The organism is Cedecea davisae DSM 4568 (genome assembly GCF_000412335.2).
Lineage (GTDB): Bacteria > Pseudomonadota > Gammaproteobacteria > Enterobacterales > Enterobacteriaceae > Cedecea > Cedecea davisae.
The window spans coordinates 3,363,536-3,420,721 of sequence record NZ_KE161030.1; the positions used below are offsets into that span (position 1 = coordinate 3,363,536).

The window sequence follows — 57,186 nt, forward strand, 5'->3', positions numbered from 1 at the left end:
CCGCCGGTTCCGCCTGGACACGGCGCTGGTCAATGGCCGGGGGCATGTTCGTGTGGCGGACAGCAGCTGGCCGGTTACCGCAGACGAAGATCTCCCGGCAGGCTGTGAAGTGGTCGTGCTTGCCGTAGAAGGCATCACGCTGAAAATCAGAGCCGCTTAACTCACCCCGTGGCGATGGCAACAGCCGGAAAGGTTGTCGATAATCGGACAATCGGCGCCGTCATCGCCCGGGCAGGCTTCCGCCAGCGTCAGCAGATGCTGGCGCATATTCTGCAATTCGATAATGTGCCGTTCGATATCCGCCACTTTCTGCAAAGTGCGCGCTTTTACGTCCGCGCTGTGCCTTGCCGGATCGTTAAACAGGCTCACCAGCTCTTTGCACTCTTCAAGATTAAACCCCACCTGGCGGGCCTGACGCAGTAGCGTTAGCTCATCGAGATGTTTCTGGGTATAGCTGCGGTAGCCGTTGTCGGCGCGAAAAGGCGCCGTAACCAGCCCTTTCTGTTCATAAAAACGGATTGCCTTGCTGGTTAACCCGGTTTTTTTCGCCACATCGCTAATATTCATTTTTCCTCCTTGACCTTCCCCTTGATGGAAGGTTTAACCTTCATCATAGTTAACCGAATCTCCTTTTCGGTCAATATTTCACCTCGTAATCGTACAGGAGTCTGACGATGTCACACATTGTAGATTTGAATCTCGACGGCCTCACCTGCGGCCACTGTGTAAAACGCGTTAAAGAAAGCCTCGAACAGCGTTCGGACGTTGAGCAGGCGGAAGTGACGCAAACCCACGCCCGCGTCACCGGCAGCGCTACGCCGGAAGCTCTGGTAGAAACCGTTAAAGAAGCGGGATACGGCGCAGAAGTCGCCAGCCACCCAAAGGCTGAACCGCTGGCAGAGTCATCAACTCCGTCGGAAGCACTGACAGCGGTCGCCCCTTCGCTTCCGGCAGCCTCAACCGAAGATGATAGCCGACAGCTGCTTATCGACGGAATGAGCTGCGCCAGCTGCGTCTCACGGGTGCAGAACGCTCTGCAGAAAGTACCGGGCGTCAGCCAGGCACGGGTCAACCTTGCGGAGCGCAGCGCGCTGGTAATGGGCACCGCCTCCGCAGAATCCCTGATTAAAGCCGTAGAAAGTGCCGGATACGGCGCAGAAGCCATTGAAGACGACCAGAAACGCCGTGAACGCCAGCAGGAGACGGCTAACGCCGCCATGAAGCGCTTCCGCTGGCAGGCCATTGTCGCCCTCGCCGTCGGCATTCCGGTGATGGTCTGGGGGATGATCGGCGACAATATGATGGTCACCGAAAGTAACCGTTCCCTGTGGCTGGCAATCGGCGTCGTGACGCTGGCGGTGATAATTTTTGCCGGCGGCCATTTCTACCGCAGCGCATGGCGCAGCCTGATGAACCGCGCAGCCACCATGGATACGCTCGTCGCCCTCGGCACAGGCGCGGCATGGCTCTACTCGATTACCGTGAATATCTGGCCGCAACACTTCCCGATGGAAGCTCGCCACCTCTACTACGAGGCCAGCGCGATGATCATCGGCCTGATAAATCTCGGCCATATGCTTGAGCAGCGCGCTCGCCAGCGCTCCTCGAAAGCACTCGAACGCCTGCTGGATCTGACGCCGCCAACCGCACGAGTGGTCACGGAAGAAGGTGAAAAAACGCTGCCGCTGGCCGAAGTTACCGCCGGGATGACGCTGCGCCTTGCAACGGGCGACCGCGTGCCGGTTGACGGCGAGATTACCCGGGGAGAAGCCTGGTTCGACGAAGCAATGCTGACCGGCGAGCCGATACCGATGCAAAAATCAAACGGCGACGGCATTCATGCGGGCACCGTTGTGCAGGACGGCAGCGTGCTGTTCCGCGCCACGGCAACCGGCAGCCACACCACGCTGTCGCGCATTATCCGCATGGTTCGCCAGGCACAGAGCAGCAAGCCGGAAATCGGCCAGCTGGCGGATAAAATCTCTGCGGTATTTGTGCCGATTGTGGTGCTGATTGCCCTGTTTAGCGCCGCAGTTTGGTACTTCGTCGGCCCTGCGCCGCAAATTGTTTATACCCTGGTTATCGCCACCACGGTTCTGATTATCGCCTGCCCTTGCGCCCTTGGGCTTGCCACGCCGATGTCGATTATTTCCGGCGTAGGCCGCGCCGCCGAATTTGGGGTTCTGGTGCGGGATGCCGACGCATTGCAGCGCGCCAGCACGCTCGATACCGTAGTATTCGATAAAACCGGCACGCTGACCGAAGGCAAACCGCAGGTTGTTGCCGTTGAAACCCTGCCGGGCGTGGATGCGGACCAGGTTCTGCGCCTGGCTGCCGCGCTTGAACAAGGCTCCAGCCACCCGCTGGCACGGGCTATTATCGAAAAAGCGGGTGACGCAACGCTGCCGGAGGTTAGTTCATTTCGCACCTTGCGCGGGCTGGGTGTTAGCGGCGAGGCGGAAGGACACAAGCTTCTGCTGGGCAACAAAGCGCTGCTCGACGAGCAGGGCGTAGAAACGGAGGCGCTTGCCGCAAGTATTGATGCTCAGGCACGGCTTGGCTCAACGCCGGTTCTGCTGGCGGTGGATGGGAAACTGATGGCGCTGCTGGCCGTCCGCGACCCGCTTCGTAAAGACAGCATCAGCGCCCTGCAACGTTTGCACCGCAACGGCTACCGTCTGGTGATGCTCACCGGCGATAACCCGATTACCGCCAATGCGATTGCCAAAGAGGCCGGTATTGATGAGGTGATAGCGGGCGTGCTGCCGGACGGCAAGGCCGAAGCTATTAAGCAGCTTCAGCAGCAGGGTCGCCAGGTTGCTATGGTCGGGGACGGCATCAACGATGCTCCGGCGCTGGCCCAGGCCGACGTGGGGATCGCAATGGGCGGCGGCAGCGATGTGGCTATTGAAACCGCGGCGATTACGCTGATGCGCCACAGCCTGGTAGGCGTTGCCGACGCGCTGGCTATTTCAAAAGCCACGCTGCGAAATATGAAGCAAAACCTGCTGGGCGCCTTCGTCTACAACTCGTTTGGCATCCCGATTGCCGCAGGCGTGCTTTATCCCCTGACCGGCACGCTGCTCAACCCGGTGGTTGCCGGGGCGGCAATGGCGCTCTCTTCCATTACCGTGGTAAGCAACGCTAACCGCCTGCTGCGCTTTAAACCAAAAGATTGACCTCCCGCTCATCCGGGCCTTCACCGGCCCGGATGACTTTTTACTTCCCCCTTCCGGCCCGCGGCGTTAGCATGGCTTTTTTGCCAGGGAATCGCGATATGGGTTTGTTTCAACGTATTAGCTCACTGTTTTCCGGCCTGACGGCTTCTACTTATCCCTGGCCCGCTCTCGATGTCACCCTCCCCGGTAAACGCCATTTGCATCTGGTGGGCAGTATCCATATGGGGACTCGTGATATGGCCCCGCTGTCCGAGCGCTTAATCGGTAAGCTGCGCGCGGCGGATGCGCTGATTGTCGAAGCGGATGTCAGTTCCGGCGGCTCGCCGTTTAGCAATATCGAGCCAGAAATCAGCCTTGAACAGCGCCTTGAACCTGAGACTTATCAGCAGGTCGTGACCCTGTGCGACGAGCTTGGCCTCTCGCTCAGCAGCATTGAAAACCAGCCAGCCTGGCAGGTCGCCTTAATTATGCAGGCGCATCAGGCGCAGCGGCTTGGGCTGCGGCCAGATTATGGCATCGACTATCAGCTGCTTGAAGTCGCTCAGCGCTTTGGCGTGCCCGTTACCGAGCTGGAGGGGGCGCAAAGCCAAATTGACCTGCTGACGGCGCTGCCGAACGGCGGTATGTCGCTGTTAAACGATACGCTTACCCACTGGCACACCAACGCGCGCTTATTACAAATTATGATTGGCTGGTGGCTGGAAACGCCGCCCCAACAGGGAAATATTGCGCTGCCGAACACCTTCGGCGATGAGCTGTACAATGTGTTGATGCATCAGCGAAACCATCAGTGGCGGGATTTTCTTCAGCAACTGCCGGCCGGGCGCTATGTGGTTGCGGTGGGGGCGCTGCATCTTTACGGTGAAGGTAACTTGCCGGAATTGCTGAAAAAAGGGTAAAAAAATGGCCAATATTTCTATTGGCCCGTCAAAGAGGAATTTCATTTATTATTCTGTTTATCCTCGGCTGCCGAAGCAACCGAAGCTGAATTGTCGCTCAATGTGATGATTTGCGCCATCACTATTATGTAGCGCTATATTACTCTCCAAGTATATCACTACGATTACTATTTTGTGCGTTTTCAAAACAACTAAGAAAGAAGGAAACCATGACTCCCGCGGTAAAACTCCTCGAAAAAAACAAAATCAGCTTTCAAATCCATGCCTATGAGCACGATCCGCTGGAAACCAACTTCGGCGACGAAGTGGTTCGCAAGCTGGGGCTGAACGCCGACCAGGTTTATAAAACGCTGCTGGTGGCGCTAAATGGCGATATGAAACACCTGGCGGTGGCGGTGACGCCGGTCGCCGGACAGCTTGACCTGAAAAAGGTGGCGAAGGCTCTTGGCGTGAAGAAGGTTGAGATGGCTGACCCGATGGTCGCCCAGCGCATCACCGGTTATCTGGTCGGCGGCATTAGCCCGCTGGGGCAGAAAAAACGCCTGCCAACGGTGATTGACGCACCGGCGCAGACGTTTGCCACCATCTATATTTCCGGCGGCAAACGCGGGCTGGATATCGAGCTGGCGGCGAGCGACCTGGCAAAACTGCTGGATGCCCGTTTCGCCGATATCGCCCGCCTGGATTAACGCTTAGTTCCAGCTCACCTCGCCTTTAGGTTGGTAAGCATTCACGTCCAGCGGTGAGTTCTGTTCGATGTACTGCTTCAGCACTTCCGCATCCACAAAGCCGGTGTTGACATAGCCCGGCTTTTTATCGATTTCCGGATAACCGTCGCCGCCGGTGCCGTTAAAGCTCAGGGTTGCCATGCGGTAGGTTTTGGCCGGGTCGACAGGCTGGTCTTTGATTTTCAGGCCGCTAAGCTTGCCGCCGGTAGACACAAAGCTCACGTTGGCGAATTGAGGATAAGCGCCGGAGTCAGGGGTTTTCTGCGCCACGGCAGTCAGGTACTCCTCAACTTCTTTGCCGTTCATATCGATATACACCACGGTGTTGCCAAACGGCTGCACCTTAAGCACATCTTTATAGCTGATGTTACCGGCCTCGATGGAGTCACGAACCCCGCCGCCGCTCATCACCGCGAAATCGGCACTGGTACGCGCCATTTGCGCCGCCAGCAGCACGCGGGCCAGGTTGGTCTGCACGAAGCGAACTTTGCTGCGGTCGCCCTCCAGATGCCCGTTAACGCTGCCCACTTTCACCTTCAGCGCCGCCTGGCCTTTGTTCTGGAACGGCGTCAGCAGGGAGAGCATTTGCTGATTCTCAGGGATTTCCGGGGTGTAAAGTACGCGCTCACTTTGCCCGTTGTCGTAGGTGATTTTCTTCTTCAGGTTGATAGGGATCAGCTGGTAATGCACCAGTTTCATTTCGCCATTACGGAACTCAAAGTCCGCGCGCCCGACGTATTTGCCCCACTCGTGGGCCTGGACAATCCAGGTGCCGTTTTGCTTGTCCGGCGCGCAAGGCGTCCCCGGAACATAATCCTTCTGTTTCTGATTCTCGCCCGCCATACAAACCGGATCTTGTGAGTGACCACCCACAATCATCGTCAAAGCGCCTTCCGGCAGGCTTCTCGCCATTTCCACATCGCCCGGTGCGTTTGAGCCGTGATTGCCGTTATCGTAGTGGCCCATATGGGTGGCGGCGATAATCACATCCGGCTTCTCGGTGCTTTGCAGCTCCTGAATCACCAGTTTGGCTTCATCGGCCGGTTTACGGAATTCTATGTCGGTGAAGTATTCAGGGTTGCCGATTTTCGCCGTGTCGTCTGTCGTCAGACCGATAACCGCCACCTTAATACCCTGAGGCTTAAAGAGCGCATAAGGCTTGAACAGGCGTTCGCCGGTGCTTTTTTGGTAAATGTTGGCCGACAGTAGCGGGAACTTCGCCCATTTTTCCTGCTGGCGCAGAACGGAGAGCGGGTTATCAAATTCATGGTTGCCTACCGCCATCGCGTCATAACCAATCAGGCTCATGCCGCGGAAGTCCGGCTCGGCATCCTGCAGGTCAGACTCCGGCACGCCGGTATTGATGTCCCCGCCGGAGAGCAGCAGCACGCTACCACCTTCGGCCGCAACCTCTTTACGCACGCTGTCTACCAGCGTCTTTTGCGCCGCCAGGCCATACTCGGCATATTCATTGCGCCAGAAATGGCCGTGATGATCGTTAGTATGCAGAATGGTGATTTTGTAAGTTTTGTCTTTTTCCCAGGCCAGCGCCGACGCGCTGGTTAAGCTCAATGCCACCAGCAGCGCCGTGGTTATTGTTTTTGTAGCAAACCGCATTGCAAATCTCCATGTCAAAATGTAACTGCGCAGAAATACCAGATAGCCTTCAGGATAGACAACTAACTTTTCCGAAATGCGACTTCCTTCAAATCCGCGGCGCAGGTATGTTAGCAGGGTAACGATTTATCCCGGGCTATCTCCTGCGTAGCCCGCTCTAAAAACAATAAACGTTTTCTACAGGTAATTATGGCAAGTTCTCAAACCCTCACCCAGCCGGGCACGCCCCCGGAGCAAAAAAAAGCGCGCACCGCATTTGGGATCCTCGGAGCCATCAGCCTTTCCCACCTGCTTAACGACATGATTCAATCGCTGATTCTGGCTATCTATCCCCTGCTGCAGGCCGAGTTCTCCCTGAGCTTTATGCAGATTGGGATGATAACTCTGACCTTCCAGCTCTCTTCCTCGCTGCTACAGCCGCTGGTGGGCTACTACACCGACAAATACCCGATGCCGTGGTCGCTGCCGATTGGTATGTGCTTCACCCTTTGCGGCCTGGTTCTACTGGCGCTGGCCGGGAGCTTCCCTGCCGTACTGGTCGCCGCGGCGCTGGTCGGCACCGGTTCGTCGGTGTTCCATCCCGAATCGTCCCGCGTTGCCCGCATGGCTTCCGGCGGCCGTCACGGCCTGGCGCAGTCGCTGTTCCAGGTGGGCGGTAACTTCGGCAGCTCGCTGGGGCCATTGCTGGCGGCAGTTATTATTGCGCCCTACGGCAAGGGCAATGTCGCCTGGTTCGTGCTGGCCGCGCTGCTGGCCATTATTGTGCTGCTGCAAATCAGCCGCTGGTACGCCGCTCAGCATCGAATCGCGAAGGGCCGCCCGCCTGTGCAGGTGGTTAACCCGCTGCCGCGCAATAAGGTCATTCTGGCGGTCTCCATTCTGCTGCTGCTGATATTTTCCAAATATTTCTATATGGCAAGCATCAGCAGTTACTTCACTTTCTACCTGATGCAAAAATTCGGACTCTCGGTACAAAACGCCCAGATCCACCTGTTTGCTTTCCTGTTTGCGGTTGCGGCAGGGACGGTTATCGGTGGCCCTCTGGGGGACAAAATCGGTAGAAAATACGTGATTTGGGGGTCAATCCTCGGCGTCGCGCCGTTTACCCTTGTTTTACCCTATGCTTCGCTCTACTGGACCGGCGTGCTGACGGTCATCATTGGCTTTATTCTGGCCTCCGCCTTCTCGGCTATTCTGGTGTATGCCCAGGAGCTACTGCCGGGACGTATCGGTATGGTTTCCGGGCTGTTTTTCGGATTTGCCTTTGGGATGGGTGGACTCGGTGCCGCGGTGCTTGGGGTGATTGCCGACCACTCCAGCATTGAATTGGTCTACAAAATATGTGCCTTCCTGCCGTTACTCGGCATTATGACAATATTCCTACCCGATAACCGCCATAAATCCTGACTTTTAGCGGCCAAAGTGTTGCTTTGGCCGCTCTCCGCCCCCATACAGTTCCAGTCACTCCCCCAGATAACTGAGTTAAATGCTACTCAGGGCCTTTTTTTTACCGAAATGCGCTTTTTATCCAAAATTCAACAATTATTCATAAACGCTGAGAGCGAAATTGTCATAAACTGTGTAACAGAAAGTTTTTGGAACATCGGCTAACCAAAGGAGACGGAATGCATCACGCCACACCGCTTATCACCACCATTGTTGGTGGTCTCGTACTCGCTTTTTTACTCGGTATGCTGGCTAATAAGCTGCGCATATCTCCGCTGGTGGGCTATTTATTAGCTGGCGTGCTGGCAGGTCCCTTTACCCCTGGTTTTGTCGCTGATACCAAACTGGCCCCCGAGTTAGCAGAATTAGGCGTGATTCTGCTGATGTTCGGCGTCGGGCTGCATTTTTCATTGAAGGATTTGATGGCGGTAAAGGCCATCGCCATCCCCGGCGCAATCGCGCAAATAGGCGTTGCGACGCTGCTGGGCATGGCGCTTTCCTGGCTGATGGGCTGGTCGATAATGACCGGCATCGTGTTTGGTCTCTGTTTGTCGACCGCCAGCACCGTGGTGCTGCTGCGCGCCCTTGAGGAGCGGCAGCTAATCGACACCCAGCGAGGGCAGATAGCCATCGGCTGGCTGATTGTTGAAGACCTGGTGATGGTGCTGACGCTGGTGCTGCTGCCTGCGGTTGCCGGCATGCTGGAAAAAGGCGACGTTGGCCTGGCCTCGCTTAGCCTTGATATGGCTATTACCATAGGTAAAGTGGCCGCCTTTATTGCCCTGATGATGCTGGTCGGCCGCCGTCTGGTGCCGTGGATCCTGGCACGCAGCGCGGCAACCGGCTCCCGCGAGCTGTTTACCCTCTCCGTGCTGGCGCTAGCGCTCGGCATCGCTTTCGGCGCGGTTGAGCTGTTTGATGTCTCCTTCGCCCTCGGCGCTTTCTTTGCCGGGATGGTGCTGAACGAGTCCGAGCTTAGCCACCGCGCGGCGCACGACACGCTGCCGCTGCGCGACGCTTTTGCGGTGCTGTTCTTTGTCTCGGTAGGTATGCTCTTTGACCCGCTGATCCTTATCCAGGAGCCGCTGGCCGTGCTGGGCACGCTGGCGATTATCATCTTCGGTAAGTCGCTGGCCGCTTTCCTGCTGGTGCGCATGTTTGGCCACTCCCAGCGTACCGCACTGACAATTGCCACCAGCCTCGCGCAAATCGGCGAGTTCGCGTTTATTCTCGCGGGCCTCGGCATGGCGCTGAACCTGCTGCCGCAGACCGGGCAAAATCTGGTGCTGGCGGGGGCAATTCTGTCGATTATGCTCAACCCGATTCTGTTCGCTATCCTCGAGCGTTATCTTGAAAAAACCGAGACGCTGGACGAGCAAACGCTGGAAGAAGCTATCGAAGAAGAAAAACAGATCCCGGTGGATATCTGCAACCACGCGCTGCTGGTCGGCTACGGCCGCGTTGGCAGCCTGCTCGGTGAAAAGCTGATTGCCGAAGGCGTGCCGCTGGTGGTGATTGAAACCTCCCGCAGCCGCGTCGATGAGCTGCGCGAGCGCGGTATTCGCGCCGTGCTGGGCAATGCCGCCAATGAAGAAATAATGAATCTGGCGCACCTCGACTGCGCCCGCTGGCTGCTGCTGACTATCCCGAACGGCTATGAGGCAGGGGAGATAGTCGCCGCGGCCAGAGAGAAATGCCCGGATATCGAAATCATTGCCCGCGCCCATTACGACGATGAAGTGGACTACATCACCGAACGCGGCGCAAATCAGGTTGTGATGGGGGAAAGAGAGATTGCCAATACTATGCTTGGGCTGCTGGTTCCGCCGGTTGCTCAGGAAGCGGTGACGGGATAAATCACTTTTTGGGGTGGGCTGCCCGGCTCACCCCTTATTCATTCAGGCTGGCGCTAAACACGTCAGCCTTTTTTGCTTAGCGCTCCCAGTATGACTCTTCCAGGCTATCTTCGCGCTCCGGCAGCCCTCGGGTCAGGCGCGGAGAATGCTGGTTCAGCACCTGATAGCTTACGCGGTTGGCATATTTGCAAACCTGAGCCAGCGACGAATAGGTCAGCCAGGTAAACTTATGCTTGCTGGAGTTGGGCACATTGCTGCGGTGGTAATTGTTGGCGGTAATATCGTGCAGCAGCGCGGCCAGCGCCCCGTCACCCGCGCCGTTGGTGTTCATTATCTTCTCCGGGCCGCCCATGTACGGGGCGATGTGGGAGTAGATACGCAGCGGCTCGCCGCAATCCTTCAGGCGCATCGCGCGGCTGAATTCATACTGGTTAAACTCGGCAATCGCCCCCGGCAGCAGCGGGTGCTGAGTTTTGCGTTTCGAGCTTTCTTCGGTGTAGCCCGCCATATAAAGGCCAACCGGCCCGGCGGTGCAAAGCACTAAATCAACCCAGTCGAGCGCCTTATCGGCCGCCAGCAGCGGATCGCTTTCGCCGGTCAGCGCTTCGCCCTCTTCTTCATTCATCGCCAGAATCGACACGTTATCGCGCAGAAATGCCTGCCACCAGGCCGGATCTTCGGCAATCACATATTTGGTTCCCAGCGTCAGGACGACCGGCACGTTATGTTTTTTCGCCCAGCTAATCGCCTGCATCGTGGCGTCCGGCATCGGCTCGCCCGGCTTGCAGCGCACAAGATAGGAGGTCAGCACCAGTGCGGAAGCTCCGGCAATCACTTCTTCCGGAATGCTCTCGGGACGCAGCTGATTCATATGCCCCGGGCTGATAGCAAAAGTACGCTCGCCCTGCTCGCCAACCAGCGTAAAGCAGCGACCAATCGCCCCGTCAACGCCCTGCAAATAGTTGAGATCGGTCCGGCTGGAGGTGTTGCAGAGGTAGCGGTAGGCATAGCTGCCTATTTCGATATTGCGGCACATCACCCCGAGTAAAACCGAACGGTCGTCGGCCAGCACCGAGTAATTGTGCATCGTATTGCCGATGGTGCCGCCGGCAAACTGGTGGGTAATCAGGTTGTTATCAGTCAGCTCACGATAAAGCGCCTCGGCAACGTCATCCTCGATGACCAGCGAGTGGCCGAAACTAAGCCCGTAACGCCGCACAAACTCGTCATCCACTTTGGCTTCAATATCCACCAATGTTTGATCGATACCGACGATCCATGAAGATCCGCTTTCGGACTCAGGCAAAGTTTGCTGAAGCAGTGGATCGCGGGCGCTAACGGGGAAGTAGTGTTTGGACTTGCGTTTACCGGGAAATTTCATGAATGTGTTTAAGAGTGGCCAACTGGACCGCGCATGGTAGCACATTCCTCCCGGCGAGCGCGACGTGGCGCAAAGTTTCAATATCAGAAGGCAGCGTCCCGGTTTACCGGCTCTCAGTTTCTAAAATGGTGCAATTTCACCAGGAGCATCTTATGAAGCCGGAAAACAAAATCCCCGTTCTCGACCTTATTTCGGACGAGATGAAAGCGGCCATCAACGTACGTCAGAATGACCTCCCGCCGTGGCCCTCGACTAACGATTACCCGGCGATGCGCCAGCATTATGCCCTCGAGCGCCGCTACTGGAATGAAGGCGCACCGCAGATGGAGACGAGGGAATGTGAGGTTCCCACGGCTTACGCGGCGGTTAACGCGCGCCTCTATCACCCGCAACCGGGCAGCAAAGCCACGCTGTTTTACCTGCACGGCGGCGGCTTTATTCTGGGCAACCTGGACACGCACGACCGTATTATGCGCCTGCTGGCCAGCTACTCCCGGTGTACGGTTATAGGTATTGATTATTCTCTGTCGCCGGAGGCTCGCTTCCCGCAGGCGATTGAAGAAACCATTGCCGCCTGCCGGTACTTTTCTCATCAGGCCGGTGAATATCAACTGAATATGGACACTATCGGCTTCGCCGGGGATTCGGCAGGCGCAATGCTGGCGCTCGCCAGCGCGCTTTGGCTGCGCGACAGGGATATTCATTGCGGCAGAGTGGCAGGCGTGCTTCTGTGGTACGGCCTTTATGGGCTACAGGATTCCGTCAGCCGCCGGCTGCTGGGCGGCGAGTGGGATGGGTTAACACGGCAGGATCTGGAGATGTACGAAAATGCCTTACTGCGCGATGCGGCAGATCGCGAGTCGCCGTATTACTGCCTGTTCAATAACGATCTCACACTCGATGTACCGCCCTGCTTTATCGCTGGTGCAGAGTTCGATCCTTTGCTCGACGACAGCCGCCTGCTGTATCAGACGTTAAAGGCGCATCATCAGCCTTGCGAATACAAACAGTATTCCGGCACGCTGCACGCCTTCCTGCACTATTCACGCGTGATGAAAGCCGCCGATGCGGCTCTGCGTGACGGGGCGCGTTTCTTCAACGCGCAGATTTAGCGGTAGCGGGCGACCAGGTTTTCCATCATCGAGATATGGGCCGGATCGTCGTTCAGCGCCGGGATGTATTCATACTTCGTGCCGCCAGCTTCGATAAACACTTCGCGGTTCTGGACCGCCATTTCTTCGAGGGTTTCCAGGCAGTCGGCGGAGAAGCCCGGGCACATCACCTGAATATGCTTCACGCCCTTTTCGGCCAGCATCTTCAGCGTTTCGTCGGTATAAGGCATCAGCCACGGTTCGCGGCCAAAGCGTGACTGGTAGGTCATCATCACTTTTTCCGGCGGCAACTCAAGCACGCTCAGCAACTCCCGGGTGGTATCGCGGCAGCGCTGCGGGTAGTCGTCACCTTCGTTTGCGTAGCGCTGCGGAATGCCGTGGTAGGAGAGCAGCAGCACGTCCGGCTCGCCGTGTTCGGCAAAGGAACGTTTAACCGATGCCGCGAGCGCGTTGATATATCCGGCGTCGGTGGCGTAATCGCGGATCAGGGAAATTGACGGCAGGCTGCGGTAGTCAGCAAAAATTCGGCCCAGTTCGTCCCATACCGCAGCCACGGTTGAACAGGAAAACTGAGGGTAAAGCGGGAGCACAACAATATGCGTCACGTTCTGCGCCAGCAAATCGTCTACCGCGCTTTTCAGCGAAGGCTCGCCGTAGCTCATGCCGAGCGCTACCGGCGTATCGGGCAACTGCCGCGCCAGAGCCTGCTGCTGCCGACGGCTATAAACCATCAGCGGGGAACCTTCTTCCATCCAGATAGACTGGTAGAGTTTCGCCACGCGCGGCGAACGCAGCGGCAAAATCACCCCGCGCAGAAGCGGCCACCATAACAGGCGCGGCGTATCCACCACGCGTCGGTCGCTCAGGAACTGACGCAGATAGCGGTTAACCGCCGCGGGCGTTGGGGCGCTCGGTGTGCCAAGGTTAGCCAGTAAGATGCCAATTTTTTCCTGATTCATTCCCACCCCTTATCTTTAAATTGCCGTCAATTGTAACGTAAAAGAGCGAAACGAGAACCGATTACAGCAAGAGGAGAAATTTCAGGCAAAAAAATACCAGGGACAGGCCCTGGTATTGATTTTAGAAGCCGAAATTATCCGAGGATTTTTTCCAGTTCAGCGCGGACCGCAGCAACTGCCTGAGTCCCGTCAACTTTGGCGTATTGGGTGTTACCCGCCTGAGCTTCTTTAGAGTAATAACCGATCAGCGGAGCGGTCATCTGATGGTATTCCACCAGGCGCTTACGCACGGTCTCTTCCTGATCGTCTTTACGAGTGGTCAGCTCTTCGCCGGTCACGTCGTCTTTACCTTCAACCTTCGGTGGGTTGAATTTGATGTGGTAAACGCGGCCGGAAGCGGCGTGTACGCGGCGGCCCACGATGCGGTCAACGATCAGCTCGTCCGGCACGTCGAATTCCAGCACGAAATCAACATTGATGCCTGCTTCTTTCATGGCGTCAGCCTGCGGGATAGTACGCGGGAAGCCGTCCAGCAGGAAACCGTTACGGCAGTCTTCCTGCGCAATGCGCTCTTTTACCAGGGCGATAACCAGTTCATCGGTCACCAGTTTGCCAGCATCCATGATGTCTTTGGCCTGTTTACCCAGCTCTGAACCAGATTTGACTGCGGCGCGTAACATGTCACCGGTGGAGATTTGCGGAATGCCGTATTTCTCCATGATGAACTGAGCCTGAGTCCCTTTACCTGCGCCCGGAGCGCCGAGCAGAATGATACGCATTGCGTAATTCCCCATACGTTTAAATATTCAATCGAATTTGAGGCGAAAACCATACCACTAAAGGCGGTATCATCACAAGAAAGCGAGGGGGTCAGGCTACGGCCTGAAGCCTCGATCCCGCCTGGATTACGGGTGTTTTCCCGCTCCGGCTTAAGCCAGAATCGGTTCAGCCAGACATCGTTTTTTCTCTACAGGCATCGACCTGCTCCAGGATTATTCGTAGATCCTGCCGGATTGATAAAAAGGGTGGGCTATATATATAAGGTTTATGTGCGGCAATTATAATCACGCTCAATACGGTCGGGCGTCTGCATAAGACACCGGGCTGCCAACAAGGACGCACTATTTTGCTACGAGGAAGAGCACCTGCCATGAATAAAACCTTAATCGCCCTCACCTGTTGTTTTCTGTTAAGCGGCTGCGCGTCGCAGTGGGTAAAAACTCGCAGCAATGCGCAAGAGTACACAACCTCACGCGCAACCTGTGAAACCCAGTCTCAGCAGGCTTTCCCGGTGAGAAACGAGGTTGCACAGCGTACTAAGTACACGACTTACTATGAAGCCTGCACCAAGAAAGATGATTGTGACGGAGAGAAAACTCGGGCGGTAAAAAAGCCGGAGATTGAAAGCTATGTGATGGACGTAAATAGCGAAAGCCGCGACAAGTTATTTTATCAGTGCATGGAACTCAAAGGCTGGGAAAGCAAGATCCAGTGGCTGTAATGCCTGAAATTCAACGTCAAATATCGGCATTGCGGACTGAGAAATAACCTTACTTTTTTAATTAATTTATTTTCAGGCGATTGCTGCGCCCAATAATTTAAGTAAAAAAAACCACCTGACGATGCAGGTGGTTTTTTATCAGCTTATCAACGCAGCTCAGGAAACCAGCAGCTGGTTCATGCGGCGAATAAACTGGTTCGGATCTTCCAGCTGCCCGCGCTCGGCCAGCAGAGCCTGGTCAAGCAGCAGCTCAACCCACTCGCCGAACTGCGCGTCATCCTGGGTATCGGCAACGCGTTTCACCAGCGCGTGCTCAGGGTTCAGCTCGAAGATGTATTTCACCTCAGGCACTTCCTGGCCCGCCGCGGCGAACAGCTTCGCCATCTGGGTGCTCATATCGTTGCTGTCGGTGGTGACAATCGCCGGCGTGTCCGTCAGGCGGTGAGTTAAACGCACCTCTTTCACACGCTCACCCAGCAGGGACTTCACGCGATCAACGAACGGCTCAAGCGCCTTTTCGGCTTCTTTCGCTTCTTCAGTTTCTTCGTCCGCCAGTTTCTCCAGCGACTCGTCCGTTTTGCTCACGGACTGGAAAGCTTTGCCGTCAAATTCGGTCAGGTAGCTCATCATCCATTCATCGATGCGGTCGGAAAGCAGCAGTACCTCGATGCCTTTCTTACGCAGCAGTTCCAGATGCGGGCTGCTCTTCGCCGCCGCGTAGCTGTCTGCGGTGATGTAATAGATTTTCTCCTGCCCTTCTTTCATGCGGGAGACATACTCTTCCAGCGACACGGTCTGCGCGGCAGAGTCGGTATGCGTGGTGGCAAAGCGCAGCAGTTTAGCAATGGCTTCCTGGTTAGCGCTGTCTTCCGCCGGGCCTTCTTTCAGCACCAGGCCGAAGCTTTTCCAGAAGGTCTGGTATTTCTCGGCGTCGTCTTTAGCCAGCTTGTCCAGCATTTGCAGTACACGTTTGCTCAACGCGCTACGCAGGTTTTGCGTCACGCGGCTGTCCTGCAGGATTTCACGAGAGACGTTCAGCGGCAGGTCGTTGGAATCTATCAGGCCGCGAACAAAGCGCAGGTAGTTCGGCATGAACTGCTCGGCATCGTCCATGATAAACACGCGCTGCACGTACAGCTTCAGACCGTGTTTATGGTCACGATTCCACATATCCCACGGTGCCTGGGAAGGGATATACAGCAGGCTGGTGTATTCCTGCTTACCTTCCACGCGGTTGTGGCTCCACGTCAGCGGGTCGGTGAAGTCGTGAGCGATGTGCTTGTAGAACTCTTTGTATTCGTCTTCGCTAACTTCAGATTTGCTGCGGGTCCACAGCGCCTGAGCTTTGTTGATTTTTTCCCAGCTGACGATGGTTTCACCGTCTTTCTCTTCGTGCTGTTCAATCTCAACCGGCAGAGCGATATGGTCGGAATATTTGCTGATGATAGAGCGCACGCGCCAGTCATCGAGGAACTCGTCTTCGCCTTCGCGCAGATGCAGGGTGATTTCAGTGCCGCGATCGGCTTTTTCGATGTCGGCAACGGTGTACTCGCCCGCACCTTCAGACTCCCAGAACACACCCTGATCCGCGCTGGCGCCAGCGGCGCGGGTACGGACGGTAACTTTGTCCGCCACGATAAACGCGGAGTAGAAGCCGACGCCGAACTGGCCAATCAGCTGGCTGTCTTTAGCCTGATCGGAACCCATAGATTCGAGGAAAGCTTTGGTGCCTGATTTGGCGATAGTGCCCAGGTGGTCAATCACTTCATCGCGGGTCATGCCGATGCCGTTATCGGCGATGGTCAGCGTGCGTTTATCTTTGTCGAAGGAAACACGAACGCGCAGCTCGCCGTCGCCTTCATACAGATTAGCGTCCGACAGCGCGCGGAAACGCAGCTTGTCTGCCGCATCGGAGGCGTTGGAGATCAGTTCACGCAGGAAGATTTCTTTATTTGAATAAAGAGAGTGGATCATCAGGTGCAGAAGCTGTTTTACCTCTGACTGAAAACCGCGGGTCTCTTGTCCTTTCATGGTCATTGATACCTCAACAAAATCAAACGGGATGAAGAAAACGTTGAGGTGGATATGGTAGCGATTTGTGCCTTTTCAAGCAGGAGGAGGGAAAAACCTCCCCCGACCGATTAAAAATTAATCTTGTGGCGACCCACCAGCGAATGCGAGAGCGTGGTGCCGTCCACCATTTCAAGTTCGCCGCCGACCGGCACGCCGTGGGCGATACGGCTGGCTTCCACGCCGTACTGGGCACAAAGTTCGCCGATATAGTTTGCGGTGGCTTCGCCTTCCACCGTTGGATTGGTGGCGAGGATAACCTCTTTCATCTGCTCGCTGGCCAGGCGCTGCTCAAGACGATCGAGGCCGATATCGTTCGGGCCGATGCCGTCCAGCGGCGACAGATGCCCCATCAGCACAAAATAGCGGCCTGAGAACTGGCCGGTCTGCTCGATGGCGTGAATATCCGCCGGGCTTTCAACCACGCAAATCTGGCCGTTTTCCTGGCGACGCGGGTTAGAGCAAATGGAGCAAACTTCCTGCTCGGTAAAAGTGCGGCAGTCCGCGCAGTGGCCGATTTCCGACATCGCTCGGGTCAGCGCCTGGGCAAGACGCATACCGCCGCTGCGGTCACGCTGCAACAGGGCAAAAGCCATGCGCTGGGCTGATTTTGGGCCGACGCCGGGCAGGCAGCGCAGGGATTCCATAAGGGCTGAAAGTAAAGGGCTGGTTTGCATCGCTCAGACTTGTGTGGAAAAAGTGGGGTATAGCCTAACATTAGCCCCGCGAGCGGGTATAGGAAAAGATATCCCCCGCACGATTGCTCGCCGGGGGATAATTTTATGCGATGTCTTTGCCGAAACGTCCCTGATTGAAATCATCGATAGCCTGATGAATTTCCTCTTTGCTGTTCATCACAAACGGGCCGTAACCGACAACAGGCTCATTCAGCGGCTCGCCGGTAAGCACCAGGACAACCGCATCATTGTTGGCTTCAAGGGTTACGCTATCGCCTTTGGAGTCCAGCACCACCAGTTGCGCTTCGCGAACCACTTCTTCGCCGTTAACCAGCACCGTGCCTTTCAGCACCACCAGCGCGGTATTCCAGCCATCCTGCAATTCAAGCCGGGTTACGCCCCGTGCGTTAAGGCGCAGATCCCAGATGCCCAGCGGCGAAAAGGTTCTGGCCGGGCCGTTGCTGCCCGCAAACTCACCGGCAATAACCCGGACGCTACCCGCATTGTCCGGCAGGGCAACGACCGGAATATCGGCGTCGGTAATCGGCTGGTAATGCGGTGCCGTCATTTTGTCTTTCGCCGGGAGGTTCACCCACAGCTGCGCCATTTCCAGAGTGCCGCCCGCTTCGCTAAAAGCAGGAGAGTGATACTCTTCGTGCAGAATACCGCTCCCGGCGGTCATCCACTGCACGTCGCCCTCGCCAATTACGCCGCCATTACCGGCGTTATCCCGGTGGGCCACCTCACCTTTATAAACAATAGTGACGGTCTCAAAGCCGCGATGCGGATGCTGATCCACGCCGCGCTGGCCTTTATTGCTCGGCTTAAACTCGGCCGGGCCAGCGTAGTCCAGCAGCAAAAACGGGCTAAGCTGCTGGGCAAATTTCGAGTAAGAGAACAAAGAACGCACCGGGAAACCATCGCCCACCCAGTGGGAAGCCGGAGCCGTGTATACGCCAAGAATTGATTTCATGATCCTTCTCCACATGCATTGTTTCTGATGTCATAAAGCTTACCCGTAAGACGCCAGGCCCGGTAGAGTGCTAAAGTAGACTCAGTGTTCCATAATCAGGACAATAGAGATGCAGGATTTAAACGACCTCTGGTACTTCGTGCAGGTGGTGGAACACGGAGGCTTTTCGCCCGCCAGCCGAGTTATTGGCATCCCCAAGTCGCGCCTTAGCCGCCGCATAGCGCTGCTTGAAGAGAGGCTGGAAACTCGCCTGCTCCAGCGCTCAACGCGCAGCTTTACCGTGACCGAAGCCGGGCAAATTTTCTACCGCCACTGCAAAGCGATGATGATTGAAGCAGAAGCGGCGCAGGAAGCTATCGACACCCTGAAAGCCGAGCCGCGCGGCCTTATTCGCCTCACCTGCCCGATTGCGCTGCTGCATATCCATGTGGGCGCTATGCTGGCAGGCTTTATGAATAAATACCCGCAGATAACCCTCCAGTTGGAGGAGACCAACCGCAGGGTAGACGTGCTGAATGAAAACGTGGATTTAGCCATTCGCGTGCGCCCGCTGCCGCTGGACGACAGCGATTTAGTGATGCGCAAGCTGGCGGTGCGCAGCCTGTGCCTGGTCGCCAGCCCGAAGCTGGTTGAGCAGTTCGGCATGCCCGCCTCCCCCGCGGATTTACAGAGCTGGCCCAGCCTCGCCCTTGACAGACCGCAGCAAACCTACCGCTGGTGCCTGCTTGGGCCAGAGGGCCAGGAAGCGACGATCCATCACCAGCCGCGTTTTATTACTACCGATATGATTGCGCTGCGCACCGCGGCGCAGGAAGGCGTGGGCGTGATACAGCTGCCAAAACTGATGCTGCGAGAACAGCTAGCCAACGGAAGCCTGGTTCATGTGCTGCCTGAATGGCGGGCGCGGGCGGAGATAATTCATCTGGTCTTCCCCTCCAGGCGCGGGCAATTACCGGCCGTGCGGGCGCTAATAGATTATCTGGCGGAGCGTTACGAGGAGCTGGGGGAGGAATAACTGTGGGCTCCCTTCTCCGGGAAGGAGAAGGGAATTTACGGCAAAATCAGAATGGCATTTTGAAGCCAGGCGGCAGCTGCATGCCGCTGGAAACGCCGGCCATTTTCTCTTTCTGCGCTTCGCCAATACGACGAGCCGCATCGTTGAACGCCGCGGCAACGAGGTCTTCGACCATCTCTTTGTCGTCTTCCAACAGGCTTGGGTCGATTTCAACGCGGCGGCAGTTATGCGCCCCGTTGATGGTCACTTTCACCAGGCCCGCGCCGGACTCGCCGGTGACTTCCATGTTGGCGATTTCTTCCTGAGCTTCAGCCATTTTTTCCTGCATCTGCTGGGCCTGCTTCATCAGGTTACCCAGACCGCCTTTTCCAAACATAATATTCTCTCTTTCGTCGGGCCAGCCCTCGCGGAATGCGGGAGTGGCTATCGGGGTTTTACACTATGCCGCCTAAAAACGGCATATCAAATTGGGCGAATACTATCTTCATCCAGCTCGGCATCAAAGAATCTTTGCAAAGTCTGAATATTGCTGTCGCTGCTCATTGACTCGCGAGCCTGCGCCAGCTTCTCTTCATAGATAGCCTGGCGCCACTCCAGAGGAGTACGGCGAGCCTGGTTCTCATCTTCAATAATAGTCAGTTCTACGGCCTCGCCATGGAGCGAACTCATGGCATCTGCCAGCGTTTTTTGCGCCGATGGCGAGTTTAAATGGCGCTGGCCGGGACGTAAATGCAGACAAACCCGATTTCCGTCCTGCTCTTTCCAGGCGTTCAGCGCCAGCTGCTGCACCAGCTTTGGCAGTACCAGCTTATCTATCTCGGCCGCCCATTCGTCGCGTTCAAGAGACTCTGCCGCCAGCTTTTGCGCCAGCTCAGGGGTCTTCTCATGCTCCAGCGCCTTTTTCAACGCTTTGGGCGTGGCTACCGGCTCCGGCACCACTTCAACCGGATTCTGCGACTTCCAGCGGTAGGCTTCCGGCTTAGCCGGTTTTTCCGGCACGGACGGCGCGGGGCGCGACTGAACGCGCTCGGTCACCGAGGCCAGACGTTCCAGCGCGGAACTCTTTGCCGGCCGCGCTAGTCTTTGCGCCGCCGGCTCATTCTTTTTTGCTTTGTCAGCCTCCTGCTGGCGCATCAGCTGGCTGCGCGCCTGGAGGATTTGGCTGGTTGAGTCCGGTAACGCTGCGGCTTCCCGGTTCGGCGGTGGAGCCGCCTGAGGCCTGGCAGCAGGCTGAACCGCAGCCTGGTTAACCACCGGAATGGCCGCCGCCTGGCGCGGGACTTCCGGCTCCGACAGCGGTTTACGCGGGTGGAACGCCAGGGCACGCAGCAGCGTCATTTCAACGCCCATGCGCCTGTCCGGGGCCCAGGGTAATTCTTTGCGGCCAATCAGCAGCGTCTGGTAATAAAGCTGTACGTCGGCGGGAGGCACAACGCGGGCCAGCTCGCGCATACGCTGCTCAATCGCCGCCATGTCGCTGCCCAAAGCGGACGGCGAAAGCTGAACCATGGCAACGCGGTGCAGCAGGGCGGACATCTCTACCAGCAGCGCTTCCCACTCGATACCGCGTGCGGCGGCGTCGTTCAGCAGGGCCATCACACGCTGCCCGTCGGCATGTACCATCGCCTCAATCAGCGACAGCGCCTGGTCATCGTCAAGGGTGCCGAGCATCGCGCTGACGGCGGCGGTTGTTACCTGCCCGTCCCCGCTGGCAATCGCCTGATCCGTCAGGCTCAGAGCGTCACGCAGGCTGCCGTCGGCGGCGCGGGCAAGCAGTTGCAAAGCCCGTGGCTCGCTGGCTACTTTCTCTTCGCCAAGAATGTGCTCCAGCTGATGGCGGATCTGTTCGACATCCAGCGCTTTCAGGTGGAATTGCAGGCAGCGGGAAAGAATGGTCACCGGCAGCTTTTGCGGATCGGTGGTTGCCAGCAGGAATTTTACGTGCGGAGGCGGCTCTTCCAGCGTCTTCAACAAGGCGTTGAAGCTGTGGCGGGAAAGCATATGAACTTCGTCAATCAGGTAGACTTTAAAGCGGCCACGCGCCGGAGCGTACTGGACGTTATCCAGCAGGTCACGGGTGTCTTCAACCTTGGTGCGCGAAGCGGCGTCTATCTCAATCAGGTCAACAAAGCGACCCTGTTCGATTTCCCGGCAGTTATCGCACACGCCGCACGGCGTGGCGGTAATCCCGGTTTCACAATTCAGCCCTTTCGCCAGCAGGCGGGCGATAGAGGTTTTCCCCACCCCGCGGGTGCCGGAAAAGAGATACGCATGATGAATGCGGCCCAGCGACAAACCATTAGCCAGCGCGGTCAGTACGTGTTGCTGGCCGACAACATCAGCAAAAGTTTGTGGGCGCCATTTGCGGGCTAAGACCTGGTAGCTCATCTGGAGTTAGGCTCTGGTTCGCGGGAAAGGTGAATCGAGGGGGTAATGCTACCACAAGCCCCGCCTGCTGGGCGAGGCTTGAGATATCTGACTGGGTATCGGGTGTTAAAAGCATTCTCTGCGCTTTAATAAAGCAAAGGATATGAACTTTTGACTTACCCAAACGCCTAAAAACCACGTTTTTGGGCGTTTGCCACCACGCTAAAGCCCCGCCTGATGGGCGAGGCTTGCAGGTCAGAGAAGCTTAGTGGCCCGGGAACGGCACCAGGCAGAAGCTTTTCACGCCCATTTTCTCAAGGCGCTGCTCGCCGCCGAGGTCAAACAGGTTGATAACGAAGGCCGCATCGGTCACTTCGCCACCCAGGCGACGGATAAGTTTTACCGTTGCTTCGATAGTGCCGCCGGTCGCCAGCAGATCGTCCACCACCAGCACTTTATCGCCCGGTTGGATGGCATCAACGTGGATTTCCAGGCTGTCGGTGCCGTATTCCAGCTCGTAGCTTTCGGCAATGGTTTCACGCGGCAGTTTACGCGGCTTGCGCACAGGGATGAAACCCACGCCAAGCTCCAGCGCAACCGGCGCACCGAACAGGAAGCCACGCGCTTCGGTGCCGACAACTTTAGTGATGCCCGCATCTTTAAAGCGCGAAACTAACAGAGCAATACTGGTGGCGTATGCTTTCGGATCTTCCAGCAAGCTGGTAACGTCACGGAACAGGATCCCTGGCTTTGGATAATCAGGAACGCTTTTAATGCTGTTTTTGAGATATTCAAGCTGCTGCGCAGTCGCGGTCATTGGTTTATGCCTGCTAAAAACATGATACTAAACAGGGTACGCTTTTGGCTGGTAGATGCACTACTGGTTAACGCTTAACCGCCCGTACCCGTGCTCGAAAACGCTCGAATTTACTGGCAGCCAGCGACAAATGCAACAGCTTCGGCTGCGGTTTGCTGCTTTTATTGCTTTTCGTCAACCACCGGGATGCGCCAGATAAATATTAGCAGCGCGCAGAGGATAACCAACAGCAAAACTCTCACCCACGGTATCTCCACCAGCCACAGCGAAACGGCGAAGGTGATGAGAATAAAAATAATCGCTCGCGGCTTTGCGCCAGGAGGCATCGCCCGGTGCTGCTGCCAGTAGCGCAAATAGCTGCCGAACCACGAGCGGTAAAGCAGCCAGTGATGAAAACGCGGCGATGAGTTAGCAAAACACCATGCGGCCAGCAGCAGGAAAGGCGTAGTCGGCAGTAAAGGCAGCACCACGCCAAGCGTTGCCAGCACTACCGCCAGCCAGCCGATGATGATTAAAATAATACGCTTCATGCCTTTACCCCTGACAATCCCTGGAGAGCCATTTTGTGAAAACCGCGTCGCTGTTACAAGCCCTGGAAGCTCGCGTTAGCGAGCTGGCGGCGGCCGTTGAGCCGGTTGCTTTGCAGCGAGCCTCCCAGGCCCGCTTCGACCGCAAGCTCTTCCAGACCCACAGCACCCAGCTTAAAGATTATTTGCACGAGGCTCAGGCTAATCTCGCCCAGCTCCAGCTTAGCGTCAGCCACGGGAAAACCGACCAGGTGGCGTTTATCGCCGAAAAACTGGTCGCGCAAATTGCCGCTTTACAGAGGGAACTAGCCACCGCGCACCTGCGTAAAACAGAGCCGCAGCAAAAAGCGCAGGAAAACCTCTACGAAAAGCTGGCCACGCACCAGGATTATGAGCGCAGGCTGCTGGCGATGGTCAACGACCGCGAGAGCCAGCACGCCGCGCAAACCACGCTTGCCGGGCAGCAAAAACTCCAGCGCGAAATCGCCGCAATGGAAGGCCGCCTGCAACGTTGCCGCCAGGCTCTGGCTCGTATAGAGCGGGCGATTGAACGGCGCGAACGCGGTTTAAGTTAACTCAAAAACGGTAAGGAAAGCGGATGTCTTTAGAGAACGCCCCGGACGAGGTCAAACTGGCCGTCGACTTGATTATGCTGCTTGAGCAGCACCAAATCCCCAACCATACCGTCCTCGCGGCGCTGGAAATCGTGCGGGATGATTTTCTGCGTAAACAGCGGGAAGAAACCTCTTCCCGCTAGTTTTTACCCTTAGTCAGAAGGCGGCAGCAGCCTGCCGCTTTTGCCCAGGTCACGCTTCACTTCGGTCAGCTCTTCGCCCTTCTCATTGTGCAGATGCACCTCGAGCTGGTTGAAGGCGATATTGATGTTGTTTTCGCGGCACAGCCTGTCGATTGCGCGGTTCAGCTCGTCAACGGTGATACTGCGGTCGCGCAGTTCACGCACGTATAAACGCAGCTCGTGGTCGAGCGTGCTGGCGCCAAAGGTGGTGAAGTACACCGACGGCTCAGGGTCATGCATCACGCGCGGGTGTTCCATTGCCGCCTTCAGCAGTACCTCTTTCACCTTGTCGAGGTCAGACCCGTAGGCCACGCCGAGCTTGATAACCACGCGGGTAATGGTGTCGGTCAACGACCAGTTGATCAGCCGCTCGGTCACAAACGCCTTGTTCGGGATAATCACCTCTTTGCGGTCAAAGTCGGTAATCGTCGTGGCGCGAATACGAATTTTGCTGACGCTGCCGGAGAAGGTGCCGATGGTCACGGTATCGCCGATGCGCACCGGGCGTTCGAACAGAATAATCAGGCCGGAAACGAAGTTACCGAAGATTTCCTGTAGCCCGAAGCCCAGACCAACGGACAGCGCCGCCGCCAGCCATTGCAGCTTATCCCAGGATACGCCGAGCGAACCAAACACCGTCATCGCCCCGATAACGATAATCGCATAGTTGAGAATGGTGGTGATGGCGTAAGAAGCCCCCTGGCGCATTTTCAGGCGCGAGAGCACCAGCACTTCCAGCAGGCCCGGTAAGTTGCGGATCAGCGCCCAGGCCACCATCGCGGCGACCAGCGCAAACAGCAGGCTGCCCATGGTGACGTTTCGCATCACCGTCGTTCCGGCTTCGCTGCCGGTGTAGTGCCACAGCACGATGCTGTCGAGGTAGGCAAAGACCGTGATTAAATCAGACCAGATGGCGTAAAACACCAGGCCAAACAGCGCGAACATCAGCAGCATAGTGAGGCGCATGGTCTGCTGGTTAATCTGATCGAGCGCTAACGGCGGCTCTTCTACCGGCTCGGCACCTTCCGCGCCCTCCTTCACCATGTTCTGGCGGCGGGCCAGCGCACGGCGATAGGCAATACGCCGCGCCGCCACGCTCAGGCCGCGGATCACGGTCTGGTGGATCAGGTTCCAGATAATTACCAGGTAAACGGTGTCTATCCAGCGGTTAGCCAGGCGCAGCGTGGTGTAGAAATAGCCGGTAGCCGTCAGCACCAGCAGCGCGACCGGCACCACGGAGAGCACGGTAATTGTCACCAGCCGCAGCGGATGTGACTCTTTGTCGCGCCAGTTATCGCGACACATCGGGATAACCAGGCCGGTGATCAGCAGCAGGTTAAGGAAAATCATAAACTGCCCGAGCACGTCGTCCATCAGGTGCAGCGGCGACAGCTCGCCGACCACCGACCAGAACAGCAGCGGCAGTAGCGCAAAGCTAATGCGCACAATCTGGCGACGATAGTGGCGGGTCAGATCCTGCGGCATATTGAACCAGGTCACCGCCAGGCCACGGCTGCCAAGGATGCGCCACGCCATACCGAACACCAGCCAGAACAGCGCCAGCTCTTTAGCAAATGCCCACAGCAGCTCGCTGATATTGGTTTGCATAAACAGCACCACCAGCCCAACGGCAAGGATAGCCATGGTCAGCGGCAGCACTTTCAGGAAGTTAAGCAGAATCGCTTTCGGGGTATTCAGCTGGCTGTCGGTGCGTAATTGCCCGACCTCGGAGGCGAGTTTTGCCAGCCGCTTGTCGATCCATTTATAGCGCCAGCGCAGCAGCCCTGCGAGCAGCAATAAAGGCAAGGCGGTAAACAGCGACATGAACAGCCCATCCAGCACTTTGTGCCAGGTGATATCCAGCTTCATTGCTTTGATTTGGCCGTGCAGCGCACCCGGGAAGGATTTGATCCACTCCCAGTTCATCGGTTTGTTACTGTTTACCCAGAAGATTTGCTGGGTCAGCATTTTTTGCAGACTGGTGCTGACGCTCATCAGCTGCTGCTGGTTGATTTGCAGGTTTATCGCCATCATCAGCTGGTTGCCGAGCTGCTTATTCAGCTGGTCCAGCAGTTCACGGCGCATATCCACCACCTGCATCAGGGCGTCATGAACTTCGTCATTAACCTCGTTCTTATGCCCTTCTTCTATTTTCCCAACGTAGCTGTCGCTCTGGAACATCGCATCGCGCTGCTGGTTGATATCAAACTGCTCGAGGCGCAGGTCGGCGATGCGGTTGGTCAAATCCTCAAGCTCGTCGGCGGACGGCAGAGTTTGCTGCTGCTGGTAGAGAATACGCGACAGCAGCAGGCTGCCTTTCAGGACCGAAATTTGTTCTTTTAGATTGCGCTCAGACTGGAGCGCCCGGTCGAGCCAGTTCTTCACCCGAATATTACGCTGAACCAGTTCGTTACCGCTCTGCGTGGCGTTGATAAGGCGCTGGCTAAGCTGATGGTTAACGTCCAACTCCTGGCGCACCAGCGGGTTGTTTTGGATAGCGCTGGCGTCGTCCGGGGTGACCGCTTCCTGCGCGGTCTTCTCGGTGAGGGTCAAACGTTTATTGTTGACCGACTCCTGCAGCAGTTGCAGGGAATGCTCCAGCTGGTTGATATTCGCCGTGGTGTAGTCACGCTGTTTCTGGAGCGCATCCTGCAACACGGTATTGCCCTCAAGACTTTTACGCTGCTGCTCTATCTGAGCGTTGAGCAGCGCCTGCTGCACCAGCAGCATATTCTGCTGGCTTGGCCGCAGCGTGGCCTCGCCCGGCGTGGTGCCGTTCAGCCGGTTACGAACCTGCAACAGCTGCTGGGAAGCGCTATACATCGCGTTCTGCACGCGTTCGGGCTGAGTCTGCAACGAGACAAGCTGGCTGTTATAAGTCGAGAGATCGTTATTCGCCGCCTGGAGCTGGTCCAGCACCGTGGTTAAGCGGGCCTCCAGCTGGCGTAAAGAGAGAGTGCTCAGCGTTTTGCGCGTGGCCTCATCATCGTTCGGCTCGCTCAGAGAGTTAAGCGCATCCGTCGCCTGCTTCAGCTTGTCCGGCGCCTGGGCCACGGTGGTTTTCAGCTGAGCGGTCTCCTGCTTCACGCGGTCGAGCTTGTCCAGCATCTCGAGCGTGTCGGAGAGATCTTTCTGCGTCAGCTTGTCGTCGGCAGTGAGGTTTTTTTGCTTGTTCAGCGAGTCCAGCTGCGACTGTACTTCCGCCCGAGCGGGAAGATCGCCGTTGTTCTGCGCCGCCTGTGCCGCGTGGAAAGGCAGCAGGATGGAAGCAAAAAGAAACAGGAACAGAATAAACGCGGAACGGGAAGTCCGCGACGGAGCGTTGTGCTGCTTTGTCATGATTGAGTCGTTACGGTGCTGCGCATGTGATTGCCAGCTAAAAGTAAGAGGTCACGGGAGAGGCGCAGAATAGCACGGCTTTTGGGCGCAGAATAGCGAACGCCTTCGGAGGAGTCTCAATTCAGGGAACCGCTAAAGTGGAGAGAGGAATTACGCCGGTTTATGCAGTGTCGGACAAAACTGGAACATCTCCAGCAATATGGCCACATAGTCCGGAGCTTTAGCATGTAAATCAAAGCTTTCCGGGGAAACGAGCCAGTTTTCAATCAGCCCGGTTATGTAGCTACGCAATATTATCACGGCGTGGGGGATGCGCAGGCTGGACGGCAGTTTTCCGGCATCAATGCAGCGCTGAAGGCTGGCTTCGATGCGCTCATTTCCTTCCATATAAAGCGTGCGCCTCGCCTGCTGCAATACTTCAAGTTCGCCAACAAACTCGCACTTGTGGAAGATGATTTCGGTCATCAATCGACGGCGCTCTTCTGAAACCGTCGCCTGTAGGATATAAATCAGTAATTCTCTTACAACAGACAGTGGATCGTCTGGATATTTTGCCCGATACTCAATCTCTAAGTCACCGATACTTGATTCGGTCAGCTCCCAGATTTCACTAAACAATTCCGACTTATTTTTGAAATGCCAGTAGATAGCACCACGCGTTACCCCAGCAGCCTGAGCGATATCCGCAAGCGAAGTCGCTGAAACGCCCTGCTGTGAAAACAGGCGGATCGCTACATCGAGGATGTGCTGGCGGGTTTCAAGCGCCTGAGCTTTGGTTTTTCGTGCCATATGTCGGTGAATTTACTTTAGTCAGATTTACATACATTTGTGAACGTATGTACCATAGCACGACGATAATATAAACGCAGCAATGGGTTTGTGGACATTTGATCCATTGAACAACTTTGAAATCGGACACTCGAGGTTTACATATGAACAAAAACAGAGGGTTTACGCCTCTGGCGGCCGTTCTGATGCTCTCAGGCAGCTTAGCGCTTACAGGATGTAACGACAAAGAGACTCAACAGAGTGCGCCGCACGCCCCTGAAGTGGGTGTAGTGACTCTGAAAAGCGCGCCATTGCAGATAACTACAGAACTTCCTGGACGCACCAGCGCTTATCGCATTGCTGAAGTTCGCCCTCAGGTTAGCGGCATCATCCTGAAGCGTAACTTTACCGAAGGCAGTGATATTCAGGCCGGTGTTTCGCTTTATCAGATTGACCCTGCGACCTATCAAGCTGCGTACGATAGCGCCAAAGGCGATCTGGCTAAGGCTCAGTCCAGCGCCAACATCGCGCAGTTAACCGTTAAGCGTTATCAAAAACTGCTGGGCACTCAGTACATCAGCCAGTCCGACTACGACCAGGCCGTGGCAACCGCTCAGCAGGCTAATGCTGATGTGGTAGCCGCCAAAGCTGCGGTAGAAACCGCTCGTATCAACCTGGCCTACACCAAAGTGACCTCGCCTATCAGCGGCCGCATTGGTAAGTCTTCGGTGACCGAAGGCGCGCTGGTGACCAGCGGGCAGACTAACGCCCTGGCAACCGTACAGCAGCTTGACCCAATCTATGTGGATGTTACCCAGTCCAGCGACGACTTCCTGCGCCTTAAGCAGGAGCTGGCGGACGGCAAGCTGAAACAGGAAAACGGCAAAGCTAAAGTTCAGCTGATGACCAACAACGGTACGGCCTATCCGCAGGAAGGAACACTGGAATTCTCCGAAGTGACCGTAGACCAAACCACCGGTTCTATTACCCTGCGTGCCATCTTCCCTAACCCGGACAAATCGCTGCTGCCCGGCATGTTTGTTCGCGCCAAGCTGGAAGAAGGGGTTAACCCGAACGCCATTCTGGTTCCGCAGCAGGGGGTCACTCGTACTCCACGCGGCGATGCCTCTGCAATGGTTGTAGGCAAAGATGACAAAGTTGAAGTCCGCCAGCTGACGACCAGCCAGGCGATCGGCGACAAGTGGCTGGTGACCGATGGGTTACAAAATGGCGACCGCGTTATCGTTACCGGTCTGCAGAAAGTAAAACCGGGTGTTCAGGTAAAAGCGCAGGAAGTTGCGGAAGACAATAAAGGCCAACAGCAACAAGCCGCAGGCGCGCAGTCAGAACAACCGAAGTCTTAACTTAAACAGGAGCCGTTAAGACATGTCTAAGTTTTTTATCGATCGCCCCATCTTTGCCTGGGTAATCGCCATCATCATTATGTTGGCGGGTGCGCTCGCGATAATGAAATTGCCCATCGCGCAATATCCAACGATTGCGCCACCGGCAATTCAGATCTCGGCAAACTACCCGGGTGCAGATGCTAAGACGGTACAGGATACCGTAACGCAGGTTATCGAACAGAACATGAACGGTATCGATGGCCTGCTTTATATGTCCTCTACCAGTGATTCCTCTGGTACTGTTCAGATAACCATTACCTTCGACTCCGGCACCGACGCGGATATCGCGCAGGTACAGGTTCAGAACAAATTACAGCTGGCTATGCCGCTGCTGCCGCAGGAAGTGCAGCAGCAGGGTGTTAGCGTCGAGAAGTCCTCGAGCAGCTTCCTGATGGTTCTCGGTATGATTAATACCGACGGCACCATGAACCAGGAAGATATCGCGGACTACGTTGGCGCGACCATCAAAGACCCGGTAAGCCGTACTCCCGGCGTAGGTGACGTGCAGCTGTTTGGTGCTCAGTACGCAATGCGTATCTGGATGGACCCGAACAAACTGAACAACTACCAGCTAACGCCTGTTGACGTGATTAACGCTATTAAAGCGCAAAACGCCCAGGTAGCGGCCGGTCAGCTCGGCGGGACTCCGCCGGTGAAAGGCCAGCAGTTAAACGCCTCCATCATCGCGCAAACCCGCCTCAAGTCTGCCGATGAGTTCAGCAAAATCCTGATGAAGGTGAACCCGGATGGTTCCCGCGTCCTGCTGAAAGACGTAGCAAAAGTTGAGCTTGGCGGCGAAAACTACGACGTTATCGCCCGCTACAACGGCCAGCCGGCTTCCGGCCTGGGGATTAAGCTGGCCACCGGTGCTAACGCCCTGGATACCGCCGAGGCGGTACGTGCCACCGTTGAAAAACTGGAGCCGTTCTTCCCGGCCGGTCTGAAAGTGGTTTACCCGTACGACACCACGCCGTTCGTTAAGATTTCCATTAACGAAGTGGTGAAAACGCTGGTGGAAGCCATCGTGCTGGTGTTCCTGGTTATGTATCTGTTCCTGCAGAACTTCCGGGCAACGCTGATTCCAACCATTGCCGTACCGGTGGTTCTGCTCGGGACATTCGCCATCCTTGCCGCCTTTGGCTATTCGATAAACACCCTGACGATGTTCGGCATGGTGTTGGCGATAGGCCTGCTGGTGGATGACGCCATCGTTGTAGTAGAAAACGTTGAGCGCGTTATGGTGGAAGATGGACTCCCGCCGAAGGAAGCAACGCGTAAATCAATGGGCCAGATTCAGGGCGCCCTGGTGGGTATCGCGATGGTGCTGTCCGCGGTATTTATCCCGATGGCGTTCTTCGGCGGTTCTACCGGCGCAATCTACCGTCAGTTCTCGATTACTATCGTCTCCGCGATGGTGCTGTCGGTGCTGGTGGCGATGATCCTGACGCCGGCACTCTGTGCGACCATGCTTAAGCCAATCCCGAAAGGTCATCACGATGACAAGAAAGGGTTCTTCGGCTGGTTCAACAGAATGTTCGAGAAGAGCACGCATCACTATACCGACAGCGTCGGTAACATCCTGCGTAGCACCGGCCGTTATCTGGTTCTGTACCTGATTATCGTCGTGGGCATGGCCTTCCTGTTTGTTCGTCTGCCAAGCTCGTTCCTGCCGGACGAAGACCAGGGCGTACTGCTGGCGATGGCTCAGTTGCCTGCCGGTGCGACCCAGGAACGTACGCAGAAAGTGCTGGATGAGGTGAACGACTACTTCCTGACCAAAGAGAAAGCGAACGTTAATTCGGTATTTACCGTTAACGGCTTCGGCTTCTCCGGTCGCGGCCAGAACACCGGCCTGGCGTTCGTTTCTCTGAAAGACTGGAGCGAGCGTTCGGGTGAAGAGAACAAAGTTCCGGCCATTGCAGGCCGTGCTATGGGAACCTTCTCGCAGATTAAAGATGCGATGGTATTTGCCTTCAACCTGCCTGCGATTGTTGAACTGGGTACCGCAACCGGCTTTGACTTCCAGCTGATTGACCAGGCAAACCTTGGCCACGAAAAACTCACTCAGGCTCGTAACCAGCTGTTTGGGATGATTGCCCAGCACCCTGACCTGCTGGTTGGCGTGCGCCCGAACGGCCTGGAAGATACACCGCAGTTTAAAATCGATATCGACCAGGAAAAAGCGCAGGCGCTGGGGGTATCCATCACCGATATCAACACCACGCTGGGCTCGGCCTGGGGCGGTAGCTACGTCAATGACTTTATTGACCGCGGCCGCGTGAAGAAAGTGTATGTGATGGCTGAAGCGCCATACCGTATGCTGCCGAGCGATATTGGCAACTGGTACGTTCGTGGCTCCTCCGGCCAGATGGTGCCGTTCTCCGCGTTTTCTACTTCGCGCTGGGAATACGGTTCACCTCGTCTGGAACGTTACAACGGTCTGCCATCGATGGAGATTCTTGGCCAGGCAGCACCGGGTAAAAGTACCGGTGAAGCAATGGACATGATGGAGCAACTGGCGGCGAAACTGCCAACCGGTATCGGCTTTGACTGGACGGGCATGTCCTACCAGGAACGCCTGTCCGGCAACCAGGCCCCTGCCCTGTATGCCATTTCGCTTATCGTTGTCTTCCTGTGTCTGGCGGCATTGTACGAGAGCTGGTCTATTCCATTCTCCGTCATGCTGGTTGTTCCGCTTGGGGTATTCGGTGCGCTGCTGGCCGCCACCCTGCGCGGCCTGACCAACGACGTGTACTTCCAGGTAGGCCTGCTGACAACCATTGGCTTGTCGGCGAAGAACGCGATACTTATCGTGGAATTCGCCAAAGATCTGATGGAGAAAGAAGGCAAAGGCCTGATAGAAGCGACTCTGGATGCGGTTCGTATGCGTCTGCGTCCGATTCTGATGACATCTCTGGCATTTATCCTCGGGGTAATGCCGCTGGTTATCAGTACCGGGGCAGGTAGTGGCGCACAGAACGCAGTAGGTACCGGCGTAATGGGCGGGATGGTTACCGCAACCGTGCTGGCTATCTTCTTCGTACCGGTGTTCTTCGTGGTGGTTCGCCGCCGCTTCAGCCGCAAGAATGAAGATATTGAACATGCGCATCCGGTAGAACACCACCAGTAAGCCGTTCAATCGCATAACAAAAGGCCGCTTATAGCGGCCTTTTTTATTTATAAAGAAACCGATTTCAGCCGGCATTTAATGATTTTATTATCACCGCCGATTATTCCTATACCGAACAATTTGTTCGCTATATAAGACTTTGTGGGCAATTAAATAAATCTTAACTGCTCGTTAATTCGTGGGCTATAGAACAATAAAAACCGAATCATGCGTTTATTTAAGAATATTCTTACGAACTCACACCGCTATATGCAAATATATATAGCGATTTTAACATTGTATTAACCGGCTGAAAGTTATAAATATTGTTAAGTTTTTCTTAATTTATTTCCGATGATTTAAGTTAAAATTCATACTATCTTCTTAATTCACATTTAGTAACGTATTACGGGTTTTTAATTTAATTGTAATTTTTCGTTAGAGCAGCATGAAATCCAGCCAATATTGATTTATAGTTACAGCACATGTAATAATCGTGGCAACAGTTCTTCACCTCTTCAGGTGTGTCCACCGCAACCCGTTATGTTTATCATTCGTTGTATCGATAAAGGGGGCAAGCATTATGGACGAATACTCACCAAAGCGGCACGACATTGCGCAGCTTAAGTTCCTCTGTGAGAGTCTGTATCACGACTGCCTTACCAATCTTGGTGAGAGCAATCATGGATGGGTTAATGATCCGACATCGGCCATTAACCTTCAGCTGAATGAATTGATTGAACACATTGCTGCCTCGGCGCTTAATTACAAGATTAAGTATCCGGATGAAAGCAAGCTGATAGAACAGATTGATGAATACCTGGACGACACTTTCATGTTATTTAGCAATTACGGCATTAATGCTCAGGATCTGCAAAGATGGCGTAAATCGGGGAATCGCTTGTTCCGCTGCTTCGTCACTGAAAGCCGTGCTAATCCAGTAAGCCACTCGTTCTAAAAATATTAAAAACACTTAAGGCTAATTTATGACTACAAAACTGACCAAGACTGATTATTTGATGCGCCTGCGGCGTTGTCAGACTATTGATACGCTGGAACGCGTTATTGAAAAGAATAAATACGAATTATCGGATAATGAGCTGGCGGTATTTTATTCAGCAGCCGATCACCGCCTGGCCGAACTCACGATGAATAAGCTGTATGATAAAATCCCACCCTCTGTATGGAAATTCATTCGTTAATTACAGTGTGTTTTTAAATAATAATTAATATTAAAGTTTATCTATTGTTATTGCCTGGCTTATATCTGCTGCTTTTTTGTGCAAACGCCATACTCCACGCTCAATCGGTTAAACATCGCCAAAGCGCAACTCTCTTCCTGCATTACCGTGCGGCTATCCCGCTACGTGACAAGGATCACGCGCAGGAAAGGCTCCCGCTCTTTCTTCTCTAAATTTCGCTAGTCTTGCTGACCACGGAACATGGAGGATGAAATGAGCGAAGAGAAGCTTAAGATGATTGCCGGTGAACTTTACCGCCCCGGCGATGAAACCCTACAGCGCGAAAGCCACAAAGCCCGCCAGCTGCTGCATCGCTACAACCAAAGCTCACCCGACGAGCAGGCCTGGCGCGATGAAATACTTGCCGAGCTGCTGGGCCAGAGCGAAGGCGCCTATATTGAGCCAACCTTTCGCTGCGACTACGGCTACAATATTTTCCTCGGTAAAAACTTCTACGCTAACTTTGAATGCGTCATGCTGGACGTTTGCCCGATCCGCTTCGGGGACAACTGCATGCTCGCGCCGGGCGTACACATCTATACCGCAACGCACCCGCTTGACGCTCAGACGCGTAACAGCGGCGTTGAATTCGGTAAACCTGTGACTATCGGCCATAATGTGTGGATTGGCGGCCGGGCGGTTATCAACCCGGGCGTGACCATCGGGGATAATGTGGTCGTCGGCTCCGGCTCGGTGGTCACGAAGGACATTCCGGCAAACTGCGTTGTTGCGGGCAACCCGGCGCGCATTATCAAAAAGCTGTAGCGCAGCGGTTAACTGTTATGGTTATTTTTGCCTTATCTGTTACTTTTTTGCCCGGCCCGCGCTTCTTAAAATAGTCTGGTCACGCGTACAACCCGAAACAGAGAACTTAGAAGGCACACCATGACAGAAATTCAGCGCCTGCTCACCGATACTATCGAACATCTGAACGTGACTGAAAAGCGCGATAACCGCCCGCGCTTCAGTATCAGTTTTATCCGTAAGCATCCTGGATTATTTATCGGTATGTATATCGGGTGGTTTGCCACCCTCTGGGTAATGCTTGAATCAGAAACCCTGGCGGGCTCAGTATGGCTTTTGGTGGTGCTGTTTGCGCTGTGTAACGCGTTCTTCTTCTTTGACGTCAATCCTCGCTACCGCTATAGCGACATCGACGTGCTCGACTTACGCGTGTGCTACAACGGCGAGTGGTACAACACCCGCAATGTGCCAACAACGCTGATAGATCAAATCCTCAGCTCCCCGAGCGTGGATGAAGAGCAAAAATCGCTGCTGCATAAAATGCTCAGCCGCAAAGGGGAGCTGTCATTTTACGACGTCTTCTCGCTGACTCGCCAGCAGCCCGCTGGCGGTCATTAACGACTAGCGGCGTTTCTTACGCCCCTGCACCGCTTTAAAACGCGGGTTAGTCTTGCAAATCACATACAGCCGCCCCTTGCGCCGAACAATCTGGCAATCGGGGTGGCGCTGTTTTGCACTGCGTAACGAATTTAATACCTGCATTTATTAAGACTCCTTACCGCCAAAAAACTTGCCAAAACGCTGCTGGAAGCGAGCCGGGCCGCCTTCATTAACGAAGACTTTCTGCTTGCCGGTGTAATGCGGGTGCGAAGCCGAAGAGACTTCGATAGTCACATAAGGGTAAGTCACCCCGTCCAGCTCAATCTCACGGTCGGTTTTAATCGTCGACCCAACTTTAAAATACTCATTTACGCTGGTGTCATGAAACACCACGGTCCGGTAAAACGGATGGATATCGCGCTGCATAAAAATCATTCCGATATGTTATAACGTAACAATAAAATAAGAGATGAACGGACGAAATGCAAGCGGGGTTTGAAAGTACGGGGAGCAAAAAGGAGGCGGGCACCCGGTAAGTGCCCGTCAGAATTACAGTTTAAAACCGGCGACAACGCGCTCAAGTTGCAGCGATTGCTCGGCCATCGAGTGGGAAGCGGAAGAGACCTGCTGAACCAGCGCGGCATTTTGCTGAGTGGTGCTATCCAGCTGATTAATTGCCAGATTAACCTGCTCAATACCGGTACTCTGCTCGCGGCTGGACGACATAATTTCGGCCATCAGCGTGGTGACGTTACGCACGCCCTGGGTCAGTTCTTCCATCGTGCTCCCGGCCTGATGTACCAGCTCGGTGCCCAGATTAACGTTGCTCACCGAATTTTCGATAAGCGCCTTAATCTCCCTTGCCGACTGGGCCGAACGCTGTGCCAGGCTGCGCACTTCTGAAGCGACGACGGCAAAACCACGCCCCTGCTCTCCGGCACGCGCTGCTTCTACCGCCGCATTCAGAGCCAGAATGTTCGTCTGGAACGCAATGCTGTCGATGACGCTGATAATATCCACAACTTTGCCCGATGAAGTCTGGATAGCGTTCATGGTGCTGACGACCTGCTTGACCACATCGCCCCCTTTAACGGCTACGTTTGAGGCTTCGCGTGCCAGTTCATTTGCGTGGGCGGCGTTATCGGCATTTTGACGTACGGTGCTGGTCAGCTCTTCCATTGAAGCCGCCGTCTGCTCAATCGAACTTGCCTGATCCTCGGTACGGGCGGAAAGATCCTGGTTACCGGTCGCTATCTGGTGCGACGCGGAAGAGATGGCTCTCGCGCTGTCGCCAACCTGGCGCAGCATGGTTTGTAGATAAGTAATCACGCCGTTAAAACTGTCGATAATGGCGTTGAACTCCGGGCTGCTGGTCGGCTCCAGGCGCTGGGTCAGGTCGGCCCCACCGGCAGAAAGTCGGCTGATGTTATGGTTAAGATCGCTCAGGCGGCGCATCATATTGCGGATAAACAGCACCAGAATGCCCAGCAGAATAATTGCCATTGGGATCTGCACCATACCGAGGCGCAGCAGAATAGCGTCCGTTTGCTTAGTCAGCAGAGAAGTGGGCAAATCGACGGCGAGGATCCACGGGCTGCCTTTCACCGTCTGCAAAATCACGGTATGCGAAGTGCCCTCGTTGTCGTATTCATTTTCGCTATTCTGGCTGGCGCTAAAACCGGGCAGCATCTCCTGCACCGCTTTTGCCATTGGCAGCGTACTGCTCAGCTCGGAAAGATTTTTCAGCCCTGCCGTTTTGCCAATCTGGTCGGCATTTCCCACCACTTTACCGTCGGCTTCAATGATCAGAACCTGGCCTTTAACCGCCTCGCTCATCTGTTTCGCCAGCTGGTTAAAGAAACCAAGGGTCACATCAATGGTGGCCACGCCCCACGGCTGCCCCTCTTTGCTTATCGCCATTGCGCAGTTGGTGCGCGGCTGCGGGCTGGCGTCATCCTGGTAGGCATTTGCCCAGGCGCACTGCCCGGCCGGAGAAGCCAGACCGGCTTTGTACCACACCTGCTCGTAATAATTTGGCGCGGCGTCTGAGTTCCAGTAGGTGTTTTCCTCAAGCTTATTGCTGCCGTTACGGGCGAAGAAGGTGCTGAACTTATTGCGCCCCGCTTCGCGTTTTTCCGGCAGCGGCCATATTCCACCGCCGAAGACGTTCACATCCTGATACTGGTCTACCAGCATCGGCAGCAGCCGGTTGATGTCATCGCTTTGCATCGCGGAAACTGACTGGGTGATGCTGCGCATTTGTGCCTGCACGCGGTTCATCTGTTCGGTGATATTCACCGCAACGTTATCCACCGCAAAGCGGATCAGCTGGGTTTCATTGCGCTTGATTTGCGGCGTCACGAAGAAATGGATAACCAGCGACGTTATCGCGACTAACAGCAGGAAAAACAAACTTAGAGAGGTAATGAACCGGGATTGTGTCGTTTTTAGCATGATGAGGATACCTGGTGGTAGAAAGCGAAACGCTTAGCATCCTCTTCGGCATAAAGCCGACAAACTTAAATGCCTCCTGAATTTAAGCGGTCGTTAATTATTTCCAAATGTAATTAAGTTCCAGTTAAATCCATAAGTTAACCCTTACGGTTGAAACATTTTGCAATACTTAGACTTTTCTCGTTTCCGCAAAAGCTTAGAACCCCTCCCCGTCATAGCTTAGAAGATAACAATATTGGGCGCGCCTTTTCGATTCCGGCAAGGTGAGCCTAAAGCTATCCGACATCATCCAGAAGGAAATCGCCATGCTGCTGCGCCGCTGTTGTGCCGAACCCAACGCCACCTCTTTCTCGACTACCCTGATTACCGGAGCAAAACATGAGCAACAATCCAGGACTGGCACTGCCGATTCTTGACCTCTCCCAGCTTAGCGGCAGCGAAACAGACCGCTCGGCCTTCCTTAGCCAGCTGCGCTACGCCGCGCGGGAAATTGGCTTTTTCTACCTGATAAACCACGGCATCAGCCCCGAACTGCAACAGGCAGTACAGGATGAGGCCCGCAGCTTTTTTTCCCTCCCCGACGAAGACAAACAGCAGGTGGCGATGATCCACTCGCCGCATTTCCGTGGCTATAACCGCGCCGCCAGCGAGCTTACCCGCGGCCAGCCGGACTGGCGTGAGCAGTTCGATCTTGGCGCTGAACGCCAGGCTTTCCCGCCTGATGAATACGCTCCGGCATGGCGACGCTTACAGGGACCAAACCTTTGGCCAGCGGCACAACCTGAGCTGAAGCCCACGCTTTTGCAATGGCAGCGCGAAATGACCGCCGTGGCGTTAAAGCTGCTGCGCACTTTTGCCGAGGCGCTTAGCCTCCCGGCCGACGCCTTCGACGCCCTTTACGGCAGCCTGCCTAACGAACATATCAAACTGATTCGCTACCCCGGCCAGTCTGCGACGCAAAGCAGCCAGGGCGTGGGTGCGCATAAAGATTCAGGCTTCCTGAGCTTCCTGCTTCAGGACGATAAAAAAGGGCTCCAGGTCGAAGTCTCCCCGGATAACTGGGTTGACGCCCAGCCTCTGCCGGGCAGTTTCGTGGTGAATATTGGTGAACTGCTGGAGCTGGCGACCAACGGCTATCTTCGCGCTACGGTTCACCGCGTGGTTTCCCCGCCGCAGCATGAAGAGCGCCAGTCCATCGCCTTCTTCCTCGGCGCGCAGCTCAACGCCGTAGTACCCGTTTATCAGCTGCCGGAAGCGCTGGTCAAAGAAGCCCGGGGGCCGGAAAGCGATCCGCTTAACCCGCTACTGCGCGACGTTGGCTGGAACTACCTGAAAGGCCGCCTGCGCTCTCACCCGGACGTAGCCGAGCGCTACTACGCCGACGTTCTTCGTAACAGCAGTGAACTGATAGCTTAACTAACGACATAAATAATAAGGAAAACCATGATGAAACATGCTGCTTTTAAACTGGCCGGTGTTGCTCTGTCGCTTTCTCTGGCTTTCGCGGTACAGGCCGCAGACGCGCTGCGCGTTGCCGCCGACCCGGTTCCGCACGCGGAGATCCTCGCCTTCGTGCAGAAACTGGACCCGAATCTGAAACTCAAAGTCGTCGAGCTGACCAGCGGCGCTAACGCCAACGAACTGTTGGCCAGCGGCGACGTGGATGCTAACTACTTCCAGCATGTTCCTTATTTACGCGATCAGGAAAAAGCGCTCGGCAAGAAATTTGTTGTTGCCGCCACGGTACATATCGAGCCGCTGGGAATTTACTCGCATAAATACAAGGATCTGAAATCCGTACCGGAAGGCGCAACCGTGGCGGTGCCGAACAACGTCACCAACCTGAGCCGCGCCCTGTATCTGTTGCAGGACAAAGGGCTGATTACCCTGAAGCCTGAATTTAAAGACGCGTCCACTAACCAGGCCACGCCGAAGGACATCGTCGGCAACCCGAAAAAGCTGAAGATTGTGGAAGTGGAATCGCCGCAAATCCCGCGCTCGCTGGATGACGTCGGCCTGGGCGTGATTAACGGTAACTACGCGCTGGAAGCGAGCCTCAGCCCGGCTAAAGATTCGCTTGGCCTGGAAAGCGCTACCCATAATCCGTATGCCAATATTCTGGTGACTAACCCGAATCTGGAAAACGATCCGCGCATCAAACAGTTGGCTAAGGATCTGGAATCACCTCAGGTGGCCGAGTTTATCCGCAAGCAGTACAACGGCTCCGTTATCCCGGTAGAGAATAAGTCATGATTACCCTTGAGCGGCTGAGCAAAGTGTACGCCGGAGAAGGCCGACCGGCGCTGGATGATATCAACCTGGTCGTCCCGGACGGCGCAATCTACGGCATTCTGGGCCGCAGCGGTGCCGGGAAAAGTACGCTGATCCGCTGTCTCAATTTACTGGAGCGGCCCACTTCGGGCCGCATCATCATGAACGACAGAGACATCACTACTTATAACCAGCGTGAGCTGCGCCTGCACCGTCAGCGTACCGGCATGGTGTTCCAGCATTTCAACCTGATCCACGCCCGCAGCGTTGAAGACAATGTTGCCGTGCCGCTGGAAATCGCAGGCCTGGCACGAGAGGAGCGGCGTAAAAGGGTAACTGAACTGCTTGAGCTGGTGGGCCTGAGCGATAAAGCCCGGGCGTTTCCGTCCCAGCTTTCCGGCGGGCAAAAGCAGCGCGTTGGCATTGCACGGGCGCTGGCCGCTCGCCCTGATATTCTGCTGTGCGACGAAGCCACCAGCGCGCTTGACCCGGAAACAACCGGCTCGGTACTGGCGCTGCTGGCGGATATCAACCGCCAGCTGGGTTTGACCATCGTGTTAATCACCCACCAGCTCGAGGTGGTGAAAGCAATTTGCGACCACGCCGCGTTGCTGGAGAACGGCAGGCTAATCGAAAGCGGGCCGCTGTCCGAAAGGCTGGTGGATCCCTTCTCACGGCTCAGGACTTCCCTGCTCCATGACGAGGAAGCCGAGCGAGAATTTTTACGCCGCCACGGCGTTGAGGGGAATGTGTTATGCGAAGTAGCATGAGCTGGGAGGATTTATGGCCGCTGCTGCTGGAAGGCACTCTCGACACGCTTTACATGGTCGGGCTGGCCGCGCTGTTTACCGTCCTGATTGGCCTGCCGCTGGGCGTGCTGCTGTTTCTCAGCAGGCGAGACGGCGTATTGCCTGCTCCTCGCTTCAACAAGATCCTTGGCGCAGTAATTAACATTGGCCGTTCGCTGCCGTTTATCGTGCTGCTGATAGCCCTGATCCCGTTCACGCGCATCATTATCGGCACCACGCTCGGCAGCACCGCGGCGGTTGTGCCGATAACCATCGGAGCCTTTCCGTTCTTTGCCCGCGTGGTGGAAAACGCCCTCGATGAGGTAGACAAAGGCCGAATTGAAGCCATTCTCTCGATGGGCGGCAACGCCTGGCATGTGGTCAGCAAAGTGCTGCTCCCGGAAGCGCTGCCTGCTGTGCTGGCGGGTATTACGCTCACGGTGGTAATGCTGATTGGCTTCTCTTCGATGGCAGGCGTCATCGGCGGCGGCGGGCTGGGGGACCTGGCGATACGCTACGGCTACCAGCGCTTTAATAATCAGGTGATGGTTGGCACGGTCATCATCCTTATCGTGATGGTGCAACTGGTGCAAAGTCTTGGAGACAGGCTGGTTCGCAGCCTCGCCCACCGCCGCTGATCTTTCTTCTAAGCCCTGTATCCTCTACCGGGCTTTAAACCCATTTCCATACACGCGTTTATTATCCGCCCTGGATCACAAAACCAAATTGTTAACGTTAACTATTGCGATTAACATCACATTTATGACGGTCACTCTCTTCTCACACCAAAAAGTTAACGTTAACAATATCGCCATTCAAGCTCTCAGAGGCTGCACACATGGCACTGACAAAACGCAATAAACATCACTATCTGATCCTGAGCGGGCTGCTATTTACCTTTTTCTGGACCTGGTCATCGGCCTTTTCGCTGATCTCACTTTGGCTAAATCAGAAAATCGGCCTGAAAGGCGCGGAAACCGGGCTTATCTTCTCGATAATAGCCTTCACCGCGCTCTGCGCTCAGCCGCTGTACGGCTTTATCCAGGACAAGCTCGGTCTGCGCAAATCGCTGCTGTGGGTTATTGGCGGGCTGCTGCTAGTCAGCGGCCCCTGGTTTATCTTCGTTTGCACCCCGCTGCTTCAGGTGCATATTCTCGCAGGAGCAATCAGCGTCGGGCTTTACGTTGGCGCCACCTTCTTTGCCGGTATTGGCGCACTGGAGTCCTATACCGAACGCGTGAGCCGTATCGTCGGCTTTGAATACGGAAAATCACGCATGTGGGGGTCTTTAGGCTGGGCCGGTGCCACGTTTTTTGCCGGACTGCTGTTTAACCTCAATCCGCAGCTGAATTTCTGGATGGGTAGCGTCTCTGCCTGCCTGTTTCTGCTGCTCCTGTGGCGCATGCGTGACATGCAGCCTAACGCCCTCAGCGAACTGGAATACGGTAAAACCAGCGCGCTGACGCTTGCCGATGCCTTCGGTCTGCTGAAACTCCCTCGCTTCTGGGCGCTGGTACTTTTTGTTTGCGGCGTCAGCGTTTACAACGTTTACGATCAGCAATTCCCCGTTTACTTCGCCTCGCTGTTTAACAACGTGCAGCGCGGCAACGAAATGTTTGGCTTTCTCAACTCCTTCCAGGTATTTCTCGAAGCAGGCGGGATGTTCCTCGCCCCGATGCTGGTAAACCGCATTGGCGCAAAGCGCGGGCTGCTGCTCAGTGGCCTGATCATGGCTATGCGTATCTTTGGTTCAGGCATGGCAAGCGACCCGCTGACCATCTCCTTCATGAAGCTTCTGCACGCGGTCGAACTACCTATTCTTTTGATTTCAATGTTTAAGTACATCACCACGCAGTTCGATCAGCGCCTCTCCGCCACGCTCTATCTGGTCGGCTTCCAGTTTATTACGTCTATATGTGCCACCGTACTTTCTCCTCTTGTTGGGCGCGGATACGACCAGCTCGGCTTTGCCGACACCTATATGATTCTGGCCGGACTGGTGCTGGCACTGACGTTGGTTTCCGCTTTACTGCTCAGCGACTCGGCCCCCGATAACTCACACCCTTCTTTAAATCTGACGACCAGGTAATGTTATGAATACCCCACTGATCAAGGCACAGGCTGCCTTAGAAACGCTACAGGCAACGCGCGGTAACGCCTTTTATCCTCTTTATCATCTGGCGCCGCCCGCAGGCTGGATGAACGATCCTAACGGCCTGATTTATCACAACGGGCTGTACCATGCCTTCTATCAGCACCATCCGTTTGATGAAAGCTGGGGGCCGATGCACTGGGGGCATGCCACCAGCCGGGATATGGTGCGATGGGAACACCAGCCCATCGCACTGGCTCCCGGTGAAGAATGGGACCGGGACGGCTGCTTCTCCGGCAGCGCGGTAGATGATAATGGCGTGCTCGCACTTATCTACACCGGGCATATCTGGCTGGAAGGCGCGGGAAATGACAGTGCTATACGTCAGGTACAATGTCTCGCGACCAGTGAAGACGGCGTTCATTTTAAGAAACAGGGCGTCATTCTCACCCCACCGCCAGGCATCATGCATTTCCGCGATCCAAAGGTTTGGCAACAGGATGGCAGCTGGTGGATGGTTATAGGGGCGCGCGACGAGCACGATCGGGGAAAAGTGCTGCTTTATCGCGGCAGTTCACTGCGGGAGTGGCGGCTGGATCGTGTCCTCACTGAAGCCGACTCGGACATGGGCTATATGTGGGAATGCCCGGATTTCTTCCCGCTCGGTAACAGCCAAATCCTGATGTTTTCCCCGCAGGGCATCCCGTCACAGGGCTTGAAGTATCAAAATCTGTTCCAGAGCGGCTATCTGCGCGGGAGATGGCAGCCGGGGGAAGAGTTCAGGCTCTGCCAGCCGTTTGAAGAGATGGACTACGGGCACGACTTTTATGCGCCGCAGTCCTTTGTCGCTGAAGATGGTCGCCGTATCGTCATAGGCTGGATGGACATGTGGGAATCACCAATGCCCTCTAAATGCGAAGGCTGGGCCGGCTGCCTTACCCTCCCCCGGGAAGTGTGCATGATGCCAAATGGAAAACTCTATCAGAATCCGGTTCATGAACTGGCAACGCTGCGCGCCCATGAGCAGCTGGTTCTGCCCTGCGTACTGGATAAAGATAACCAGAGGCTGTTTCCTGATGCGCAGGCGGTGGAGCTGGAGATAACCTGGGAATGCGGGCAAAGCACGGCCAAACGCTACGGTATTCGCCTGGGGCAAGGCTGCGAACTGTTTGTGGATGTTCAGGCGTGGCGTCTGGTGCTGTCACGAAGCTATCAGGATGGGCAGCTTAACGGGGAGCGCAGCGTGCCCTTATCGGAAAGCAGCGATCTTCACCTGCGTATTTTTATCGATCGCTCGTCCATTGAAGTTTTTGTTAACCAGGGAGAATACTGCCTCAGCAGCCGTCTCTACCCGCAAGAGGGGGAACGTCAGCTTGAGCTGTTCGCCAGCCAGGGAAAAGCCTTATGCCGTGGCGGCACCCTGTGGCAGTTGAACGCGCTATAGCGAAACACGCTTAACCAGCGGGCAAGGCAGCCGCTTCACGCCGCCGCTGGTCAGGCCGTCAATCAAGTGCAGTGCCGCCTGTCGACCAATTTCTTCATGCGGCAACTGGACTGTTGTCAGCGGCGGCAGGAACAAATCGCCGACCCCGACCAGGTTATCAAATCCGAGTACCGCCACCTGCTCTGGAAGAGCAATCCCCTGCGCAAGCAGCTTCTGATAGGCGACAAAAGCGATACGGTCGTTACCACAAACCAGCACATCGAAATCCGCCTTCCCGTCCTTACTATGCCCTGCAATACACTCAGCCAGTTCAGGATAATGGGCATCGCCCCATTGCATGTGATACTGCTTCACCGCCTCAACGTCGAGCCCGGCTTCACGCCAGGCCTGCTCGAATCCGTCCCGGCGAGGACGACTGGCAAGCGCTTCACTGGGCAGCCACAGACACAGCGGGCGACGGTATCCTTGTTCAATCAGATAGCGGGTGGCCTGATACTGGCCGTTAAAATCATCGGGGATATAGCTCGGTAAACCCGCATCGCCGCTCGTACAGTTAGCCAGCACCACACGATGGTTTTTTAATACTGCGGGTAGCTCAACGTGCCTCAGGCCCATCGTAGTAAAAATAATGCCATCAGGCCGCTGGGCCAATAACTGATTGACCGCTCGCTCGGCGTCGTCGGCAGAAAGAATGTTAATCAGGAAACTGTTCCAGCCCCGCTCACGCGCGGTTTGCTCGATAGCCAGCAGCATTTCTACAGAATAGGGGGTGGTCGCCGTATCCAGCGCCAGAATGCCTATTGTCGAAGCTTTAACGCCTTTGCTGCGTATCTTTCGGGCAGAATAGTCCGGCACATAATTAAGCTCGTCAATGGCCCGCTGCACCCGCTCCCGGGTTGCCGGGCTAACGTGTTCAGCCTGATTAATAACCCTGGAGACGGTCATCAATGACACGCCCGCCAGGGTTGCTACGTCTTTCAGAGAAGCCATATCCAGTCATTCAGCGTAGAAGAAAAACCGATAGTAGCCGTTTTTACGCGTTTTTTCTCGACGAGAATGAGTCTGCGCCTTTCTCGCGCACCAGCAGAGTTGTCAGCGTAAACGACAGGATCAGCGCCAGCGCCACGCCCAGCAGGGCTGGGATAAAGTACGGGCCAATATATGCGGGCAGGCTAAAGATGCTCGACAGGATATAGCCATATAGCCGCACGCCAAAGAAGGCAATAAACGCAGAGGCGAGCGAGCTGGCAATTGTCGCGGCGATAAACGCTTTCTTATAACGGGTCAGCACGCCAAACAGCGCGGGTTCGGTGATCCCCAGCAGCGCGGAAATCCCCGCCGAAAGCACCACCGAGCGATCCGCCTTCGACTTGCTCTGCCGCCAGATAGCGAAGGTCGCACCGGCAATCGCCATGTTCGCCATAAACATCATCGGCATCAGCATGTCATAGCCGCGGTCGGTGAAGTTTTGCAGCGCGATGGGCGTCATGGCGTGGTGCATCCCGGTGAGAATCGCAATTGGGCGAATAGCTCCCACCACCAGCCCGGCAAAGCTCGCGGAGACGCCAAACAGCCCTTCGATAAACCAGGCCAGCGCTTTCCCGAGGTAAATTCCCAGCGGGCCAATCACCACCAGCGCCACCAGCGCGGCGAGGAATAGCGTCAGCGTTGGAGTAAAGACCGTTTTCAGCACTTCCGGCATGATGCGGTCAACCCAGCGGTAGATATAACTCAGCGCCAGCACCGAGAAAATGACCGGAATAACGCTTGAGGCATAGTTAAACACCGAAACCGGGATCAGATTAAGAAAGTAGAAAGCGTCCACCGCCCCGGCCTGATGCGCGGCCAGCGCTTTTGCCGCCTCAATTAGCGAAGGATACATCAGGCAGGCGGCAACGGCCGCGGCCAGATATTCATTGGTTTTAAAAATCCTTGCGGCGGAAATCGCCAGGAAGAACGGCAGGAAGTAAAACACCCCGCTGGCAATCAGGTCGATAACCACCACGGTATCGCTTTTAGCCGAAATAACTTTGAGCGCAACCAGCCCCGCCAGCAGCCCTTTTATCATCCCTGCCCCGGCAATCGCCGGCACTATTGGACCAAAAACGCCGGAAACCGTGTCCATAAACAGCGATACCAGACCCTTGCGCTCCTTCTTCTGCGCCGTTGCTGCGGGCTGTTCCTGCGCCCCGCCGAGCAAAGTGGTCAGTTGCTGATACCAGCTATTAACCTGCGGGCCGATGATTATCTGAAACTGGTCGCTTTGGATCTGCGCGCCGAGCACGCCGGGCAGTTTTTTAATCTCCTGCTGATTCACTTTATTATCATCAATTAAATCGAAACGCAGGCGCGTCATGCAGTGCCAGACGTTATTAATATTATCCGTTCCGCCGACCAAACGGATAATAGAAGCGATGACTTCGCGACTCCCCATAAAGCACTCCCCGGTGTTGGCTTATTGTTCTGTTTTGTTGTTGCCGATGGTAGAGAATCAAAAAATAAAAAACAAACCAATGAAACATGAACCACGTCACAATTAGCCATATAAAAGACAACAAAACCCAACACCACACTAAATTGGTACGTTTTTATCCGGCTTTACAATCAAATAACTGACCAATAAAAAAGAGTAAAAAAACCGTTTACCGGCGGGGAAAAATAGGGTGATAGTAATAGCAGAACTTACATTTTTCCGTTTAATTTAGCCTGACGGTGGAGCTTGCTCGTGCTACCAACGATTATCGAAAATATTGAATGTTTTATTACTAAACCGGACCGCCATAACCTTGTCACGGTACGCGTCACTACCGACAAAGGCGTCACCGGCCTCGGCTGTGCCACCTTCCAGCAGCGCCCGCTGGCGGTGAAAACGATGGTCGATGAATACCTCAAACCGCTGCTGATTGGCCGCGATGCCAACCATATCGAAGACCTGTGGCAGATGATGACGGTCAACGCCTACTGGCGTAACGGCCCGGTGATGAACAACGCCATTGCGGGCGTGGATATGGCGCTATGGGACATTAAAGGCCAGCTTGCCGGGATGCCGCTCTATCAGCTGCTGGGCGGTAAGTCGAAAGACGCGATTGCGGTTTACAGCCACGCCGCCAGCGAAACGCTGGAGGGGTTGTATCAGGAGGTCGATAAGCTGCTGGGCGAAGGCTATCGCTATATTCGTTGCCAGCTCGGGTTCTACGGCGGCACACCGCAGGGCATGCACCAGACCCGAACCCCAACGCCCGGCGCCTATTACGACCAGGACGAATACATGGCTAATACGGTGGAAATGTTCCGCGCCCTGCGTGAGAAATACGGCCATCGCTTCCATATCCTGCACGACGTACACGAGCGCCTGTTCCCGCAGCAGGCCGTCCAGCTTGCCAAAGCGCTGGAGCCTTACCAGCCGTGGTTTATCGAGGATATCCTGCCGCCGCAGCAAAGCGCCTGGCTCGAACAGGTTCGCAACCACTCCTCCGTGCCGCTGGCAATGGGCGAGCTGTTTAACAACCCGGCGGAATGGCATGACCTTATCGTTAACCGCCGCATCGACTTTATTCGCTGCCACGTTTCGCAGATAGGCGGAATTACTCCGGCGCTAAAACTGGCGGTACTTTGCCAGGCCTTTGGAGTACGTCTTGCCTGGCACGGGCCACCTGATATGACGCCGATTGCGGTCGCGGTGAACACCCATCTCAATATCCACCTGCATAATGCGGCGATTCAGGAATTTATTCCGAACAAGCCGAATACCAAAGCGGTGTTCCCCGGCGCACCTGAGGCAGATCAGGGCTATATGTATCCGCTGGAGAAACCAGGAATCGGGGTAGGTTTTGACGAGCGACAAGCGGAGCGCTTCCCGGTGGAATACCGCCCGCACGAGTGGACCCAAAGCCGCCTGCCAAACGGGGCGATTCACACCCCCTGAGGCACTCTGCGGCGGGCAAGATTATCGTGGTTGAAGGGGATGACGTAGGTGCAGGAGTAGTCGATATCAACGATGTCGCTGATTTCAAATACCCGTCCCCCCTCCAGAATGCCACGGTTGCGTATTTGCATCGCCGGAAGCCCCTTCTTGCACTCCAGCAGTTGAGCCTGTTCCTTGTTAATCACCACCGCCTGGTAGCTGGTCAGCAGGTGAGAAATGCGGTAACCCTTGCTCAGAACGTATTGTTGCAGCGAGCTTTCAATGGCCTTCTGGTTCAGGTCAGGGAAATCTTTTACCGGCATGCGCGAGGTTTCAATCTGCACTTTGCGGTTGTCTACCAGCCGCAGGCGGCAAAACTGCCAGATAAACGCGTCCTCGTTCAGGCCAAAAACCTGCTGCTCGTCGCGGTCGGGTAATTTCTTATGCAGGCTGACTAGCCGAAACGCAATGCGGTCGAAGTGTTTTTCAGTTATCGAGTTGTACACCAGTGGGCTATTGCGGGCCTGTTCGTTAATCCAGACGCCCGATCCCTGAATAATCGTCACCACGCCAATACTCACCAACTTTTCCAGCGCCTGGCGAATAGTAAAGCGCGAAACGCCGTATTCTTCAGCAAGCTGGCGCTCCGGCGGCAATTTACGCAGCCCCGGGCTTGCGTGCTGGTAAATTTTGCTCAGCAAATCCTGAGTCACAAATTCTTTTTTTTTCATCGCTGGCTCCTGTCCTTTGCGCTGAAACATAACACTGCTGCGCCGCCTGAACTATGCTGGCAGATAAATTCATCTGACTTTTCACTTCTGACGCCAGGACTCAACTATGGCAGGCAAAAAACTGGTCAGCATCGTTAACGGCGTGCTGATCCTCGCGGTACTGCTGCCGATACTGCTCAGCATTTACCTGGCGCATAACAAGGCCGAAAAAACCTTTCACAGCGAGCTGGAAAATTACGCCGACCGCGCGCTGCTGCGCAGCGAAAAAGTGATGGATCAGGCCGTTGAAGCACTCAAGCAAATCAACCGCTTCAGTAGCACATATTGCACCCGGCCTCACCTTGAAGCGATGCGCCGCGTAGCCTTTGATTTTCGCTACATTCAGGAAGTGCTTTACCTGGAGAATAATCGCGCCCGCTGTTCCTCGCTTGAAGCCAACAACAACGGCGCACAGCTTGGCCCGCCGGACACCATCGGCCCGCAGGGGTTTTCCGCCTGGTATACCGACACCACCGATCTGGGCTTTCAGCGGCCAATGATTTACGTCGGGAAAACGCCGCACGTCGTGGTTATCGATCCTGTCGCGTTTATTGACGTTATCCCTTTTGGCCATAACCCGGTCAATATCGCGATGGTTGGCCTTGAGCACGACAGGCAAATTGCCAGCAATGCCACGCTGCCCAATGACGGCTGGCATGCGCGGATACGCAAAGGCACAACCACCTGGTCGGACGGGCAAAACGATTACGTCATTCGCCGCGCGCCGGAACTGGGGCTGGCGATGATAGCCTGGGCGCCCAGCGCTCCCCTGCAAACGGCCTGGTATAAGCAAATGGTTATCTGGCTGCCCATCGGCATGCTGTTTAGCCTGAGCGCGGGCTGGTTTATCACCCGCCTGCTGCGCCGCCTGGAGTCGCCTGAAACCCGCATTCAGGACGCCATTCGCGGCCGCGAATTTAGCCTCGAATACCAGCCCATTATCGATTTGAAATCGGGTGAAGGCGTAGGGGCAGAGGCGCTTATACGCTGGCGTCTGCCGGACGGGAGCTTTATCAGCCCGGACATTTTCATTCCGATTGCCGAGCAAACCGGGCTGATCACTCAAATTACCGGGCTGGTTATCAATAAAGTCTTCAGCGAAATGGGCGACTGGCTGCACGCCCATCCGGGGCACCATATTTCCATCAACCTTTCGCCCTCCGACGTGCTGAGCGACCGCATCCTGCCGCTTATCAAACCGCTGCTGCTCAAGTATCAGATTAAGCCGGAGCAAATTGCGCTGGAGATAACCGAGCGCGGCTTTGCCGACCCGGCCACCAGCGCGCCGATTGTGGCGCAATACCGCCAGGCGGGGCACCCAATCTATCTTGATGACTTCGGGACCGGCTACTCCAGCCTGAGCTACTTGCAGGATCTCGCCGTCGATATTTTGAAAATCGACAAATCCTTCGTTGACGCGCTGGAGTATAAAAACGTCACGCCTTACATCATCGAAATGGCGAAAACGTTGAGTCTCGATACCGTAGCTGAAGGGATTGAAACCGCGGCTCAGGCGGCGTGGCTGCGGGAGCACGGGGTGACTTACGGGCAGGGCTGGCTTTACAGCAAAGCCCTGCCGAAGCAGGCATTTATCGACTGGATAGCGCGTAATCACGCCATTTGCCGCCGTTAACTATTTACGCAAAAGCTGCTGGAGGCGCTGCTGCTGGCGGCGCTCAAGCCAGCCTTTAAGGACAAATAAGCGCAGCCCGCCCATCACCAGCAGCGCGCCCCAGATAAGCGTCGGCCACAGAAACCAGTAACTTCCCGGAGAAGTCAGCAGGTTAATTGCGGCTAAACCGGCGCAGACAATCGCCCATACCAGCACGGAACGGTAGTAGCGATATTCGCGGGCAACGCGCTGTTTAGCCTCCTGAATGCGCATATCCAGCGCCTCTTCTGGCTCTGCCCCCGGGTCGCCGCCGTCGTCGTACAAATCGGTGACATTAAGGTCAAATGCCGCGGCGATGGCGCTCAGCGTTTCCAGGCTGGCCTGGCCGCCGTTTTCAATTCTCTGAATAGTTCTGACGCTCAGGGAAGAGAGCTCGGCGAGCTGTTCCTGAGACCAGGCGCGGGATAAGCGCAATGCTTTAATCTTGTTACTCATGGCTGGACATCCTCAAATGATTGAACCCGCTCTTACTATGGCCCGGCATGAGCAAAGCCAACACGACGCCGACGCGACACCAGCCTGACAGCAACCCGACACCGCCTGTCACCGGGGCTGGCGCGGGCTTTGTGCTGATTATTTTACCCCGAGCCGCTTTGCCAGCCGGTGCAAATTGGCCACATCCACGCTCAATTGCCTGGCGCTTGCCGCCCAGTTATGTCCATTGTTTGCCAGCGCTTCAATAACCATAGCTCGCTGAAAGGCGTCGGTCGCCTCTCTTAAATTTTCGATCTGCGGCAGCGGCGCTAAATCTGGCTGATTGGGAACAGCCACTGGCTGCCCGGAAAGCTGGAAATGATGAGGCAGCAGAACCAGTTCCCCTTCGGGATGGTTGGCGCGGGCCAGCACAATGGCACGATAAATAGCGTGCTCCAGCTCGCGAATATTTCCCGGCCAGCCGTAATGCATCAACTGCCGGCGGGCAGCCTCGCTCAAGACAACCTGCCGCAACCCCATTTTTACCCGGCTTTGCTCGCAGAAAAAACCGGCGAGCAGGGCAATATCCTCTCCGCGCTCGCGCAGCGGCGGAACATGCAGCGGGAACACGCTCAGGCGGTGGAACAGGTCGGCACGAAATTCTCCGGCCAGCACCTGCTGCTTAAGGTCACGATTGGTCGCGGCCAGCACACGGACGTCAACGCGCTGGCTGCGGTCATCGCCTACCCGCTGAATATCGCCATATTGCAGCACCCGCAGCAGCTTGGCCTGCAAAGCCAGAGGCAGCTCGCCAATCTCATCCAGGAACAGGGTGCCGTTGTCCGCCATTTCAAACTTGCCGGTGCGGTGGTGAATCGCGCCGGTAAATGCTCCTTTCACATGCCCGAACAGTTCGCTTTCGGCGACGCTTTCCGGCAGCGCGGCGCAGTTCAGATAAACCAGCGGGCTTGCTGAACGGGCCGATCCGGCATGAATTGCCCTGGCCACCAGCTCTTTTCCCACCCCGGTTTCCCCGGTGATCAGCACGTTTAAATCAGAAGCGGCAACGATATTGATCTCTTTTTTCAGCTGAGTAATCCCCGCCGACAGGCCGATCATCTCGCCAGCATTACCGCCGCCCGCCGCAGGCTTCGGCGCGCCTTCCGGCGTCTGCTTTTCCAGCCGCTCCAGCAGCAGCGCATTATTCAGCGCCCCGGAAGCCAGGACGCCAATCAGCCTCAGCTCTTCATCGCTGAAGCTGTCGAACTGTAGGGGATCCATTCCGTCCACGGTCAATGCGCCAATCAGGCTCTGGTCAGCAAACAGCGGCAGCCCAAGGCAGGCATGCACCTTCAAGTCTTCATGCTCGGGAATCAAACCGTCATAAGGGTCCGGGAGCTCGCTGTCCGCAGGGAAGCGCACCACGTCCCCGGCTCTGGCAATGGCTTCAAGACGCGGGTGGGCATCAAGCGCAAAGCGCCGCCCCAGAACATCCGGCGCAAGGCCGTCGATAGCGAGCGGGTAGAAATGGCGTGCTTCATAGCGCAGGAGCGCGGTGGCATCGCCCCCCAGCAGGGTTCGCAACGTGCGGATGACGCGGGAAAAACGGTCGGAATGGCTAATACCGCTTTGCAGCTCAATGGCAATAGCCGCCAGAGAAGATAACGACAGGCTCATGGTCAGGCTCCGGAAAAGACAATGAGCCAAGCTTACGCCCGCATAGTCATAATGACAAACAGAGCAGTCATAAAGACTATTTTTATAATTGTCATTTTGACAACAAACAAAATCAATAAAAACAATTAAACATTAAAAATCAAAGCAATACAAAACTGGCACAAAAACTGTAATAGAGCCTGTATCAGGACAAATAACGCTATTACATCAGTGAGGTTTTACATGGCTATTCAGGTTAAAAACAACATTCAGTGGGTTGGCCAGCGTGACTGGGAAGTTCGCGATTTTCACGGCACCGAATATAAAACCCTGCGCGGCAGCAGCTACAACAGCTATCTGATCCGTGAAGAAAAAAACGTGCTTATTGACACCGTGGACCATAAATTCAGCCGCGAGTTTGTGCAGAACCTGGAGCGTGAAATCGACCTCAACACGCTCGACTACATCATCATCAACCACGCGGAAGAAGACCACGCGGGCGCGCTGACCGAACTTATGTCCCGCATCCCGAACACGCCAATTTACTGCACGGCAAACGGCATCGACTCCATCAACGGGCACCACCATCACCCGGAATGGAACTTCAACGTGGTGAAAACCGGCGATACGCTTGATATCGGCAACGGCAAACAGCTTATCTTCGTCGAAACGCCTATGCTGCACTGGCCGGACAGCATGATGACCTACATGACCGGCGACGCGGTGCTGTTCAGCAACGATGCCTTCGGCCAGCATTACTGCGACGAACATCTGTTCAATGATGAAGTGGACCAGACCGAACTGTTCGAGCAGTGCCAGCGCTACTACGCCAACATCCTGACGCCGTTCAGCCGCCTGGTCACGCCGAAGATTACCGAGATCCTCGGCTTTAACCTGCCGGTGGATATGATTGCTACTTCTCACGGCGTGGTATGGCGCGACAACCCGACGCAAATCGTCGAGCTGTACCTGAAGTGGGCAGCCGACTACCAGGAAGATCGCATCACCTTGTTCTACGACACCATGTCGAACAACACCCGCATGATGGCGGATGCCATTGCCCAGGGCATTACCGAAACCGACCCTCGCGTGGCGGTGAAAATCTTCAACGTTGCCCGCAGCGATAAAAACGAAATTCTGACCAACGTTTTCCGCTCCAAAGGCGTGCTGGTCGGCACCTCGACCATGAACAACGTGATGATGCCGAAAATCGCCGGGCTGGTAGAAGAGATAACCGGCCTGCGCTTTCGCAATAAACGCGCCAGCGCCTTTGGCTCCCACGGCTGGAGCGGCGGCGCGGTAGACCGCCTTTCTACTCGTCTGCAGGACGCTGGTTTCGAAATGTCTTTAAGCCTGAAAGCAAAATGGCGCCCGGACGGTAATGCGCTGGAGTTATGCCGCGAGCACGGTCGCGAAATCGCACGCCAGTGGGCGCTAACCCCGCTGCCTGCGGCGCAGAATAGCGTAACAGAAGCCGCTCCGACAGCCGCAGAGCCAGCGGCAAACACCGATCTCGGCCCCTGCATGCAGTGCAGCGTCTGCCAGTGGATTTACGATCCGGCGAAAGGTGAACCTATGCAAAACGTTGAGCCGAATACGCCGTGGAGCGAAGTGCCGGATAATTTCCTCTGCCCTGAATGCTCGCTGGGCAAAGACGTCTTCGACGAACTGGCTACGGAGGTCAAATGAACCACGGCATCGTGATTATCGGCTCGGGCTTTGCCGCCCGCCAGCTGGTTAAAAATATCCGTAAACACAATGCAGAGGTGCCGATTCGGCTGATTGCCGCCGACAGCGTCGATGAATACAACAAACCCGATCTCAGCCACGTCATCAGCCTGAATCAGCGTGCCGAAGAGATGACCCGTCAGCCGGCAGGAGATTTTGCCGAACAGTACAACCTGACGCTACACGCCAACAGCTGGGTCAGTAGCATCGACCCGAAAAACAAGCGGGTGAAGTCTTCAGGGCGAGAGTGGCAGTACGACAAGCTGGTGCTGGCGACCGGCTCTTCCGCCCTGCTCCCGCCCATTGCGGGCAAGGAGCTGATGCTGACGCTCAATAGCCAGCAGGAGTATCAGGCCTGCGAGTCCAGACTGCGCGATGCTAAACGCGTGCTTATCCTCGGCGGCGGGCTGATAGGCAGCGAGCTGGCGATGGATTTTTGCCGGGCGGGCAAGCAGGTCTCGCTGGTGGACAACGCCGGTCACCTGATGGCTTCTCTGCTGCCGCCTGAAGTGAGCGGAAGGTTGCAGTCAAAACTCAGCCGAATGGGCGTCGAACTGCTGTTTAATCAGCGCCTGGAGTCGGTAAGCGAAACGGAGCCGGGATTGTGCGCCACGCTCAACAACGGGCGAAAAATCTATGCTGATGCGGTTGTCGCGGCTATTGGCCTGCGCCCGAACATCGGCCTGGCTCAGCACGCAGGGCTGGAGGTAAACCGAGGGATCAAGGTGAGCAGCCAGCTGCAAACTTCCGATCCGGATATCTATGCCCTGGGCGACTGCGCGGAAATCGACGGAAAAGTGCTGCCGTTCCTGCAACCGATACAGCTAAGCGCCATGACGCTGGCGAAAAACCTGCTCGGCGCTGAGCAACCGCTGAAGCTTCCGGCAATGCTGGTAAAAGTGAAAACGCCCGAAATGCCGCTGCATCTGGCCGGGGAAACCCAGCGCGAGGATTTATGCTGGCATATTACCGCCAGCGGCGAAGGGCTGATTGCCAAAGGGCTGAACGCCGAACAGCAGTTGAAGGCGTTTATCGTTAGCGAGGAGCATATGAAGCAGGCGTTTGCTTTAGTGCGGGAATTGCAGCCAGGGTGAAATGCCCTCACCCCAGCCCTCTCCGGGAGGAAGAGGGTGGAAAAAAGTAAGTTTCTGCACCTGGTTTTATCCTCTCCCCCTGTGGGGAGAGGGGCAAATATTTACAGCGCCTCAACCTTCTCAAAAGCCGCTCTTAAAACCTCCGGCGAAAGCGCCAAAGGCAAAGCGTGTATAGACTCCCCGGCCTGCAAAGTGCGGGCAATCACCTTATCCAGCTCGGCGCGATGATTGATATCCACATCCAGCTGTGCCAGGCGAGTGGGCAAGTTGAAACGCTTGTACGCCTGGGTAAGCTGAGCCAGCACGTCGTCCTGCCCCAGCAGTGCGCTCTGCACCAGAATTCCGTAGGCCACTTTAGTCCCGTGCAGGAAGCGGTCGGTTTGCGGCAGCGTCGTCAGTCCGTTGTGTACCGCATGAGCGGCGGCAACGCGGGTATAGCGGTCACCCAGGCCGCCGACCATACCGCCTCCGGCAACGATCGCCTCAACCACGTCCAGAAACGCCTGGCTTAATTCGCCGTTATTCTGGTCTTCCAGCGCCTGCTCGCTGCTCTCCAGCAATACGTCGCGGATAGCCAGCGCCGCGCCAATACCCAGGCGAACGGTTAGCGGAAGATTCTCCGGCTCAGGACTGAGCACCACCGCCTCATACCACTTCGCCAGCGTATCGCCGATGCCCGCCAGCAGGTATTCCTGTGGCGCACGCAGAATAATTTCCGGCTCCACCAGCACCAGATGGTTAGCATCGTTGAAGATTTCATAGCGCAGCGCCTGCCCGGCATCGTTATACCAGACCGACAGCGGCGTCCAGGCCGCGCAGGTCGCGGCGATAGTCGGAATCGCCACCACAGGAGCGTTCAGCCTTCTTGCCACCACTTTGGCCGTATCCAGCAGCGCGCCGCCGCCAATGCCAATCACCACCCGCCGCTCGCCGGACCGGGCAACCAGCTTCTGCACTTCGCTCTCGCTACAGTGGCCGCCAAAGGCAATATGCTTCGCGCCCGGGAGATTAAATGACGCCGGCAGGAAAGGATGCGCGGCCTCAAAAGCGCGCTCACCGTAGATCCACACCGCGTTGTTTAGCTGCTCTTCGCTGTAAAACTCGCTCAGGCGGGCAAGACTACCGGGATGGGAGAAGTAATTGGCGGGGCCGGTAACCACGCGGATAGCGGTGCTGGTCATGATTCATTTCCTTTCATGCGCTGACGGGATATATTCTATGCTGATGATATGTCCAGACATCTGGACGGCTAATATCATTTTGCTTTATCTTATGTCTTTTCGTTCATTGCCCGCAACCCAGAAGGCCGTTAAAAATTCGACAGATCAATTTATTAAACACGGATGCAGGCTCCGCCATGACAACGCTTAACCAGCTCGAGATGCGGCAGATATCCATCGCCTTCGGCGGCTTCAACGCCCTGAGCCAGGTTGATTTTCAGCTAAATGGCGGCTCGGTACATGCCCTGACCGGCGCAAACGGAGCGGGTAAATCAACGCTGATGGCGGTGCTTTCAGGGGCGCACGCTGATTATCAGGGCGAAATCCTGATTAACGGCGAAACGGTCACTATCCGCAGCCCGCGCGATGCCAAACTGCTCGGTATTCACCTCGTGCAGCAGGAAGTTGACGTGGCGCTGATCCCCGGCCTGAGCGTCGGGGAAAACATCATGCTCGACAAGCTGGCAGAAGCGGGCCACCTCTACAGCTGGCCGCAGATTTACCGGCAGGCGCGCGCCGCGCTGGCGCAGCTGGAGGTAGCAATCGATGTGA

At 55.7% G+C, this 57,186-nt stretch carries 51 protein-coding genes and 1 other annotated feature (2 of these 52 only partly in view); of the genes, 28 read left to right on the forward strand and 23 right to left on the reverse strand.

Annotated features, from left to right (window positions below):
• A protein-coding gene (locus tag HMPREF0201_RS15245; protein ID WP_016537633.1) for an NfeD family protein crosses the window boundary here: on the forward strand, window positions 1-160 show its end. 287 nt of this gene lie to the left of the window's left edge; the window shows 160 of its 447 coding nt (coding positions 288-447); its start codon lies beyond the left edge, outside the window; it ends in the stop codon at window positions 158-160.
• Here the strand turns inward: HMPREF0201_RS15245 and cueR are convergent.
• Entirely contained in the window at window positions 157-567 is a 411-nt protein-coding gene (gene cueR / locus HMPREF0201_RS15250) for a Cu(I)-responsive transcriptional regulator (RefSeq protein ID WP_016537634.1), read from the reverse strand. The genes HMPREF0201_RS15245 and cueR overlap by 4 nt on opposite strands.
• A 107-nt stretch (window positions 568-674) precedes the next feature.
• Here cueR and copA point away from each other — a divergent pair, with 107 nt between their 5' ends.
• From copA to ybaK, 3 genes are all read left to right on the forward strand, one after another.
• Entirely contained in the window at window positions 675-3,179 is a 2,505-nt protein-coding gene (gene copA, locus HMPREF0201_RS15255; RefSeq protein WP_016537635.1) for a copper-exporting P-type ATPase CopA, read from the forward strand.
• 98 nt (window positions 3,180-3,277) lie between these two features.
• Complete coding sequence (locus HMPREF0201_RS15260; RefSeq protein WP_039898569.1) at window positions 3,278-4,078, forward strand: TraB/GumN family protein; 801 nt, start codon at window positions 3,278-3,280, stop codon at window positions 4,076-4,078.
• A gap of 209 nt (window positions 4,079-4,287) precedes the next feature.
• A complete protein-coding gene (gene ybaK, locus HMPREF0201_RS15265) occupies window positions 4,288-4,767 on the forward strand; it encodes a Cys-tRNA(Pro)/Cys-tRNA(Cys) deacylase YbaK (protein ID WP_016537637.1) in 480 nt (159 codons plus the stop codon).
• A gap of 3 nt (window positions 4,768-4,770) precedes the next feature.
• On the opposite strand, the gene ushA is transcribed toward ybaK, so the two are convergent.
• The gene (gene ushA / locus HMPREF0201_RS15270) at window positions 4,771-6,423 is read right to left on the reverse strand and encodes a bifunctional UDP-sugar hydrolase/5'-nucleotidase UshA (RefSeq protein ID WP_016537638.1); all 1,653 of its coding nucleotides are present in this window, start codon (window positions 6,421-6,423) and stop codon (window positions 4,771-4,773) included.
• A 189-nt stretch (window positions 6,424-6,612) separates the two neighbouring features.
• On the opposite strand from ushA, the gene HMPREF0201_RS15275 reads away from it, so the two are divergent.
• A complete protein-coding gene (locus HMPREF0201_RS15275) occupies window positions 6,613-7,830 on the forward strand; it encodes an MFS transporter (RefSeq protein ID WP_016537639.1) in 1,218 nt (405 codons plus the stop codon).
• 218 nt (window positions 7,831-8,048) lie between these two features.
• Window positions 8,049-9,725, forward strand: coding sequence for a YbaL family putative K(+) efflux transporter (gene ybaL, locus HMPREF0201_RS15280; RefSeq protein WP_016537641.1), 1,677 nt, complete (start codon window positions 8,049-8,051; stop codon window positions 9,723-9,725).
• A 76-nt stretch (window positions 9,726-9,801) separates the two neighbouring features.
• Here the strand turns inward: ybaL and HMPREF0201_RS15285 are convergent, their stop codons facing one another.
• Entirely contained in the window at window positions 9,802-11,106 is a 1,305-nt protein-coding gene (locus tag HMPREF0201_RS15285) for an inosine/guanosine kinase (RefSeq protein ID WP_016537642.1), read from the reverse strand.
• Between the two features lie 152 nt (window positions 11,107-11,258).
• On the opposite strand from HMPREF0201_RS15285, the gene aes reads away from it, so the two are divergent.
• A complete protein-coding gene (gene aes, locus HMPREF0201_RS15290) occupies window positions 11,259-12,218 on the forward strand; it encodes an acetyl esterase (RefSeq protein ID WP_039898572.1) in 960 nt (319 codons plus the stop codon).
• Here aes and hemH read toward each other — a convergent pair.
• Complete coding sequence (hemH, locus tag HMPREF0201_RS15295) at window positions 12,215-13,177, reverse strand: ferrochelatase (protein WP_016537644.1); 963 nt, start codon at window positions 13,175-13,177, stop codon at window positions 12,215-12,217. The two genes, aes and hemH, sit on opposite strands and share 4 nt — an antisense overlap.
• Window positions 13,178-13,311: 134 nt before the next feature.
• Window positions 13,312-13,956: an adenylate kinase gene (gene adk / locus HMPREF0201_RS15300; protein ID WP_039898575.1), complete on the reverse strand. Its 645-nt coding sequence runs from the start codon at window positions 13,954-13,956 to the stop codon at window positions 13,312-13,314.
• A gap of 371 nt (window positions 13,957-14,327) precedes the next feature.
• On the opposite strand from adk, the gene HMPREF0201_RS15305 reads away from it, so the two are divergent.
• The gene (locus tag HMPREF0201_RS15305) at window positions 14,328-14,678 is read left to right on the forward strand and encodes a hypothetical protein (RefSeq protein ID WP_016537647.1); all 351 of its coding nucleotides are present in this window, start codon (window positions 14,328-14,330) and stop codon (window positions 14,676-14,678) included.
• 156 nt (window positions 14,679-14,834) lie between these two features.
• Here the strand turns inward: HMPREF0201_RS15305 and htpG are convergent, their stop codons facing one another.
• From htpG to HMPREF0201_RS15320, 3 genes are all read right to left on the reverse strand, one after another.
• Window positions 14,835-16,709 (reverse strand): molecular chaperone HtpG, encoded by a 1,875-nt coding sequence (gene htpG / locus HMPREF0201_RS15310; RefSeq protein WP_039899387.1) that lies wholly within the window; start codon window positions 16,707-16,709, stop codon window positions 14,835-14,837.
• A gap of 110 nt (window positions 16,710-16,819) precedes the next feature.
• Complete coding sequence (gene recR, locus HMPREF0201_RS15315) at window positions 16,820-17,425, reverse strand: recombination mediator RecR (RefSeq protein ID WP_039898577.1); 606 nt, start codon at window positions 17,423-17,425, stop codon at window positions 16,820-16,822.
• Between the two features lie 103 nt (window positions 17,426-17,528).
• Window positions 17,529-18,398: a pirin family protein gene (locus HMPREF0201_RS15320; RefSeq protein WP_039898579.1), complete on the reverse strand. Its 870-nt coding sequence runs from the start codon at window positions 18,396-18,398 to the stop codon at window positions 17,529-17,531.
• 109 nt (window positions 18,399-18,507) lie between these two features.
• Between HMPREF0201_RS15320 and HMPREF0201_RS15325 the strand changes: the two genes are divergently transcribed.
• Window positions 18,508-19,413: a LysR family transcriptional regulator gene (locus HMPREF0201_RS15325; RefSeq protein WP_016537651.1), complete on the forward strand. Its 906-nt coding sequence runs from the start codon at window positions 18,508-18,510 to the stop codon at window positions 19,411-19,413.
• 46 nt (window positions 19,414-19,459) lie between these two features.
• Here the strand turns inward: HMPREF0201_RS15325 and HMPREF0201_RS15330 are convergent, their stop codons facing one another.
• The 4 genes from HMPREF0201_RS15330 to HMPREF0201_RS15345 form a co-directional block, all read right to left on the reverse strand.
• A complete protein-coding gene (locus HMPREF0201_RS15330; protein WP_016537652.1) occupies window positions 19,460-19,789 on the reverse strand; it encodes a YbaB/EbfC family nucleoid-associated protein in 330 nt (109 codons plus the stop codon).
• A gap of 86 nt (window positions 19,790-19,875) precedes the next feature.
• Window positions 19,876-21,801 (reverse strand): DNA polymerase III subunit gamma/tau, encoded by a 1,926-nt coding sequence (gene dnaX, locus HMPREF0201_RS15335; protein WP_039898582.1) that lies wholly within the window; start codon window positions 21,799-21,801, stop codon window positions 19,876-19,878.
• Window positions 20,476-20,540, reverse strand: a sequence feature (DnaX frameshifting element). (Overlaps the previous gene by 65 nt.)
• Before the next feature lie 244 nt (window positions 21,802-22,045).
• Window positions 22,046-22,597: an adenine phosphoribosyltransferase gene (gene apt, locus HMPREF0201_RS15340; RefSeq protein WP_016537655.1), complete on the reverse strand. Its 552-nt coding sequence runs from the start codon at window positions 22,595-22,597 to the stop codon at window positions 22,046-22,048.
• Between the two features lie 161 nt (window positions 22,598-22,758).
• Window positions 22,759-23,127 (reverse strand): DUF454 family protein, encoded by a 369-nt coding sequence (locus tag HMPREF0201_RS15345; protein ID WP_016537656.1) that lies wholly within the window; start codon window positions 23,125-23,127, stop codon window positions 22,759-22,761.
• A gap of 35 nt (window positions 23,128-23,162) precedes the next feature.
• Here HMPREF0201_RS15345 and priC point away from each other — a divergent pair, with 35 nt between their 5' ends.
• Both priC and rsmS read left to right on the forward strand, forming a co-directional pair.
• On the forward strand, window positions 23,163-23,699 hold the full coding sequence (priC, locus tag HMPREF0201_RS15350) for a primosomal replication protein PriC (RefSeq protein ID WP_016537657.1): 537 nt from the start codon (window positions 23,163-23,165) through the stop codon (window positions 23,697-23,699).
• Between the two features lie 23 nt (window positions 23,700-23,722).
• Complete coding sequence (rsmS, locus tag HMPREF0201_RS22625; RefSeq protein ID WP_016537658.1) at window positions 23,723-23,881, forward strand: pleiotropic regulatory protein RsmS; 159 nt, start codon at window positions 23,723-23,725, stop codon at window positions 23,879-23,881.
• Between the two features lie 9 nt (window positions 23,882-23,890).
• Here rsmS and mscK read toward each other — a convergent pair whose 3' ends face one another.
• Together mscK and acrR are read right to left on the reverse strand one after the other, a co-directional pair.
• Entirely contained in the window at window positions 23,891-27,259 is a 3,369-nt protein-coding gene (gene mscK / locus HMPREF0201_RS15355) for a mechanosensitive channel MscK (RefSeq protein WP_016537659.1), read from the reverse strand.
• A 150-nt stretch (window positions 27,260-27,409) separates the two neighbouring features.
• Window positions 27,410-28,048 (reverse strand): multidrug efflux transporter transcriptional repressor AcrR, encoded by a 639-nt coding sequence (gene acrR, locus HMPREF0201_RS15360; protein ID WP_016537660.1) that lies wholly within the window; start codon window positions 28,046-28,048, stop codon window positions 27,410-27,412.
• 143 nt (window positions 28,049-28,191) lie between these two features.
• Between acrR and acrA the strand changes: the two genes are divergently transcribed.
• The 6 genes from acrA (at window position 28,192) to HMPREF0201_RS15390 (ending at window position 35,145) form a co-directional block, all read left to right on the forward strand.
• The gene (gene acrA, locus HMPREF0201_RS15365) at window positions 28,192-29,391 is read left to right on the forward strand and encodes a multidrug efflux RND transporter periplasmic adaptor subunit AcrA (RefSeq protein ID WP_016537661.1); all 1,200 of its coding nucleotides are present in this window, start codon (window positions 28,192-28,194) and stop codon (window positions 29,389-29,391) included.
• Between the two features lie 22 nt (window positions 29,392-29,413).
• A complete protein-coding gene (gene acrB / locus HMPREF0201_RS15370; RefSeq protein WP_016537662.1) occupies window positions 29,414-32,563 on the forward strand; it encodes a multidrug efflux RND transporter permease subunit AcrB in 3,150 nt (1,049 codons plus the stop codon).
• A gap of 562 nt (window positions 32,564-33,125) precedes the next feature.
• Complete coding sequence (gene tomB, locus HMPREF0201_RS15375; protein ID WP_016537663.1) at window positions 33,126-33,500, forward strand: Hha toxicity modulator TomB; 375 nt, start codon at window positions 33,126-33,128, stop codon at window positions 33,498-33,500.
• A 28-nt stretch (window positions 33,501-33,528) separates the two neighbouring features.
• A complete protein-coding gene (locus HMPREF0201_RS15380; RefSeq protein WP_008460299.1) occupies window positions 33,529-33,744 on the forward strand; it encodes an HHA domain-containing protein in 216 nt (71 codons plus the stop codon).
• A 252-nt stretch (window positions 33,745-33,996) separates the two neighbouring features.
• Complete coding sequence (gene maa, locus HMPREF0201_RS15385; RefSeq protein ID WP_039898584.1) at window positions 33,997-34,548, forward strand: maltose O-acetyltransferase; 552 nt, start codon at window positions 33,997-33,999, stop codon at window positions 34,546-34,548.
• Between the two features lie 120 nt (window positions 34,549-34,668).
• Window positions 34,669-35,145, forward strand: coding sequence for a YlaC family protein (locus tag HMPREF0201_RS15390; protein ID WP_016537666.1), 477 nt, complete (start codon window positions 34,669-34,671; stop codon window positions 35,143-35,145).
• Window positions 35,146-35,148: 3 nt separating this feature from the next.
• On the opposite strand, the gene ykgO is transcribed toward HMPREF0201_RS15390, so the two are convergent.
• The 3 genes from ykgO to HMPREF0201_RS15405 form a co-directional block, all read right to left on the reverse strand.
• Window positions 35,149-35,289: a type B 50S ribosomal protein L36 gene (gene ykgO, locus HMPREF0201_RS15395; protein ID WP_016537667.1), complete on the reverse strand. Its 141-nt coding sequence runs from the start codon at window positions 35,287-35,289 to the stop codon at window positions 35,149-35,151.
• Between the two features lie 3 nt (window positions 35,290-35,292).
• A complete protein-coding gene (locus HMPREF0201_RS15400; RefSeq protein ID WP_008460319.1) occupies window positions 35,293-35,553 on the reverse strand; it encodes a type B 50S ribosomal protein L31 in 261 nt (86 codons plus the stop codon).
• 123 nt (window positions 35,554-35,676) lie between these two features.
• Window positions 35,677-37,581, reverse strand: coding sequence for a methyl-accepting chemotaxis protein (locus tag HMPREF0201_RS15405; protein WP_016537669.1), 1,905 nt, complete (start codon window positions 37,579-37,581; stop codon window positions 35,677-35,679).
• Window positions 37,582-37,959: 378 nt separating this feature from the next.
• Between HMPREF0201_RS15405 and HMPREF0201_RS15410 the strand changes: the two genes are divergently transcribed.
• From HMPREF0201_RS15410 to HMPREF0201_RS15435, 6 genes are all read left to right on the forward strand, one after another.
• A complete protein-coding gene (locus HMPREF0201_RS15410; RefSeq protein WP_016537670.1) occupies window positions 37,960-38,997 on the forward strand; it encodes an isopenicillin N synthase family dioxygenase in 1,038 nt (345 codons plus the stop codon).
• Window positions 38,998-39,027: 30 nt separating this feature from the next.
• Entirely contained in the window at window positions 39,028-39,834 is an 807-nt protein-coding gene (locus HMPREF0201_RS15415) for a MetQ/NlpA family ABC transporter substrate-binding protein (protein WP_039898593.1), read from the forward strand.
• Entirely contained in the window at window positions 39,831-40,622 is a 792-nt protein-coding gene (locus HMPREF0201_RS15420) for a methionine ABC transporter ATP-binding protein (protein ID WP_016537672.1), read from the forward strand. The genes HMPREF0201_RS15415 and HMPREF0201_RS15420 overlap by 4 nt, the downstream gene beginning before the upstream one ends.
• The gene (locus HMPREF0201_RS15425; protein ID WP_016537673.1) at window positions 40,619-41,278 is read left to right on the forward strand and encodes a methionine ABC transporter permease; all 660 of its coding nucleotides are present in this window, start codon (window positions 40,619-40,621) and stop codon (window positions 41,276-41,278) included. The genes HMPREF0201_RS15420 and HMPREF0201_RS15425 overlap by 4 nt, the downstream gene beginning before the upstream one ends.
• Before the next feature lie 200 nt (window positions 41,279-41,478).
• A complete protein-coding gene (locus HMPREF0201_RS15430) occupies window positions 41,479-42,729 on the forward strand; it encodes an MFS transporter (protein ID WP_016537675.1) in 1,251 nt (416 codons plus the stop codon).
• A 4-nt stretch (window positions 42,730-42,733) separates the two neighbouring features.
• Window positions 42,734-44,176: a glycoside hydrolase family 32 protein gene (locus HMPREF0201_RS15435; protein WP_016537676.1), complete on the forward strand. Its 1,443-nt coding sequence runs from the start codon at window positions 42,734-42,736 to the stop codon at window positions 44,174-44,176.
• Here the strand turns inward: HMPREF0201_RS15435 and HMPREF0201_RS15440 are convergent.
• A complete protein-coding gene (locus tag HMPREF0201_RS15440; protein ID WP_016537677.1) occupies window positions 44,171-45,166 on the reverse strand; it encodes a LacI family DNA-binding transcriptional regulator in 996 nt (331 codons plus the stop codon). The two genes, HMPREF0201_RS15435 and HMPREF0201_RS15440, sit on opposite strands and share 6 nt — an antisense overlap.
• 43 nt (window positions 45,167-45,209) lie before the next feature.
• Entirely contained in the window at window positions 45,210-46,610 is a 1,401-nt protein-coding gene (locus HMPREF0201_RS15445) for a PTS transporter subunit EIIC (protein ID WP_016537678.1), read from the reverse strand.
• A 291-nt stretch (window positions 46,611-46,901) separates the two neighbouring features.
• Between HMPREF0201_RS15445 and HMPREF0201_RS15450 the strand changes: the two genes are divergently transcribed.
• A complete protein-coding gene (locus tag HMPREF0201_RS15450; protein WP_039898595.1) occupies window positions 46,902-48,101 on the forward strand; it encodes an enolase C-terminal domain-like protein in 1,200 nt (399 codons plus the stop codon).
• On the opposite strand, the gene HMPREF0201_RS15455 is transcribed toward HMPREF0201_RS15450, so the two are convergent.
• Window positions 48,089-48,811 carry a GntR family transcriptional regulator gene (locus HMPREF0201_RS15455; RefSeq protein WP_039898597.1) on the reverse strand — a complete coding sequence of 241 codons (723 nt, stop codon included), beginning with the start codon at window positions 48,809-48,811 and terminating at the stop codon, window positions 48,089-48,091. The two genes, HMPREF0201_RS15450 and HMPREF0201_RS15455, sit on opposite strands and share 13 nt — an antisense overlap.
• A gap of 106 nt (window positions 48,812-48,917) precedes the next feature.
• Here HMPREF0201_RS15455 and HMPREF0201_RS15460 point away from each other — a divergent pair, with 106 nt between their 5' ends.
• Window positions 48,918-50,483 (forward strand): EAL domain-containing protein, encoded by a 1,566-nt coding sequence (locus HMPREF0201_RS15460; protein WP_016537681.1) that lies wholly within the window; start codon window positions 48,918-48,920, stop codon window positions 50,481-50,483.
• Here HMPREF0201_RS15460 and HMPREF0201_RS15465 read toward each other — a convergent pair whose 3' ends face one another.
• Window positions 50,484-50,957: a helix-turn-helix domain-containing protein gene (locus tag HMPREF0201_RS15465; protein WP_016537682.1), complete on the reverse strand. Its 474-nt coding sequence runs from the start codon at window positions 50,955-50,957 to the stop codon at window positions 50,484-50,486.
• A 138-nt stretch (window positions 50,958-51,095) separates the two neighbouring features.
• Entirely contained in the window at window positions 51,096-52,613 is a 1,518-nt protein-coding gene (gene norR, locus HMPREF0201_RS15470) for a nitric oxide reductase transcriptional regulator NorR (RefSeq protein ID WP_016537683.1), read from the reverse strand.
• A gap of 222 nt (window positions 52,614-52,835) precedes the next feature.
• Between norR and norV the strand changes: the two genes are divergently transcribed.
• Window positions 52,836-54,281: an anaerobic nitric oxide reductase flavorubredoxin gene (gene norV / locus HMPREF0201_RS15475; RefSeq protein ID WP_016537684.1), complete on the forward strand. Its 1,446-nt coding sequence runs from the start codon at window positions 52,836-52,838 to the stop codon at window positions 54,279-54,281.
• A complete protein-coding gene (gene norW, locus HMPREF0201_RS15480; RefSeq protein WP_016537685.1) occupies window positions 54,278-55,414 on the forward strand; it encodes an NADH:flavorubredoxin reductase NorW in 1,137 nt (378 codons plus the stop codon). The genes norV and norW overlap by 4 nt, the downstream gene beginning before the upstream one ends.
• Before the next feature lie 101 nt (window positions 55,415-55,515).
• Here norW and HMPREF0201_RS15485 read toward each other — a convergent pair whose 3' ends face one another.
• A complete protein-coding gene (locus HMPREF0201_RS15485) occupies window positions 55,516-56,595 on the reverse strand; it encodes an oxidoreductase (RefSeq protein WP_016537686.1) in 1,080 nt (359 codons plus the stop codon).
• Between the two features lie 176 nt (window positions 56,596-56,771).
• On the opposite strand from HMPREF0201_RS15485, the gene HMPREF0201_RS15490 reads away from it, so the two are divergent.
• Window positions 56,772-57,186, forward strand: the 5' portion of a protein-coding gene (locus HMPREF0201_RS15490) for a sugar ABC transporter ATP-binding protein (RefSeq protein WP_016537688.1). Its footprint extends 1,091 nt past the window's final position; only the first 415 of its 1,506 coding nucleotides appear in the window; its start codon is at window positions 56,772-56,774; the stop codon falls past the right edge of the window.

Excerpts from the sequence above, each read along its gene's own strand:
- htpG (WP_039899387.1), bottom strand. The coding sequence starts at position 16,709 with ATGAAAGGACAAGAGACCCGCGGTTTTCAGTCAGAGGTAAAACAGCTT.
- HMPREF0201_RS15455 (WP_039898597.1), bottom strand. The coding sequence starts at position 48,811 with ATGAAAAAAAAAGAATTTGTGACTCAGGATTTGCTGAGCAAAATTTAC.
- HMPREF0201_RS15345 (WP_016537656.1), bottom strand. The coding sequence starts at position 23,127 with ATGAAGCGTATTATTTTAATCATCATCGGCTGGCTGGCGGTAGTGCTG.
- HMPREF0201_RS15400 (WP_008460319.1), bottom strand. The coding sequence starts at position 35,553 with ATGCAGCGCGATATCCATCCGTTTTACCGGACCGTGGTGTTTCATGAC.
- HMPREF0201_RS15390 (WP_016537666.1), top strand. The coding sequence starts at position 34,669 with ATGACAGAAATTCAGCGCCTGCTCACCGATACTATCGAACATCTGAAC.
- HMPREF0201_RS15325 (WP_016537651.1), top strand. The coding sequence starts at position 18,508 with ATGCAGGATTTAAACGACCTCTGGTACTTCGTGCAGGTGGTGGAACAC.
- copA (WP_016537635.1), top strand. The coding sequence starts at position 675 with ATGTCACACATTGTAGATTTGAATCTCGACGGCCTCACCTGCGGCCAC.
- HMPREF0201_RS15485 (WP_016537686.1), bottom strand. The coding sequence starts at position 56,595 with ATGACCAGCACCGCTATCCGCGTGGTTACCGGCCCCGCCAATTACTTC.
- acrR (WP_016537660.1), bottom strand. The coding sequence starts at position 28,048 with ATGGCACGAAAAACCAAAGCTCAGGCGCTTGAAACCCGCCAGCACATC.
- norR (WP_016537683.1), bottom strand. The coding sequence starts at position 52,613 with ATGAGCCTGTCGTTATCTTCTCTGGCGGCTATTGCCATTGAGCTGCAA.
- HMPREF0201_RS15330 (WP_016537652.1), bottom strand. The coding sequence starts at position 19,789 with ATGTTTGGAAAAGGCGGTCTGGGTAACCTGATGAAGCAGGCCCAGCAG.
- HMPREF0201_RS15260 (WP_039898569.1), top strand. The coding sequence starts at position 3,278 with ATGGGTTTGTTTCAACGTATTAGCTCACTGTTTTCCGGCCTGACGGCT.
- HMPREF0201_RS15420 (WP_016537672.1), top strand. The coding sequence starts at position 39,831 with ATGATTACCCTTGAGCGGCTGAGCAAAGTGTACGCCGGAGAAGGCCGA.
- HMPREF0201_RS15275 (WP_016537639.1), top strand. The coding sequence starts at position 6,613 with ATGGCAAGTTCTCAAACCCTCACCCAGCCGGGCACGCCCCCGGAGCAA.
- mscK (WP_016537659.1), bottom strand. The coding sequence starts at position 27,259 with ATGACAAAGCAGCACAACGCTCCGTCGCGGACTTCCCGTTCCGCGTTT.
- HMPREF0201_RS15305 (WP_016537647.1), top strand. The coding sequence starts at position 14,328 with ATGAATAAAACCTTAATCGCCCTCACCTGTTGTTTTCTGTTAAGCGGC.
- cueR (WP_016537634.1), bottom strand. The coding sequence starts at position 567 with ATGAATATTAGCGATGTGGCGAAAAAAACCGGGTTAACCAGCAAGGCA.
- rsmS (WP_016537658.1), top strand. The coding sequence starts at position 23,723 with ATGTCTTTAGAGAACGCCCCGGACGAGGTCAAACTGGCCGTCGACTTG.
- apt (WP_016537655.1), bottom strand. The coding sequence starts at position 22,597 with ATGACCGCGACTGCGCAGCAGCTTGAATATCTCAAAAACAGCATTAAA.
- HMPREF0201_RS15425 (WP_016537673.1), top strand. The coding sequence starts at position 40,619 with ATGAGCTGGGAGGATTTATGGCCGCTGCTGCTGGAAGGCACTCTCGAC.
- hemH (WP_016537644.1), bottom strand. The coding sequence starts at position 13,177 with ATGAATCAGGAAAAAATTGGCATCTTACTGGCTAACCTTGGCACACCG.
- HMPREF0201_RS15445 (WP_016537678.1), bottom strand. The coding sequence starts at position 46,610 with ATGGGGAGTCGCGAAGTCATCGCTTCTATTATCCGTTTGGTCGGCGGA.
- HMPREF0201_RS15285 (WP_016537642.1), bottom strand. The coding sequence starts at position 11,106 with ATGAAATTTCCCGGTAAACGCAAGTCCAAACACTACTTCCCCGTTAGC.
- norV (WP_016537684.1), top strand. The coding sequence starts at position 52,836 with ATGGCTATTCAGGTTAAAAACAACATTCAGTGGGTTGGCCAGCGTGAC.
- HMPREF0201_RS15440 (WP_016537677.1), bottom strand. The coding sequence starts at position 45,166 with ATGGCTTCTCTGAAAGACGTAGCAACCCTGGCGGGCGTGTCATTGATG.
- HMPREF0201_RS15405 (WP_016537669.1), bottom strand. The coding sequence starts at position 37,581 with ATGCTAAAAACGACACAATCCCGGTTCATTACCTCTCTAAGTTTGTTT.
- HMPREF0201_RS15320 (WP_039898579.1), bottom strand. The coding sequence starts at position 18,398 with ATGAAATCAATTCTTGGCGTATACACGGCTCCGGCTTCCCACTGGGTG.
- HMPREF0201_RS15460 (WP_016537681.1), top strand. The coding sequence starts at position 48,918 with ATGGCAGGCAAAAAACTGGTCAGCATCGTTAACGGCGTGCTGATCCTC.
- dnaX (WP_039898582.1), bottom strand. The coding sequence starts at position 21,801 with ATGAGCTACCAGGTCTTAGCCCGCAAATGGCGCCCACAAACTTTTGCT.
- ykgO (WP_016537667.1), bottom strand. The coding sequence starts at position 35,289 with ATGCAGGTATTAAATTCGTTACGCAGTGCAAAACAGCGCCACCCCGAT.
- ybaK (WP_016537637.1), top strand. The coding sequence starts at position 4,288 with ATGACTCCCGCGGTAAAACTCCTCGAAAAAAACAAAATCAGCTTTCAA.
- HMPREF0201_RS15435 (WP_016537676.1), top strand. The coding sequence starts at position 42,734 with ATGAATACCCCACTGATCAAGGCACAGGCTGCCTTAGAAACGCTACAG.
- aes (WP_039898572.1), top strand. The coding sequence starts at position 11,259 with ATGAAGCCGGAAAACAAAATCCCCGTTCTCGACCTTATTTCGGACGAG.
- ushA (WP_016537638.1), bottom strand. The coding sequence starts at position 6,423 with ATGCGGTTTGCTACAAAAACAATAACCACGGCGCTGCTGGTGGCATTG.
- maa (WP_039898584.1), top strand. The coding sequence starts at position 33,997 with ATGAGCGAAGAGAAGCTTAAGATGATTGCCGGTGAACTTTACCGCCCC.
- ybaL (WP_016537641.1), top strand. The coding sequence starts at position 8,049 with ATGCATCACGCCACACCGCTTATCACCACCATTGTTGGTGGTCTCGTA.
- adk (WP_039898575.1), bottom strand. The coding sequence starts at position 13,956 with ATGCGTATCATTCTGCTCGGCGCTCCGGGCGCAGGTAAAGGGACTCAG.
- norW (WP_016537685.1), top strand. The coding sequence starts at position 54,278 with ATGAACCACGGCATCGTGATTATCGGCTCGGGCTTTGCCGCCCGCCAG.
- HMPREF0201_RS15465 (WP_016537682.1), bottom strand. The coding sequence starts at position 50,957 with ATGAGTAACAAGATTAAAGCATTGCGCTTATCCCGCGCCTGGTCTCAG.
- tomB (WP_016537663.1), top strand. The coding sequence starts at position 33,126 with ATGGACGAATACTCACCAAAGCGGCACGACATTGCGCAGCTTAAGTTC.
- HMPREF0201_RS15415 (WP_039898593.1), top strand. The coding sequence starts at position 39,028 with ATGAAACATGCTGCTTTTAAACTGGCCGGTGTTGCTCTGTCGCTTTCT.
- acrA (WP_016537661.1), top strand. The coding sequence starts at position 28,192 with ATGAACAAAAACAGAGGGTTTACGCCTCTGGCGGCCGTTCTGATGCTC.
- HMPREF0201_RS15430 (WP_016537675.1), top strand. The coding sequence starts at position 41,479 with ATGGCACTGACAAAACGCAATAAACATCACTATCTGATCCTGAGCGGG.
- HMPREF0201_RS15380 (WP_008460299.1), top strand. The coding sequence starts at position 33,529 with ATGACTACAAAACTGACCAAGACTGATTATTTGATGCGCCTGCGGCGT.
- HMPREF0201_RS15410 (WP_016537670.1), top strand. The coding sequence starts at position 37,960 with ATGAGCAACAATCCAGGACTGGCACTGCCGATTCTTGACCTCTCCCAG.
- acrB (WP_016537662.1), top strand. The coding sequence starts at position 29,414 with ATGTCTAAGTTTTTTATCGATCGCCCCATCTTTGCCTGGGTAATCGCC.
- recR (WP_039898577.1), bottom strand. The coding sequence starts at position 17,425 with ATGCAAACCAGCCCTTTACTTTCAGCCCTTATGGAATCCCTGCGCTGC.